General features: G+C 59.7%; 48 protein-coding genes and 3 tRNA genes (2 of these 51 cut by a window edge). 14 read left to right on the top strand and 37 right to left on the bottom strand.

Annotated features, from left to right (window positions below; genetic code table 11):
- Positions 1–742, top strand: partial view of a TonB-dependent receptor gene (locus KGA98_RS17310; RefSeq protein WP_223502902.1) — the 3' portion only. The gene continues 1,583 nt to the left of window position 1, outside the view; the window shows 742 of its 2,325 coding nt (coding positions 1,584–2,325); the start codon falls outside the window, past its left edge; the stop codon is at positions 740–742.
- A gap of 255 nt (positions 743–997) precedes the next feature.
- Positions 998–3,526 (top strand): PepSY domain-containing protein, encoded by a 2,529-nt coding sequence (locus KGA98_RS17305; protein ID WP_223502901.1) that lies wholly within the window; start codon positions 998–1,000, stop codon positions 3,524–3,526.
- A gap of 128 nt (positions 3,527–3,654) precedes the next feature.
- Here the strand turns inward: KGA98_RS17305 and KGA98_RS17300 are convergent, their stop codons facing one another.
- From KGA98_RS17300 to ptsP, 4 genes are all read right to left on the bottom strand, one after another.
- Positions 3,655–5,196: an alkaline phosphatase D family protein gene (locus tag KGA98_RS17300; protein WP_223502900.1), complete on the bottom strand. Its 1,542-nt coding sequence runs from the start codon at positions 5,194–5,196 to the stop codon at positions 3,655–3,657.
- 183 nt (positions 5,197–5,379) lie between these two features.
- A complete protein-coding gene (locus KGA98_RS17295) occupies positions 5,380–7,119 on the bottom strand; it encodes a PTS fructose-like transporter subunit IIB (RefSeq protein WP_223502899.1) in 1,740 nt (579 codons plus the stop codon).
- A gap of 11 nt (positions 7,120–7,130) precedes the next feature.
- Positions 7,131–8,072, bottom strand: coding sequence for a 1-phosphofructokinase (gene pfkB, locus KGA98_RS17290; protein WP_154861572.1), 942 nt, complete (start codon positions 8,070–8,072; stop codon positions 7,131–7,133).
- Positions 8,072–10,933 (bottom strand): phosphoenolpyruvate--protein phosphotransferase, encoded by a 2,862-nt coding sequence (ptsP, locus tag KGA98_RS17285; protein ID WP_223502898.1) that lies wholly within the window; start codon positions 10,931–10,933, stop codon positions 8,072–8,074. Before ptsP ends, pfkB begins: the two co-directional genes overlap by 1 nt.
- Positions 10,934–11,223: 290 nt before the next feature.
- On the opposite strand from ptsP, the gene cra reads away from it, so the two are divergent.
- Positions 11,224–12,219 carry a catabolite repressor/activator gene (gene cra, locus KGA98_RS17280; protein WP_150812831.1) on the top strand — a complete coding sequence of 332 codons (996 nt, stop codon included), beginning with the start codon at positions 11,224–11,226 and terminating at the stop codon, positions 12,217–12,219.
- A 3-nt stretch (positions 12,220–12,222) separates the two neighbouring features.
- The gene (locus tag KGA98_RS17275; protein ID WP_223502897.1) at positions 12,223–12,999 is read left to right on the top strand and encodes a TatD family hydrolase; all 777 of its coding nucleotides are present in this window, start codon (positions 12,223–12,225) and stop codon (positions 12,997–12,999) included.
- A 27-nt stretch (positions 13,000–13,026) separates the two neighbouring features.
- On the opposite strand, the gene KGA98_RS28715 is transcribed toward KGA98_RS17275, so the two are convergent.
- The 3 genes from KGA98_RS28715 to ampD form a co-directional block, all read right to left on the bottom strand.
- Positions 13,027–13,731, bottom strand: coding sequence for a methyl-accepting chemotaxis protein (locus KGA98_RS28715; protein ID WP_371319476.1), 705 nt, complete (start codon positions 13,729–13,731; stop codon positions 13,027–13,029).
- A gap of 1,534 nt (positions 13,732–15,265) precedes the next feature.
- A complete protein-coding gene (gene ampE, locus KGA98_RS17265; protein ID WP_057716469.1) occupies positions 15,266–16,102 on the bottom strand; it encodes a regulatory signaling modulator protein AmpE in 837 nt (278 codons plus the stop codon).
- Complete coding sequence (gene ampD / locus KGA98_RS17260; protein ID WP_218495116.1) at positions 16,099–16,659, bottom strand: 1,6-anhydro-N-acetylmuramyl-L-alanine amidase AmpD; 561 nt, start codon at positions 16,657–16,659, stop codon at positions 16,099–16,101. The genes ampE and ampD overlap by 4 nt, the downstream gene beginning before the upstream one ends.
- Before the next feature lie 243 nt (positions 16,660–16,902).
- Here ampD and nadC point away from each other — a divergent pair, with 243 nt between their 5' ends.
- Positions 16,903–17,751, top strand: coding sequence for a carboxylating nicotinate-nucleotide diphosphorylase (gene nadC / locus KGA98_RS17255; RefSeq protein ID WP_223502895.1), 849 nt, complete (start codon positions 16,903–16,905; stop codon positions 17,749–17,751).
- A gap of 131 nt (positions 17,752–17,882) precedes the next feature.
- Here nadC and KGA98_RS17250 read toward each other — a convergent pair whose 3' ends face one another.
- From KGA98_RS17250 to rlmE, 17 genes are all read right to left on the bottom strand, one after another.
- Positions 17,883–18,188 (bottom strand): DUF6388 family protein, encoded by a 306-nt coding sequence (locus KGA98_RS17250; RefSeq protein WP_154910442.1) that lies wholly within the window; start codon positions 18,186–18,188, stop codon positions 17,883–17,885.
- Between the two features lie 310 nt (positions 18,189–18,498).
- Positions 18,499–18,574: transfer RNA gene (locus KGA98_RS17245), tRNA-Thr, on the bottom strand.
- Between the two features lie 139 nt (positions 18,575–18,713).
- Positions 18,714–20,819, bottom strand: coding sequence for a polyribonucleotide nucleotidyltransferase (gene pnp / locus KGA98_RS17240; protein ID WP_007915263.1), 2,106 nt, complete (start codon positions 20,817–20,819; stop codon positions 18,714–18,716).
- 206 nt (positions 20,820–21,025) lie between these two features.
- Entirely contained in the window at positions 21,026–21,295 is a 270-nt protein-coding gene (rpsO, locus tag KGA98_RS17235) for a 30S ribosomal protein S15 (protein WP_015093441.1), read from the bottom strand.
- A 117-nt stretch (positions 21,296–21,412) separates the two neighbouring features.
- On the bottom strand, positions 21,413–22,330 hold the full coding sequence (gene truB / locus KGA98_RS17230) for a tRNA pseudouridine(55) synthase TruB (protein WP_090453040.1): 918 nt from the start codon (positions 22,328–22,330) through the stop codon (positions 21,413–21,415).
- Between the two features lie 3 nt (positions 22,331–22,333).
- Positions 22,334–22,735, bottom strand: coding sequence for a 30S ribosome-binding factor RbfA (rbfA, locus tag KGA98_RS17225; RefSeq protein WP_007973108.1), 402 nt, complete (start codon positions 22,733–22,735; stop codon positions 22,334–22,336).
- A 159-nt stretch (positions 22,736–22,894) separates the two neighbouring features.
- Complete coding sequence (infB, locus tag KGA98_RS17220; protein ID WP_057716474.1) at positions 22,895–25,420, bottom strand: translation initiation factor IF-2; 2,526 nt, start codon at positions 25,418–25,420, stop codon at positions 22,895–22,897.
- Between the two features lie 27 nt (positions 25,421–25,447).
- The gene (gene nusA, locus KGA98_RS17215) at positions 25,448–26,929 is read right to left on the bottom strand and encodes a transcription termination factor NusA (protein ID WP_007988680.1); all 1,482 of its coding nucleotides are present in this window, start codon (positions 26,927–26,929) and stop codon (positions 25,448–25,450) included.
- Positions 26,930–26,988: 59 nt separating this feature from the next.
- Positions 26,989–27,447, bottom strand: coding sequence for a ribosome maturation factor RimP (gene rimP, locus KGA98_RS17210; protein ID WP_007915250.1), 459 nt, complete (start codon positions 27,445–27,447; stop codon positions 26,989–26,991).
- A gap of 138 nt (positions 27,448–27,585) precedes the next feature.
- Positions 27,586–27,662, bottom strand: a tRNA-Met gene (locus KGA98_RS17205).
- A 97-nt stretch (positions 27,663–27,759) separates the two neighbouring features.
- Positions 27,760–27,845, bottom strand: a tRNA-Leu gene (locus KGA98_RS17200).
- A gap of 22 nt (positions 27,846–27,867) precedes the next feature.
- Positions 27,868–28,251 (bottom strand): preprotein translocase subunit SecG, encoded by a 384-nt coding sequence (gene secG / locus KGA98_RS17195; protein WP_017336473.1) that lies wholly within the window; start codon positions 28,249–28,251, stop codon positions 27,868–27,870.
- A 4-nt stretch (positions 28,252–28,255) separates the two neighbouring features.
- Entirely contained in the window at positions 28,256–29,011 is a 756-nt protein-coding gene (gene tpiA / locus KGA98_RS17190; RefSeq protein ID WP_218494887.1) for a triose-phosphate isomerase, read from the bottom strand.
- A gap of 66 nt (positions 29,012–29,077) precedes the next feature.
- Positions 29,078–30,415: a phosphoglucosamine mutase gene (gene glmM / locus KGA98_RS17185; RefSeq protein ID WP_223502894.1), complete on the bottom strand. Its 1,338-nt coding sequence runs from the start codon at positions 30,413–30,415 to the stop codon at positions 29,078–29,080.
- A 16-nt stretch (positions 30,416–30,431) separates the two neighbouring features.
- Complete coding sequence (folP, locus tag KGA98_RS17180) at positions 30,432–31,283, bottom strand: dihydropteroate synthase (RefSeq protein WP_223502893.1); 852 nt, start codon at positions 31,281–31,283, stop codon at positions 30,432–30,434.
- Positions 31,284–31,291: 8 nt separating this feature from the next.
- Positions 31,292–33,202, bottom strand: a complete 1,911-nt coding sequence (ftsH, locus tag KGA98_RS17175; protein ID WP_057716478.1) for an ATP-dependent zinc metalloprotease FtsH — start codon at positions 33,200–33,202, stop codon at positions 31,292–31,294.
- Between the two features lie 199 nt (positions 33,203–33,401).
- Complete coding sequence (rlmE, locus tag KGA98_RS17170) at positions 33,402–34,034, bottom strand: 23S rRNA (uridine(2552)-2'-O)-methyltransferase RlmE (RefSeq protein WP_057716479.1); 633 nt, start codon at positions 34,032–34,034, stop codon at positions 33,402–33,404.
- Between the two features lie 105 nt (positions 34,035–34,139).
- Between rlmE and KGA98_RS17165 the strand changes: the two genes are divergently transcribed.
- A complete protein-coding gene (locus KGA98_RS17165) occupies positions 34,140–34,448 on the top strand; it encodes a YhbY family RNA-binding protein (RefSeq protein WP_007942889.1) in 309 nt (102 codons plus the stop codon).
- Positions 34,449–34,457: 9 nt separating this feature from the next.
- On the opposite strand, the gene KGA98_RS17160 is transcribed toward KGA98_RS17165, so the two are convergent.
- From KGA98_RS17160 to grpE, 8 genes are all read right to left on the bottom strand, one after another.
- Positions 34,458–34,862 (bottom strand): MFS transporter, encoded by a 405-nt coding sequence (locus KGA98_RS17160; protein WP_090457736.1) that lies wholly within the window; start codon positions 34,860–34,862, stop codon positions 34,458–34,460.
- A gap of 28 nt (positions 34,863–34,890) precedes the next feature.
- On the bottom strand, positions 34,891–35,367 hold the full coding sequence (gene greA / locus KGA98_RS17155; RefSeq protein WP_034148383.1) for a transcription elongation factor GreA: 477 nt from the start codon (positions 35,365–35,367) through the stop codon (positions 34,891–34,893).
- 2 nt (positions 35,368–35,369) lie between these two features.
- Complete coding sequence (gene carB, locus KGA98_RS17150) at positions 35,370–38,591, bottom strand: carbamoyl-phosphate synthase large subunit (protein WP_223502892.1); 3,222 nt, start codon at positions 38,589–38,591, stop codon at positions 35,370–35,372.
- A 116-nt stretch (positions 38,592–38,707) separates the two neighbouring features.
- Positions 38,708–39,844, bottom strand: a complete 1,137-nt coding sequence (carA, locus tag KGA98_RS17145) for a glutamine-hydrolyzing carbamoyl-phosphate synthase small subunit (protein WP_046038697.1) — start codon at positions 39,842–39,844, stop codon at positions 38,708–38,710.
- Positions 39,845–40,103: 259 nt separating this feature from the next.
- Positions 40,104–40,907, bottom strand: coding sequence for a 4-hydroxy-tetrahydrodipicolinate reductase (dapB, locus tag KGA98_RS17140; RefSeq protein WP_057716481.1), 804 nt, complete (start codon positions 40,905–40,907; stop codon positions 40,104–40,106).
- A 10-nt stretch (positions 40,908–40,917) separates the two neighbouring features.
- The gene (dnaJ, locus tag KGA98_RS17135) at positions 40,918–42,042 is read right to left on the bottom strand and encodes a molecular chaperone DnaJ (protein WP_223502891.1); all 1,125 of its coding nucleotides are present in this window, start codon (positions 42,040–42,042) and stop codon (positions 40,918–40,920) included.
- 295 nt (positions 42,043–42,337) lie between these two features.
- Positions 42,338–44,254: a molecular chaperone DnaK gene (gene dnaK / locus KGA98_RS17130; RefSeq protein ID WP_057716483.1), complete on the bottom strand. Its 1,917-nt coding sequence runs from the start codon at positions 44,252–44,254 to the stop codon at positions 42,338–42,340.
- Positions 44,255–44,356: 102 nt separating this feature from the next.
- On the bottom strand, positions 44,357–44,923 hold the full coding sequence (gene grpE / locus KGA98_RS17125) for a nucleotide exchange factor GrpE (protein WP_015093431.1): 567 nt from the start codon (positions 44,921–44,923) through the stop codon (positions 44,357–44,359).
- A gap of 240 nt (positions 44,924–45,163) precedes the next feature.
- Here grpE and recN point away from each other — a divergent pair, with 240 nt between their 5' ends.
- The gene (gene recN / locus KGA98_RS17120; protein WP_090453029.1) at positions 45,164–46,837 is read left to right on the top strand and encodes a DNA repair protein RecN; all 1,674 of its coding nucleotides are present in this window, start codon (positions 45,164–45,166) and stop codon (positions 46,835–46,837) included.
- A gap of 76 nt (positions 46,838–46,913) precedes the next feature.
- Here the strand turns inward: recN and fur are convergent, their stop codons facing one another.
- Complete coding sequence (gene fur, locus KGA98_RS17115; RefSeq protein ID WP_003197684.1) at positions 46,914–47,318, bottom strand: ferric iron uptake transcriptional regulator; 405 nt, start codon at positions 47,316–47,318, stop codon at positions 46,914–46,916.
- Positions 47,319–47,415: 97 nt separating this feature from the next.
- On the opposite strand from fur, the gene KGA98_RS17110 reads away from it, so the two are divergent.
- Positions 47,416–47,943 (top strand): outer membrane protein assembly factor BamE, encoded by a 528-nt coding sequence (locus KGA98_RS17110; protein WP_090453027.1) that lies wholly within the window; start codon positions 47,416–47,418, stop codon positions 47,941–47,943.
- 61 nt (positions 47,944–48,004) lie between these two features.
- Here KGA98_RS17110 and KGA98_RS17105 read toward each other — a convergent pair whose 3' ends face one another.
- Genes KGA98_RS17105 through KGA98_RS17095 form a run of 3 tightly spaced genes read right to left on the bottom strand, consistent with a single transcriptional unit; the run spans position 48,005 to position 50,157 of the window.
- Complete coding sequence (locus tag KGA98_RS17105; protein WP_223502890.1) at positions 48,005–48,319, bottom strand: RnfH family protein; 315 nt, start codon at positions 48,317–48,319, stop codon at positions 48,005–48,007.
- Positions 48,312–48,746, bottom strand: coding sequence for a type II toxin-antitoxin system RatA family toxin (locus tag KGA98_RS17100; protein WP_057716487.1), 435 nt, complete (start codon positions 48,744–48,746; stop codon positions 48,312–48,314). The genes KGA98_RS17105 and KGA98_RS17100 overlap by 8 nt, the downstream gene beginning before the upstream one ends.
- 7 nt (positions 48,747–48,753) lie before the next feature.
- Positions 48,754–50,157 carry a sodium-dependent transporter gene (locus KGA98_RS17095; protein WP_090453025.1) on the bottom strand — a complete coding sequence of 468 codons (1,404 nt, stop codon included), beginning with the start codon at positions 50,155–50,157 and terminating at the stop codon, positions 48,754–48,756.
- A 118-nt stretch (positions 50,158–50,275) separates the two neighbouring features.
- On the opposite strand from KGA98_RS17095, the gene smpB reads away from it, so the two are divergent.
- Complete coding sequence (gene smpB / locus KGA98_RS17090; protein ID WP_008057382.1) at positions 50,276–50,758, top strand: SsrA-binding protein SmpB; 483 nt, start codon at positions 50,276–50,278, stop codon at positions 50,756–50,758.
- Positions 50,759–50,873: 115 nt separating this feature from the next.
- On the opposite strand, the gene KGA98_RS17085 is transcribed toward smpB, so the two are convergent.
- Positions 50,874–51,641, bottom strand: coding sequence for a GntR family transcriptional regulator (locus tag KGA98_RS17085; protein WP_102669034.1), 768 nt, complete (start codon positions 51,639–51,641; stop codon positions 50,874–50,876).
- A gap of 261 nt (positions 51,642–51,902) precedes the next feature.
- Here KGA98_RS17085 and KGA98_RS17080 point away from each other — a divergent pair, with 261 nt between their 5' ends.
- The 5 genes from KGA98_RS17080 to KGA98_RS17060 all read left to right on the top strand — a co-directional run.
- The gene (locus KGA98_RS17080; RefSeq protein ID WP_057716490.1) at positions 51,903–53,597 is read left to right on the top strand and encodes a lactate permease LctP family transporter; all 1,695 of its coding nucleotides are present in this window, start codon (positions 51,903–51,905) and stop codon (positions 53,595–53,597) included.
- Positions 53,598–53,747: 150 nt separating this feature from the next.
- Positions 53,748–54,572 carry a (Fe-S)-binding protein gene (locus KGA98_RS17075; RefSeq protein WP_223502889.1) on the top strand — a complete coding sequence of 275 codons (825 nt, stop codon included), beginning with the start codon at positions 53,748–53,750 and terminating at the stop codon, positions 54,570–54,572.
- Positions 54,569–56,026 (top strand): LutB/LldF family L-lactate oxidation iron-sulfur protein, encoded by a 1,458-nt coding sequence (locus KGA98_RS17070; RefSeq protein WP_090453019.1) that lies wholly within the window; start codon positions 54,569–54,571, stop codon positions 56,024–56,026. The genes KGA98_RS17075 and KGA98_RS17070 overlap by 4 nt, the downstream gene beginning before the upstream one ends.
- Positions 56,023–56,694 carry a lactate utilization protein C gene (locus tag KGA98_RS17065; RefSeq protein ID WP_102669031.1) on the top strand — a complete coding sequence of 224 codons (672 nt, stop codon included), beginning with the start codon at positions 56,023–56,025 and terminating at the stop codon, positions 56,692–56,694. Before KGA98_RS17070 ends, KGA98_RS17065 begins: the two co-directional genes overlap by 4 nt.
- Positions 56,691–57,671 carry the beginning of an FAD-binding and (Fe-S)-binding domain-containing protein gene (locus tag KGA98_RS17060; protein WP_223502888.1) on the top strand. It continues 1,830 nt past the right edge of the window, so the window shows 981 of its 2,811 coding nt (coding positions 1–981); it begins with the start codon at positions 56,691–56,693; its stop codon lies beyond the right edge, outside the window. The genes KGA98_RS17065 and KGA98_RS17060 overlap by 4 nt, the downstream gene beginning before the upstream one ends.

The raw sequence follows: 57,671 nt of genomic DNA, 5'->3' as shown, positions 1-57,671 counted from the left end.
GGTGTACAAACCAGCGGAAAACGGCAGCATCTATGCCTCCTATGCGACGTCTGCCACTCCACCAGGCAACACCCTCGGCGATGGCGCGGAAGGCAACCCGCTGGGCGGCACGCCGGATCGCAACGGCAACCTGCTCAAAAGCGACATGGAGCCGGAAACCACCAAGAACTATGAAATCGGTACCAAGTGGGATCTGCTGAATGATCGTCTGTCCGTGACTGCAGACATCTTCCGCACCGAGAAAGAAAACGCTCGTGTGCAAACCAACACCACTACGTTTGAAAACGTCGGCAAAACCCGCGTTCAAGGTATCGAACTGTCGGCCACCGGCAAACTCACCGACAAATGGCAGGTCTTCGCCGGTTACGCCTACATGGACAGCGAGCAAGTCGATGGCGGCGACATGCCAGCAAACAAAGCCAACAACGGCAACGAACTGCCTAACACGCCGAAAAACAGCGCCAGCCTGTGGACGACCTATCAGGTCACGCCAAGGCTGACCATCGGTGGCGGTGCGTTCTATGTCGATGACGTGTTCGGAAGTGCCGCCAACACCACCATGGTCGATTCCTACGTTCGTTACGACGCAATGGCGGCGTACAAGCTGACCAAGAACGTCGACCTGCAACTGAACGTACAGAACCTGACCGACGAAACCTACTACGACAAGGCGTTCTCGACTCACTTCGCCAACCAGGCGGCCGGTCGTACCGCTTTGCTGAGCACCAACTTCCACTTCTGATGGAAACGTGACCAACAACCTTCTGTAGGAGCGAGCTCGCTCGCGATGGACCGGAGAACGACGCGGGGTGTCAGGCTTTACGCGTCATCGTTGACGACCATCGCGAGCGAGCTCGCTCCTACATTGTTGGCATTGGACCCGGCCCCGTTCATCCACATGAACGGGGCCTTTGTGCGTAAAAAAGAATGCTTCTCGACAACCCCACGGCATAATGCGCGCCGTGATGAATCAACTTGAACGAACAAGGCGAGCGACGTGTTGAAGAAAACCCTGTTCCAGTTGCACTGGTTTTTCGGCATCAGCGCCGGGCTGGTCCTGGCCCTGATGGGCATCACCGGGGCGGCGGTGTCGTTTCAGGATGAAATCCTGAGCACACTCAATCCTTCTGTGTTGCAGGTCGAGAAACAGGTCGCCGGTGTGCTGCCGCCCGTCGAACTGGTGGAGCGAATCGAAGCCGCATCGGGCAAAAAAGTCTCGATGCTCACGGTGGAAACCGACAGCGGCAGCGCCGCCAAAGTGTGGTTCACCCCGCCGCCGGGTGAACGCCGTGGCGAGATGCGCTACTTCGACCCGTACACCGCCGAGTTCCTCGGCGACGCCACCGGCCAGGGCTTTTTCGGCCTGATGCTGCAACTGCACCGTTTCCTCGCCATGGGCGACACGGGTCGGCAGATCACCGGCGCGTGCACGCTGATCCTGGTGTTCTTCTGCCTGTCCGGCCTATACCTGCGCTGGCCTCGCCAGTGGAAAAGCTGGCGGACCTGGCTGACCCTGGACTGGAAGAAAAAGGGCCGCAGCTTCAACTGGGACCTGCACTCGGTGGCCGGCACCTGGTGCCTGGTGTTTTACCTTCTGGCGGCGCTGACCGGGTTGTCCTGGTCCTACGAGTGGTACAACAAAGGCCTGACCCGGTTGCTCTCCGACTCACCACAGAGCGAACGCGTACGCGGCGGACGCGGCCCTGCGCCAAGCGGTCCGGCACCGACGGCCGATTACGCGGCGATGTGGAGCAGCATCTACAGTGCGGCCGGTCCGCAACTCAGCTCCTATAACGTGCGCATGCCGCCCGTGGCCGGCCAACCGGCGACCGTTTACTTCCTGCTGAAAACTTCGCCTCACGACCGCGCCCTGAACCAGATCACCCTCGACCCGGCCACCGGCGTGGTCAAACGGGTTGATCGCTACAGCGACAAGAGCCTCAAGGCGCAACTGCTGACCAGCATCTATGCGCTGCACGTCGGTAGTTACTTCGGCATCGTCGGGCGCATTATCCTGACCATCGCCTCGCTGACCATGCCGCTGTTCTTCATCACCGGCTGGATGCTGTACCTGGACCGTCGGCGCAAAAAACGCCAGATCAAGGATGCGCGCAAAGATCTCGTGCAAACCGCCAGCGACGCGCCGGCGTGGCTGATCGGCTTCGCCAGCCAAAGTGGTTTTGCCGAACAGCTGGCATGGCAAACCGCCGGACAATTGCAGGCCGCAGGCTTGCCGGTCAAAGTGCAGCCATTGGCGGACGTCAGCGAGCAGGACTTGCATGAATCGAACAATGCCTTGTTCGTGGTCAGCACCTTCGGCGACGGCGAAGCACCGGACAGCGCCCGCAGTTTCGAGCGCAAGGTACTGGGCCGGACACCGAGCCTGGGACGCCTGAATTACGCCGTCCTGGGGTTGGGCGACCGGCAGTATCAACACTTCTGCGGTTTCGCCAAACGCCTGCACGCCTGGTTGGGCGAACAGGGCGCAAAGACCCTGTTCGCCCCGGTGGAGGTCGACAGCGGTGACCCTTACGCCTTGCGCCACTGGCAACAGCAACTGGGCCTGTTGACCGGCCAGGCCCCCGTGGATACCTGGCAAGCGCCCAGCTACGACAACTGGACCCTGCTGCATCGTGAACTGCTCAATCCGGACAGCAGTGGCTCGCCGGTGTACTTGTTGGGCCTCAAGCCTCCTTCCACCAGCAGTTGGCTGGCGGGCGACCTGGTGGAAGTGATGCCGCGCAATTGCCCGTGGGCCATCGAGCACTTCCTCGACGGCATGGGGATTCACGGTGAAACCAAGGTGCAACTCAACGGCCTTGAAGAAACCCTCGAACAGGCCCTGGCCAGCCGCCAGTTGCCGGAGAACCGCGCCCACCTGGTCGGCCTGCACGCCCAAGCGTTGGCAGAGGCCCTCGTGCCGCTGGCCATGCGCGAGTATTCCATTGCGTCGATCCCGGCCGATGGCGTACTGGAATTGATCGTGCGTCAGGAAGTGCATGCCGACGGCAACCTCGGTGTCGGTTCCGGCTGGCTGACCGAACACGCGCCGGTGGGCAGTTCCATCAGCCTGCGCGTGCGGCGCAACAGTGGTTTCCATCTGCCGGCCCAACCGGTGCCGATGATCCTGCTGGGCAATGGCACGGGCCTGGCCGGGTTGCGCAGCCTGCTCAAGGCCCGGATTGCCGATGGTCAGCAACGCCAGTGGCTGCTGTTTGGCGAGCGCCATCGCGAGCACGATTACCTGTGCCGAAAGGAGCTGGAGGAGTGGCTGATCAATGGTGATCTGGCGCGCCTCGACCTGGCATTTTCCCGCGACCAGGCCGAAAAGATTTACGTACAGGATCGCCTGCGTGAATCGGCGGCCGAGCTCAAGAAGTGGCTGGCGGACGATGCGGTGATCTACATCTGCGGCAGCCTTCAAGGCATGGCTTCAGGCGTGGATCAGGTGCTCAACGAAGTGTTGGGTAGCGCCGAAGTGGAGCGTCTGATCGAACAGGGCCGCTACCGCCGCGACGTGTACTGATTCACTGAGTTCCCTGTGGGAGCGAGCTTGCTCGCGATTACGGTCTATCAGTCAACCAATGTGTTGAATGTAATACCGCCATCGCGAGCAAGCTCGCTCCCACAAGGGTTCATGTATCCATCTCCATCTCAAACCGGCTGCAGCTTTTTCTCAAATACAGACACCCCGTCCAGATCACGCAACACCACGCTCAACTCCCCGCTCTGCCCATCGATGTTCACCTCGCCAAAAAACTGAAACCCGGCAAACGGCGAGACGTTCTGCGCGGGCGGCGCCTTCTCGAACACCACTTCAGGACCAAAGGTTTTATCCAGCGAGTTCGGTCCAAAGCTACCGGCATTCAGCGGTCCGGCGACGAACTCCCAGAACGGTTCGAAATCCTGAAACGCCGCCCGATCCGGATGGTAATGATGGGCCGCGCAGTAATGCACATCCGCGGTCAGGAACAGGAAATTGCGCACCTGTTGCGCCCGCAGAAAGCCAAGCAATTCTGCGATTTCCAGTTCACGCCCCTGTGCCGGGCCGGGGTCACCGTTGGCCACGGCCTCCCAGCGCGCGACACCAGGGCTGACCTCGCCGTCGGGCACGCCGAGGCCAATGGGCATGTCGGCGGCGATCACTTTCCATTGCGCGTTCGAGGCCTGCATTTCGCGCTTGAGCCAGTCCAGTTGCTCACGCCCGAGGAAAGGTTTTTCAGCGCCCTGATTGTCATCGTTGGGCCCGCGATAACTGCGCATGTCCAGTACAAAAACATCGAGCAGCGGCCCGTAACCAAGCTTGCGATAGATCCGCCCGCCGCCATCGGCACTCTGCAAACGCATCGGCGCATATTCAAGCCAGGCCTGGCGTGCGCGGCCCACCAGACTGTGGATATCTTTGTCCTGGTAACGCGCATCCAGCTGCTTGCCCGGCGACCAGTTGTTCACCACTTCGTGGTCGTCCCACTGCCAGATCTGCGGGACCTCGGCATTGAAACGACGGATGTTTTCGTCCATCAGGTTGTAGCGGTAATTGCCGCGGTACTCATCAAGGGTCTCGGCGACTTTGCTCTTGGCCTCGGTGGTGATGTTGCGCCACACACGGCCACCTTCTGTGATGAGCTGTTCCGGGATCGGACCGTCGGCGTAAATGGTGTCGCCGCTGTGGATAAAAAAGTCTGGCAGACGCAGGCGCATTGCTTCGTAGATGCGCATGCCGCCAATGTCGGGGTTGATGCCGAAGCCCTGGCCGACGGTGTCGCCGCTCCAGACAAAACGGATGTCACGGCGGGCCTGCGGCACGCTGCGCAAGTGACCGAACCAGGGCTCGCTGGCAACGCCATTCCGGGCGTCTTCGAACTGCACGCGATAGAAGATCGCCTGGTCGACGGGCAACCCGGTGAGTTCGACCCGGGCGGTGAAATCGGTGCGCGCATCGACCAGGGGCGAGACGAATCGCCGTGGGTTGGGAAACAGACTGCGGGTGTCCCACTCCACCACCATCCGCGCGGGGCGGTCGCAGCGGCTCCAGATAACCGCACGGTCGCCCAGCAGGTCGCCGGACTGTACGCCGTCGGTGAGTTGCGGCCGATCCTTGACCGAAGCGATCACCGCCGGCGCCAGCCCCGGCAACAACAGCCCGGCGCCGACCGCTTGCATGACACGACGGCGCCCGAGGTTGAAATCGCTCATGGTGTTCTCCCTGGAAAAGGAAAAACTAAAGCATGACCCTATGACCCTGGCATGACACAAACCTTCCCGACACCACAGATCCCTTGTGGGAGCGGGCTTGCTCGCGAAGGCGTCGTGTCAGCCGAAATACTCATTGCTGACACTCCGCTTTCGCGAGCAAGCCCGCTCCCACTGGGGCAGGTGTCAGGCGGTGACGGGTTCTACCGCCAACTCCACCACCTCCGGCCGTTTCACCAGCGCATACGCCACCGCCGTCAACAGACTCCCCGCCACAATCGCCAACAGGTAGAGCAGCGCATGGTTGATCGCATTCGGGATCGCCAGGACGAACAACCCACCATGGGGCGCCATCAATTTGCAGCCGAAATACATCGACAACGCACCCGTCAGCGCACCGCCGGCGATGCTCGCCGGAATCACCCGTAGCGGATCTTTTGCCGCAAAAGGAATCGCCCCTTCAGAGATAAAGCACAGCCCCAGCACCAGCGCTGCTTTGCCGGCCTCGCGCTCGGTCTGGGCGAACTTGCGTCGGGCAATGAACGTGGCGATGCCCAGGCCGATTGGCGGCACCATGCCGGCCGCCATGGTCGCCGCCATCGGCGCGTAGCTCTGCGACGCCAGCAACCCCACCGAAAACGCATAGGCCGCCTTGTTGATCGGCCCGCCGAGGTCGACGCACATCATGCCGCCCAGCAACACACCGAGCAGAATCGCGTTGGTGGTGCCCATGCTGTCGAGAAAATTCGTGAGCCCGGCAAGCATCCCGGCGACCGGTTTGCCGACCACGTAGATCATCACCAGACCGGTGAACAGACTCGCCAGCAGCGGGATGATCAGGATCGGCTTGAGCGCCTCAAGACTTTGCGGCAATCGCGCATAACGGTTGATCGCCCTGGCCGCATAACCGGCAAGAAAGCCGGCAATGATCCCGCCGATGAAACCGGCGCCCAAGGTGCTCGCCAGCAGTCCGCCGATCATCCCCGGCGCGAGGCCCGGACGGTCGGCGATGGAATAGGCGATATAGCCTGCCAGCAGCGGCACCATCAGCTTGAACGCGCTGTCGCCACCGATCTGCATCAACGCCGCCGCCAGCGTGCCCTCCTCCTTGAACGCGGTGATGCCGAACACGAACGACAAGGCGATCATCAAGCCGCCGGCCACCACCATCGGCAACATGAAGGACACGCCGGTCAGCAAGTGTTTATAGACGCCCGTCTTCTCCTGTTTGGCCGTTGTTTTGGCAGCGCTCGATGCGCTTTCCTGTTGACCTTCGGCCAAGGCCTTTTTCAACGTCGCTTCGGCTTGCTTGAGGGCAATGCCGGTGCCGCAGCGATAGATTTTCTTGCCGGCGAAACGCTCGGTGGCGACTTCGATATCGGCCGCCAGCAGCACCACATCGGCCTCGGCAATCGCTTGCGCGCTCAATGGATTGCGCGCGCCGACCGAGCCCTGGGTTTCCACCTGCAGCTCATAGCCCAGGCGCTTGGCCGCTTGCTGCAAGGCTTCGGCGGCCATGAACGTGTGAGCGACACCCGTCGGGCACGCGGTAACGGCCACCAGTCGCGGCGCGTTCTGGACAACCGCCACAGGTTCGATGACGGCCTCTTCGGCGGCGTAAACCTGAGCGTCCTGCGCTCCACGGCGCAGCACGGCTTCCACGTCTTGCAGGGCCTGGGCCGGGGTGCTCTGGAACACCCGCTTGCCGACAAAGCGCGACATTTCCACCGGCGCGCTGGTCACCAGCAGCACCCACTCAGCCGCCTCGAGGGTGGCCGCCGACAGTTGCTTTTCGGGATGCGCGGCATCGGTGACTTCGACACTGGTGCTCCAGCCCTGGCGCTGGGCCGCGGCATCGAGCAGCCGGGCACACAGCACACTGGTGACCATGCCGTTCGGGCAGGCCGTAACGATGGCTAACTTCATGACAATCCCTCTTATTGTTCTGTCAGGGGACGCACGCGCACACCCTGTTCGAGCTGCGCCAGTTGCGCTGCATCGCCAATGCCGAATCCGATCTGGGTCACTGCCATCGCGGCAATCGCCGTGGCGGTGCGCAAGGTCTGCTCCGGCGTATCGGCACTGAGCAAACCGTGGAGCATCCCCGCCAGCAACGAATCACCCGCGCCCACCGTGCTGGCGACGTTGACCCTGGGTGGCGTGGCATGCAGCGCCGAGCCGACGCTGAACCAGTTCACGCCATCGACGCCATGGGAAATCACCACATGCTCGATGCCCTGGGCATGCAAACGCTCCGCCGCCAAGGCCTGGGCACTGACCGACACGACCTCGCAGCCCAGCACCTCGGCCAGCTCTTCAGTGTTGGGTTTGATCAGCCACGGCCCCGCTTTCAGCGCTGCGCGCAATGCCTCGCCGCTGGTGTCGAGAGCGACATTCAGCCCCAGGTTCTTCAAGCGCAAGATCAACGCCTGCAACCATTGCGCACTGACGCCCAACGGCAAGCTTCCGGCGACAACCACCGCATCGTGCCCCGGAGCAATCTGCTCCAGTCGATCCATCAAGGCCTGCTGCGCCGCCTCGCTGACCTGCGGCCCCGGCCCGTTGATGTCGGTGATGCGGCCGTCGCTTTCCGCCAGTTTGATATTGCTGCGGGTTTCGCCCGGAACACGGATGAAGGCATCGACAAAACCGCGTTTGGCGAACAATGTTTCGAACGCTTGCAGGTTGTCTTCGCCAAGAAAGCCACTGACGGTCAGTTGATGCCCGAGGTCCGCCAGCACCTGCGCCACGTTCACGCCTTTGCCGGCAGCGTGGGTGTGCATCACATCGCTGCGGTTGACCTGGCCGGCGTCAAGGCGCGGCAACTGGACGGTCAGGTCCAGCGCCGGGTTGAGGGTCAAGGTAAGAATCCGGGACATTACAAGTCCTCCACTAATGCGCGCACTTCATTGGCACTGCCCACGGCCAGCGCCTGTCGGGCAAGGGTTTGAGTCTGAGTGAAGCCCAGTTCGCGAATCCGCGCCTTGACCTCGGCAATGCTGCGCGCCCCGACGCTGAGCTCATCCACTCCGAGGCCGACCAGCACCGGCACCGCCAGCGGGTCGGCCGCCAGCTCGCCGCACACACCGACCCATTTACCGTGAGCATGGGCCGCACGCACGGTGATGTCGATCAGTTGCAGCACCGCCGGATGCAAGCCATCGGCCTGGGCCGACAGCGTCGGATGGCCACGGTCGATGGCCAGGGTGTACTGGGTCAGGTCGTTGGTGCCGACGCTGAAGAAATCGACTTCCTTGGCCAGGACCGGTGCCAGCAATGCCGCCGACGGCACTTCGATCATGATCCCCAGTTGCAGGTCGGCGACCGGGATTTCCTGGCGCAGACGTTCGGTCATGTCACGGGCCTGACGCCATTCGTCGACGCTGCCCACCATCGGGAACATGATCCGCAGCGGCCGGTTGTCGGCAGCCCGCAGCAAGGCGCGCAGTTGCGCTTCCATGATCTGCGGGCGCTGCAAGGTCAGGCGAATGCCGCGCACGCCGAGGAACGGGTTCTCTTCCTTCGCAATCGGCCAGTACGGCAGCGGTTTGTCGCCACCGACATCGAGGGTGCGCACCACCAGCGGCCGCCCGGCCAGACCGTCGAGGACGCGGCGGTACTCGACTTCCTGGGTCGCCTCGTCGGGCGCTTGCGGGTGGGCCATGAAAATCAGTTCGGTGCGCAACAGGCCAATGCCTTCGGCGCCCTGCTCCACCGCACTGGTGACGCCGGCGCTTTCACCAATGTTGGCGAACACTTCGACGGCGTGGCCATCGATGGTCAATGCCGGTTGATGACGCAGTTCAGCAGCCGCCTTCAAGCGTTGCTCGCGGGTATCGCGTTCGGCCGTGGCGCGCTGCAAGGTCGCCGCGTCAGCGTCCACATGCAGACGACCACGCTGGCCATCGAGCAGCAAAGCCGTACCCGGTGCCAGCAGCAACACGCCGGGACCGGCGCCGACCAAGGCCGGAATACCCAGCGCCCGGGCAACAATCGCACTGTGCGCCGTAGCACCACCCCGAGCGGTGAGAATCCCCGCCACGCGAGCCGGGTCGAGACGGGCGACGTCGGACGGGCCGACCTCGTCCATCACCAGAATGTACGGTTGATCCGGTTCGCTCGGGGTTTCGATGCCGCTGAGTTGCATCAACACCCGACGCCCGATGTCGCGCAAGTCGGCCGCACGCTCGGCGAGCAAGGCATCCTGCAACGCTTCCTGCTGCCGAGCCGCCGCTTCAATCACGGCCATCCACGCCGCCTCGGCGCTTTCGCCCTGTTTGAGGCGCGTATCGACCTCATCGGTCAGTTCCGGGTCGTCGAGCATCTCTTGGTGGGTGATGAAGATTTCGCGAATGGCTTTGCTCTTGCTGCGCTCGATCAGGCCCTGGATATCACAGCGTACCTGCGCCAGGGCATGCTGGAGGCGCTCGCGCTCGATGCCGGCGGATTCGCCGCGCAACGGGTAATCGATGGTTTGCAGCACCTGAATATGCGCCGGGCCGATGGCGATCCCCGGAGCGGCGGCAATCGCCTGAACCACGCTTCCAGATGACGGGGCGAGGACCACTTCGGCGATATCGGCAACGACTTCACGCGCCTGACTTACCGGCGGCAGCGGTTCGACTTCCTCACCGAGGCCTTCTTCGATGGCGGCCAACAAGGCCGGCAACGCATCCGCCGCAATGCCCGGTTCGGCGATGATTTCCAGGACCTGTCCCCGACGGGCGCCGAGGCTGAGCAACTTGCTCAAGCTCTTTACCGACACCGCACTGTCATGGCCATCGACGATGCGTACGCGGATGTCACCTTCAAAACTCTTTGCCAGTTGCGCGAGGATTTTCGCCGGGCGCGCATGCAAACCGTGGGCGTTGGCCAATGCAATTCGCGCGCTGGGCCAGTCGGCGGGCACTTCACCACCGAGCACTTCGAGGACCTTGCGGCTGCTGGTGGCGCGCCCCAACTCTTGGCCACGCCCTTCGATCAACAACGCGCACAGGCGTTCGAGCAGGGCTTGATGGGCCTCACCGAGGCTGGCCAGGCAGAACAGTCCAGTGAGTGGCTGGCCGAGATAACGCAGCGGTCTGTCCGGGGTGACGAAGGCCAGGCCCGGACGCTTCACCGTCTGTTCGCTGTGCAGCCACCACAGGCCATCGCCCAAGGGCAGCGCTTCAACCTGCTGCAGCACGGCGGAGAAACCGTTGCTCACGCAGTCGGCCTGCCGTAGCAAACGTGCACCACGCCAGACCAGCTCTTCGAAATCTTCGGCCGCCACACCGAGACCGATCATCTGTGCATCCAGCGCCAGCTCCTGCGGCGCGCCTTGCAGCAACTTCAGCAAGGCTTCGGCGGAACCGGCGCGACGCAGGGCCTGGCCCAGGTCAGTCTCGCCGAGGGCGCGGGTGAACAATTGCAACAGGCGCAGATGTTCATCGGATTTGGCGGCGATGCCGATCGCCAGGTAAACGATATGACCATCGCCCCAGTCCACGCCATCAGGGAACTGCATCAGGCGCACACCGGTGGTGAACACCAGGTCGCGGGTTTCGGGCGTACCGTGGGGGATGGCAATACCTTGACCGAGAAAGGTCGAGCCCTGAGCCTCCCGCGCCTGCAAGCCGGCGAGATAACCCTCGGCAACCAGGCCGTCGGCGACCAGATGCCCGGCCAGCAATTGCAGGGCTGCGGACTTATCCACAGCCGACTGGCCCATCGAAATCTGCTCTACAGTGAGCTCGAGCATGCTTTCTCCTTTTTGGCGCCTTGGGGCACCAGGTATTGTTTTGAATGAGTCAGCTTAGGCGCTTGGTCATCGCTTTTGGCGGTTTCACGGCAGAACCGGCCAAAGGCACCTAAAACGTAGAAAATACGCTTGCTGAAACGTTTAATCTATATCGATTGGCACGTTACTCGAAATTGGCCCATCCTTGAAGTCCAACTTGTCGGATGCGTTGCGACAATGGTCGCCTGCCTTAATCGGTTAGGATTGACGAAAATGTCGAGGCAATCTCGAAAAAACAAGGAAACAGCGGGTTGAAACTCAGTGATATCGCCCAGTTGGCCGGTGTGTCCGTCACCACCGCCAGCTATGTCATCAATGGCAAGGCCGAACAACAGCGCATCAGCAGCGCTACCGTCGAACGCGTGCGCGCGGTCGTCGAACAACATGGCTTCACGCCTAACCCACAGGCCGCCGGATTGCGCAGCCGACACACCCGCACATTGGGGTTCATTCTGCCGGATCTGGAAAACCCCAGTTACGCGCGAATCGCCAAATTGCTGGAACAAGGTGCGCGGGCCCGGGGTTATCAGTTGCTGATCGCCAGTTCCGACGATGCGCCGGACAGCGAACGGCAATTGCTGCAGTTGTTCCGCGCCCGGCGCTGCGACGCACTGATCGTTGCCAGCTGCCTGCCGCCCGGCGACGACAGCTATCGCCAATTGCAGGCCAAGGGCATTCCGATCATCGCCATCGACCGGGTCATGGAACCCGAGCATTTCTGCTCGGTGATCAGTGACGACCGCGAGGCCAGCCTGCAACTGACCCGCAGCCTGCTCGATCCCTTGCCCAAACAGATCGCGCTGATCGGCGCCCGCCCGGAGCTGAGCATCAGCCAGGAACGTTGCGCCGGCTTCAAAGAGGCGCTCGTCGGGTTCAACGGTGAGGTGCTGATTGAAGAAGGCGAATCCTTCAGCCGCGAGTGCGGCAAACAATTGATGGAAGAATTACTGCAGCGCCTGGGCCATTTGCCCGATGCCCTGGTGACCACATCCTACGTGCTGCTTCAAGGCGTGTTCGATGCGCTGCACGACTTCCCGCTGAAAAACCGCCCGCTGCGCCTCGGCACGTTCGGCGACACTCAGTTGCTGGACTTCCTGCCGCTGCCGGTCAACGCCATGGCCCAGCAGCACCAGCTGATCGCCGACAAGGCCCTCGCACTGGCCCTGGCAGCCATCGAGCAGTCGGATTACCGGCCCGGTGTGCAAGCCATTGCGCGCACGTTCAAGCAGCGTATTCGCCAGGACTGAACCGTGGAGCTGATCGACACCCACACCCATCTGGATTTTCCGGACTTCGAAGCCGACCGTCAGGCGCTGCTGGCCGAAAGCCGCGCCCTCGGGGTGCGGCGGATCGTGGTGCTGGGGGTTTATCAGGCCAATTGGCAGCGGGTCTGGGAGCTGGTGCAAAACGATCCCGACCTGCATGCGGCGTTCGGATTGCATCCGGTGTATCTGGACGATCATCGCCCTGAAGACTTGAGCGAACTCGGCGATTGGCTGACCCGCCTGGCTGGCCATCGGCAACTGTGTGCCGTCGGCGAGATCGGCCTGGACTACTTCATCGAAAACCTGGACCGCGACCGCCAGCAGGCATTGTTCGACGCACAACTGCAACTGGCGGCGGACTTCAATCTTCCAGCACTGATCCATGTGCGGCGTAGCCATGCGGCGGTGATTGCCACGCTCAAACGGTTTCGCCTGAAACGGGCCGGCATCATCCACGCCTTTGCCGGCAGCCAGGAAGAAGCCCGGGAATACATCAGGCTGGGTTTCAAACTCGGCCTGGGCGGCGCCGCGACCTGGCCTCAAGCGCTGCGCATGCACCGAGTGCTCGCCAAGCTACCGCTGGATTCTGTGGTGCTGGAAACCGACTCCCCGGACATGGCGCCCGCCATGTTCCCCGGCCAACGCAACAGCCCCGCGCATCTGCCCGCGATCTGCGCGGCACTGGCCGACATCATGGCGATCAGCCCCGAGCAATTGGCTGCGGCCAGTACGGCCAATGCCTGCGAGTTGTTCAACTGGTGAATCAAATCCTGTGGTATCAGGCGACCGCTACACCCGAAACGCGCTGATCAACTGTTTCAACTCCACGACCTGGGCCGACAACGCCCGGCTGGCATCTTCGGTCTGATGCGCACCTTCAGCGGTGCGCTCGCCAGCGCGATTGATCTCGACGATGTTCTGGTCGATGTCGTGAGCCACGGCGGTTTGTTGCTCCACTGCGGCGGCAATCTGCTGGTTCTGGTCGACGATCATGCCGACCGCTCCCAAGATGTTTTCCAGCGCCCGCTGGACCTTTTCCGACTGCCCGACTGTGCCGTTGGCCATTTCATGGCTGGTGCCCATGGCCTTGACCGCCGCGCCGACACCGCCATGGAGCCTGGTGATCATCTGCTCGATTTCTTCGGTCGATTGCTGGGTTCGTTTGGCCAGGGTCCGGACTTCGTCGGCTACCACGGCGAAACCACGGCCCTGCTCACCGGCCCGTGCCGCCTCGATGGCGGCATTGAGCGCCAGCAGGTTGGTCTGCTCGGCGATACTCTTGATCACTTCGAGCACACGGCTGATGGACTGGCTGTCGCTGGCCAGTTGGTTGATCACCAGTACCGATTGATCGATCTCGCTGGCCAGCGCGGCAATGCTGCCTTGCTGCGACTCCACCAGGCCACGACCACTGATGGTCTCATCGTTGACACTGTGGGCACTGCTCACCGCCGCGGCGGCACTGCGCGCCACTTCCTGGGAAGTGGCCGACATCTGGTTCATCGCCGTGGCCACTTGTTCGATCTGCGTGCGCTGCCCGGCGACGGCCTGGTTGCTTTGCGCGGAAACGCTTTCCACCTGGCTGGCCTGACGCTCGACTTCGCTGACGGTCTGCCCCACCCGCTCGATCAGGTCATGGATCTTTTTCACCGTGCCGTTGAACACTTCGCCCAGCTCCCCCAGCTCATCGCGGCTGTGGGCGCTGAAGGTCACGGTCATGTCGCCGGCCGCCACCTTGTCCATCACCGCGCCCAGGCGCTTGAGCGTGGTACGGGTCGAGGCATAGAAAGCACCGTAGAGATAAAAGATCAACACAAAGACGACTGACAGCGCCACGGCCTGCAAGACCATGTGCGTGCGATTCTGCTCAAGTCGCTGCTGCAATTGCGGGCCGAGATACTTAAGGACCGCTTCGTTGAGTTGGTAAGTCTGGTCCATCAGGGCGCTGACCTGATCGTAAAAGCCCTGCCACGGCGCGTCGAGGGTATCAGCCATGACCACTTGTTCTTCGAACAGCTCGCTGGCTTTCTTCAAGGATGCCCGGCTGCTATCGGCCTGAGTGGCCAGGGTCTCACGCGCAGCCTTGCTGGAACCCAGGGCATCCTGCAACTTCAGGCCATACTCGGCCTGGAGCTTTTCAATCTGCGCCAGCAATTCATCGAAACGGGTACTCGAAGCCGAGTTGATGAATCCCTGCCCCAACGAGTAAGACCCCATTGCCCTGCCTTCACCCAGTATCTGGGTGACACGCGGCGTGACGAGGGTGACAAGCTCGCTCAACTGGCGCATGTCGCTCTGGTTGTCGCGACTGAGGCCGGACTGGCTGGTGATGAGCTGGCTGAAAATCTGCGCGCTGCCCACCAGCTTGCCGATCAAGGCACTTTTGCTTTGCAGGGAATTTTCCGTTTGCTGGGCCTTGAACGCGGCGATCATTTCATCGCGTTTGCCATCAAACACCGCAACCTGCTCCGGGTCGCTGGTCATCGCCGTCAGCCCTTGCAGGCGAGTCAGAATATTCTGCTCAAGGGCGCTGATTTTCGACTCGACGTTGCCGGCCTTGCCGGATTGGCCGAGGCTGACATTGATCTGCACCAGGTTGTTCAGGGTTTCCAGATCGCGCCGCAACGTCAGACTGCTGCCCAACAGGTCGAGACTTTGCAGCTCGATGCGCGTGCCCTGGAATTCGCGGTAGGAGTCACGCACCAGATAGAAGTTGGTCACCAGCATCGGCACCAGGAACAGTACGCTGATCAGGCTGAACTTCATACCGAAGCTCAGACGGTTCATCAGTGCGACAGCGGGATAGAGCAAGCTCTTCACTGGATGTCTCCCTTCAGTTTCTTATTTTTTTTATTGGCAGGCGCAGACAGAAAGCAGATAGCCACTATTCGACGCTATCTCTGTATAACTTAAATCGGCAGGAGGTTTTGTAACTTAAGGTTAACGACAGAAGTCCGCGAGCGATACGAAGCGAACTCGATGTGGCGAGGGGGCTTGCCCTCTCGCCACAATGGCTCAGACAGCCGGGTTAATGCAGGACCGTCCACAACGCAAACCCGGCATACCAGAGCACCGCCGCACGCAGCAGCAGTGCCCAGATGCGGTCCAGATTGTTGATACCTTCCGCGCCGGTCACCGGCGCCGGAATTTCACCGGCCACCAGCCCGACTTTCACGATCAATTGCGCGGCGCTGATGTTCCAGTTCAGCAGCTCATGCAGCATCACCCGACTGACCGCGACAAAATTGCCGACCAACGCCAGGCTCGCGGCCAGCAGACGCACCGGCAACCAGTCGAAGGCGTGACGCAGTTGCCCGGCGCGCTCGACCACTGCAGGGTTTTTCCCGTGCTCTTCGGCCAGCGCCAGCAACCGATAACTCAGCGCCGCAACCGGACCCAACAGGAAGTACCAGAAAATCACCGCGAAAAAGCTCTGGTAGGCTTCCCACAGCAAATGCCCTTCGACCTGCTCCAGCAGCTGCTCGCCATTGTCTGCGCAGATATCCAGATCGCGCTGGGCGACATGGGCCGCCGCTTGCAGGTCCTCCCGACGCCAGGCATCGCGGAACGGCCCAAGATCGCCCAGTAGATCACCGCGCCCCAGGCTATAGATGACTACCAGCATATGGATCGGCAACGCCAGCAAGCCGTAGGCCACCGGCTCTATGACGACCAGCAGCAACCCCAGCAACGCCACCGGCAACAAGACCAGTATCGACAGCACCAGCCATGGTCGGTTTGAAAATCGCGGGCTGGCCTCAAGCTTGTTCAGCTCGTGTGTCCAGCCATTGTCACGCTGAACCCGATGGCGCAGGGCCGAGAACTTCTCGATCCACACCGCCAACAGCAACACCAGAAAACTCATCGTCCTTCCTCTTGTGCCAGGGCGGCACGATAGCGTGCCCAGTCGAACGCCGGCCCTGGATCGGTTTTGCGCCCCGGTGCAATGTCGCTGTGCCCGCAGATGCGCTCTGTGGTGATTGCCGTGAACGCCTGTTGCAACTGGCGCGTCAGGGCTGTCAACGCGCGGTATTGCGCGTCGGTGAACGGCAGATCATCCGTGCCTTCGAGCTCGATGCCCACGGAAAAATCGTTACAGGTTTCCCGCCCCTCGAAGCTCGAGACGCCCGCATGCCACGCACGCTCAAGGCACGAAACAAACTGGGTAACGGTACCGTCACGTTCGATCAGAAAGTGCGCCGACACTCGCAAGTCCACGATCCCTTCAAAATAGGGATGTTCGGTGACATCCAGACGATTCTGGAAAAACTCCTGCACCTTGCCGGTGGCGAACTGCGCCGGCGGCAGGCTGATGTTGTGGATCACCAGCAGGGAAATTTCGCCTGTGGGGCGCGCATTGAAGTTGGGAGAGGGGCAGACATGCACACCCTGAATCCAACCGCTCGCGGGGTCCAACTGCATACCGATTCCTTCAACGTCGACTGTATTGGCACAGTATGCCGCGATAATCCCCCAGGACGCGATCACTTGCCGCGTTTGAGGTTGCCGATCTCAAACAGGCGTATGTTCGGAATCGACAGCCAACGCCGGCAACGTCAGGGATTCGACCAAATACAGGTGCCAGCGCAAACGTAACGCTCTGATGCCTTGGGTTGGTCGGTGCCATGGCCCTATAATCGAGCCACTTTGTTTGTGGAGTCCGTTATGCCGAATCTACGTCTCGCCGATCTGACCGCCGAAATCGAAGCCAACGTGCGCCGTGCGCTGCATGAAGACATCGGCAGTGGCGATATCACCGCGCAGTTGATCCCGGCCGAACGCCTGGCCAAAGCCACCATCATTACCCGCGACGCGGCCGTCATCAGCGGCACCGCCTGGGTCGATAACGTGTTTCGGCAACTGGACCCGCGGGTGGCGGTGCACTGGCAGGTTGCCGACGGTGAACGGGTGACGCCCAATCAGGTGCTGTTCCACCTCGAAGGCCCTGCGCGCTCACTGCTGACCGGCGAACGCAGCGCCCTGAACTTCCTGCAACTGCTCTCCGGCGTGGCGACCCGCGCGCAATACCTGGCGGACTTCGTGGCCGAGACTCAGGTCAAGCTGCTCGACACCCGCAAAACACTGCCGGGGCTGCGCCTGGCGCAAAAGTATGCCGTGACCTGCGGCGGTTGCCATAACCACCGCATCGGCCTGTATGACGCCTTCCTGATCAAGGAAAACCACATCGCCGCCAGCGGCGGCATCGAGCAGGCCATTGCCGCCGCGCACAAGATCGCCCCGGGCAAACCGGTCGAGATTGAAGTGGAAAGCCTGGATGAACTCAAGGAAGCCCTGGCGGCCGGTGCCGACATCATCATGCTCGACGAACTGAGCCTGGACGACATGCGTGAAGCCGTGCGCCTGAATGCCGGCAAGGCCAAGCTGGAGGCCAGCGGCGGGATCAACGAAAGTACGTTGCTGCCAATTGCACAGACCGGGGTGGATTACATTTCGATCGGTGCGATGACCAAGGATGTGAAGGCGGTCGATCTGTCGATGCGCCTGAGTCTCTGATCACACGTATGTGAGTTGCCAAAACTGTAGGAGCGAGCTTGCTCGCGATGTACCTGAGAGCGCCATGTTTAACCAGTAAACAGGCGTTATCGTTAACGACCATCGCGAGCAAGCTCGCTCCTACATGAGTGTCAGACCACCAGATTGTTCATCTCGCAGTACTCTTCCCACTCGACGCCCAACACCTCGGCAGCTTCCTTGTGCAGTTTCAGGCGTTCGGTCTCGTATTCTTCCGGGCTTGATGTGTACTTGAGCGTCAGTTCCCACGGTTGCAAACCCTGGGCTTCGGCTTCATCCTCGAACGCCCACTGGATCTGGTCTTTCTGATCGTCGGCGGACAAGTCCTTGATCTCGTCCATCAACTCGGGGGCATCCAGCACATACTTCTTCAGCGCTTCTTCGTGTCGGGCTTCCTGGGTCATCTCTTTAACAGTCATGGCGTTCTCGCTGATCTGGGAATGGAAGATGGATCTGGATCTTCAAGGATCTCTCTGACACAAAAAACCGGATCAAGCCCGGTTTATCTGGCCTTCAGAACCATTCTGGATCATCTGAAAACTGCTGGGCGTTGCTCAGGCAGACTCCGAATATAGGACGTTTGGCTGAGGATTTACACGTCTCTTTACATCTCCCCACAAAAAGTTGTGCACACGATGTTTTGATGGCGGCGGGAACATAAATTCAAACAGTGATCAGGACCGCGAACTCGAGAACCTGAGCAGAAAGGTGAAACAAGCGAGGGAGATATGGTGCCCGAGACAGGAATCGAACCTGCGACCTTCGCGTTACGAGTGCGCTGCTCTACCGGCTGAGCTACACGGGCGGTGGGCTAAACCTAGCACCGAGTTTCAGCAACGGCAACGTCGTCAATCAACTCTGTGATCTACAGACAAAAAAATGCCCCACCGTTTTCACGGCGGGGCATTTTTTATAACGTTGAAGCGGTCAGGCGTGAGGCGTGATTAAACGCCCGAAGCCTTGGCTGCCGCCACGTCTTTGATGGACAGTTTGATACGGCCGCGGTTGTCCACGTCCAGTACCAGCACTTCCACTTCCTGGCCTTCTTTCAGGATGTCGGTCACTTTCTCAACGCGAGCATCGCTCAGCATGGAGATGTGAACCAGACCGTCCTTGCCCGGCAGGATGTTGACGAATGCGCCGAAGTCGACGATGCGCTCAACCTTACCGACGTAGATCTTGCCGATCTCGGCTTCAGCGGTGATGCCCAGAACGCGCTGACGTGCTGCTTCAGCCGCTTCCTTGGTTTCGCCGAAGATCTTGATCGAACCGTCGTCTTCGATGTCGATCGAAGCCTTGGTTTCTTCACAGATCGCACGAATGGTCGCGCCGCCTTTACCGATGACATCACGGATTTTGTCGGTGTCGATCTTCATCGCGATCATGGTCGGAGCGTTGGCCGACAGTTCGGTACGCGACTGGCCAATGATCTGGTTCATCTGGCCGAGGATGTTCAGGCGCGCTTCCAGGGCCTGGCCCAGAGCGATTTCCATGATCTCTTCGGTGATGCCCTTGATCTTGATGTCCATCTGCAGCGCGGTGACGCCTTTGGCGGTACCGGCTACCTTGAAGTCCATGTCGCCCAGGTGGTCTTCGTCACCCAGGATGTCGGTCAGGACGGCGAATTTCTCGCCTTCTTTAACCAGACCCATGGCGATACCGGCAACCGGCGCCTTCATCGGCACACCAGCGTCCATCAGGGCCAGGGAAGCGCCGCAAACGGAAGCCATCGAGCTCGAACCGTTGGACTCGGTGATTTCCGACACAACACGGATGGTGTACGGGAACACGTCAGCGGCAGGCAGCATGGCCGAAACCGAACGACGGGCCAGACGGCCGTGACCGATTTCGCGACGACCAGCGCCACCCATGCGACCACACTCGCCTACCGAGAACGGAGGGAAGTTGTAGTGCAGCATGAACGGGTCTTTCTTCTCGCCTTCCAGGGTGTCCAGCAGCTGTGCATCACGGGCAGTACCCAGAGTTGCAACGACCAGAGCCTGGGTTTCGCCACGGGTGAACAGAGCCGAACCGTGGGTTTTAGGCAGTACGCCGACTTCGATGTTCAACGGACGTACGGTCTTGGTGTCGCGACCGTCGATACGTGGCTTGCCGTTAACGATGTTTTCGCGAACGGTGCGGTATTCGATTTCGCCGAAAGCCGCTTTGACTTCGCTGGAAGAAGGCTGGCCTTCTTCACCGGACAGCTTGGCAACGACCTGGTCCTTCAACTCGCCCAGGCGAGCGTAACGGTCGGCCTTGACGGTGATGGTGTAGGCCTGGGAGATCGCTTCGCCGAACTCGGCACGGATAGCGCCCAGCAGTTCGGTGGCTTCTGGCGCAGGAGCCCAGGTCCAGGTTGGCTTGGCAGCTTCAGCGGCCAGTTCTTTGACGGCGTTGATCACAACCTGGAACTCGTCGTGAGCAAACAGTACCGCGCCCAGCATCTGGTCTTCGGTCAGCTCTTTGGCTTCCGATTCAACCATCAGCACAGCGTCCGAAGTACCGGCAACGACCATGTCCAGGCTCGAAGCAGCCTGTTGCTCGTAAGTCGGGTTCAGCAGGTAACCGGTGCTTTCGTGGAACGCAACGCGGGCAGCGCCGATCGGGCCATCGAAAGGAATGCCGGAGATCGCCAGCGCAGCCGAGGTACCGATCATCGCAGCGATGTCCGGATCGGTCTTCTTGCTGGTGGAAACGACGGTGCAGACAACCTGCACTTCGTTCATGAAGCCTTCCGGGAACAGCGGACGGATCGGACGGTCGATCAGTCGGGAAGTCAGGGTTTCTTTCTCGGAAGGACGGCCTTCACGCTTGAAGAAACCGCCAGGGATCTTACCGGCAGCGTAAGTCTTTTCCTGGTAGTGAACAGACAGAGGGAAGAAGCCCTTGCCCGGATCGGCTTGTTTTGCACCGACTACGGTCACCAATACGCTGACGTCGTCGTCAACGGTGACCAATACTGCGCCGGAGGCCTGACGGGCGATACGGCCAGTCTCGAGGGTAACGGTCGACTGACCGAACTGGAATTTTTTGATTACCGGGTTCACGGTGTCCTACCTTCTTTGTGGCTCTTGGGGGAACTGGTTTCTTGCGAAATTCTTGGGCAACGCCGGGAATCGGCCCGACCGGTTTGTCCAGGTGTTACTCAGGCAAAGCAGGTATCCAGATAAAACTTGAGGCTGGGAGCCTGCCATGCGCCGGCGGGAAACCCGCTGGTGCACGACAGACAACCAACCTCTAGCGCAATCGCTTATTAGCGACGCAGACCCAGGCGACCGATCAGAGTCTGATAGCGACCCAGATCCTTGCCTTTCAGGTAGTCCAGCAGCTTACGACGCTGGTTAACCATGCGGATCAGACCACGACGGGAGTGGTGGTCTTTACCGTTGGCCTTGAAGTGACCTTGCAGTTTGTTGATGTTGGCGGTCAGCAGTGCAACTTGCACTTCTGGCGAACCGGTGTCACCAACAGCTTGCTGGTAGTCAGCTACGATTTGAGCTTTTTCTTGAACGTCGAGAGCCATGAGGCAATCCTTTTATCAGGAAACTGTTTCAGAAAAACAGTTTCAACAGGCCAGGGACAAATCCCTGTATCTAAAAATGAGTAGTGACCGTGCCTGTTGACAGCCACCCTCGTCCGGTCATTCTGACCGAATCAGTCGACGCGGCGCGATGCGCCCGTCTTCGCTCACTTCACCGATACCGATGAAGCGACCATTGTGATCCTGTACCCGCACCATGCCGAACTTCGGAGCATCCGGGGCACGTACCGGCTGGCCGTTGAGCCAGTAGAACGCACTCGCTTCCGAGAACTGCAACAGTGGCCAATCCAGCAGGCCGCTGTCCGATGGCATCAGGAAGCGATCGACCGCTTCGTTGCCGCCTTCGGCATGTACCGCTTCCAGCTCTTCGAGGGTAACCGTCTGCGCCAGGGTGAATGGCCCGGCCTGGGTACGTCGCAGTTCTGCAACGTAAGCGCCACAACCGAGTTGCTCACCGATATCCTCCACCAGGGTACGGATATAGGTGCCTTTGCTGCAATCCACCGCCAGCCGCGCAGTATCACCTTCGAAGGCCAGCAATTCCAAGCGCGTAATAGTAACAGAACGCGGTTCGCGCTCCACTACTTCGCCTGCACGAGCCAGCTTGTACAGCGGCTGGCCATCACGCTTGAGTGCCGAGTACATCGGCGGTATCTGACTGATTTGCCCACGAAATTTGGGCAGTACAGCCTCGATATCGGGGCGACCAACGGTCACCGGGCGCTCCTGCAAAACTTCACCTTCGGCATCCGCCGTGGTGGTGGTCTTGCCCAGTTGCGCCAGGGTTTCATAACCCTTGTCGGAATCGAGCAGGTATTGCGAGAACTTGGTCGCCTCGCCGAAGCACAGCGGCAACACACCGGTGGCCAAGGGATCGAGACTGCCGGTATGACCTGCCTTTTCGGCGTTCAGCAACCAGCGAACCTTCTGCAAGGCCGCGTTGGAGGTGAAGCCCAGCGGTTTGTCGAGAAGGATAATGCCGCTGACGTTACGACGGATACGTTTGACCTGAGCCACCGATTACTCCTTGGTGTCTTCGGCTTCTGCCGCAACCGGATGCTGATTGTCTTCAGCCACTGCGCGCTCGATCAATGCCGACAGATGCGCACCACGCACGACGCTTTCGTCGTAGTGGAAGTGCAACTGTGGAACGCTGCGCAGCTTCATCTCGCGAGCCAACTGCATGCGCAGGAAACCGGCGGCAGAGTTGAGCACCTTGATGCTTTGTGCAATTTCTTCGGCGCTGTCCTGTCCCATCACGGTGATGAAGATCTTGGCGTGACCGACGTCACGGCTGACTTCCACTGCGGTAATGGTGACCAGGCCGACGCGCGGGTCTTTGACTTCACGACGGATCAGTTGTGCCAGCTCACGCTGCATCTGATCGCCGATGCGTTGGGTACGGCTATATTCTTTTGCCATGTCTTGTTACCTGTTACTGCCCCACGGTGAAACCCGTGAGGTCTGAAAGCGGCAAACGCCCGGCCTGACAAAAGCCAGACCGGGCGTTGCGTTTAGAGTCCTGGTGACGAATTGCGCATTTGCATGCGACGACCCGTCACGGCTCCTGAAGTGCGCGAGTTAGAGGCTGCGAGCAACCTGCACCTTCTCGAAGACTTCGATCTTGTCACCGACTTTAACGTCGTTGTAGCTCTTCACGCCGATACCGCATTCCATGCCGGCACGTACTTCGGAAGCGTCATCCTTGAAGCGGCGCAGGGATTCCAGCTCGCCTTCGAAGATAACGATGTCTTCACGCAGTACACGGATTGGACGGTTACGGTGAACAACACCTTCGATAACCATGCAACCGGCGATCGCGCCAAACTTCGGCGAACGGAACACGTCACGCACTTCGGCGATACCCAGGATGTTCTCGCGAACATCGCTGCCGAGCATACCGGTCAGGGCTTTCTTGACGTCTTCGATGATGTCGTAGATCACGTTGTAGTAACGCATATCCAGACCTTCCTGCTCGACGATCTTGCGCGCGCCGGCATCGGCACGCACGTTGAAGCCGAACAGTACAGCGTTGGAGGCCAGTGCCAGGTTGGCATCGGATTCGGTGATACCACCGACACCGCCACCCACTACACGCACTTGCACTTCGTCGTTACCCAGGCCGTTCAAGGCACCGTTCAACGCTTCCAGCGAACCACGGACGTCGGATTTGAGGACGATGTTGAGCGTCTTCTTCTCTTCCTGACCCATGTTTTCGAAGATGTTTTCCAGCTTGCCGGCGTGAGCGCGAGCCAGTTTGACTTCGCGGAACTTGCCTTGACGGAACAAAGCCACTTCACGGGCTTTCTTCTCGTCGGCAACCACGCTCATCTCGTCGCCAGCGTCCGGGGTACCGTCCAGGCCGAGAATCTCGACAGGGATGGCCGGACCGGCTTCCTTGATTGGCTTGCCGTTCTCGTCGAGCATGGCACGTACACGGCCATAGTTCGAACCGACCAGGACCATGTCGCCTTGGCGCAGGGTACCGTCTTGAACCAGAACGGTAGCCACCGGGCCACGGCCCTTGTCCAGACGCGATTCAACCACGACGCCACGACCAGGAGCCGACGGAGTTGCAGTCAGTTCCAGGACTTCGGCTTGCAGCAATACGGCTTCGAGCAGTTCGTCGACGCCAGTACCCATCTTCGCCGAGACCGGTACGAACGGAGTGTCACCACCCCACTCTTCCGACGTCACGCCGTGAACCGACAGTTCGCTACGGATGCGATCGAGGTCAGCACCTGGCTTGTCGATCTTGTTCACTGCAACAACCAGTGGCACACCAGCCGCTACCGCGTGCTGGACAGCTTCAATGGTCTGCGGCATCACGCCGTCGTCCGCTGCAACCACCAGGATCACGATGTCGGTCGCCTTGGCACCACGGGCACGCATTGCGGTAAACGCGGCGTGACCAGGGGTGTCGAGGAACGTCACCATGCCACGGTCGGTTTCAACGTGGTATGCGCCGATGTGCTGGGTGATACCACCGGCTTCGCCAGCAGCAACCTTGGCACGACGGATGTAGTCGAGCAGGGAAGTCTTACCGTGGTCAACGTGGCCCATTACGGTCACGACTGGTGCACGGGAAACTGCCTCGCCTTCAAACTTCAGGGACTCGGCCAGGGAATCTTCCAGGGCGGTGTCGCTGACCAGGGTCACTTTGTGGCCCAGTTCCTCGGCAACCAACTGGGCAGTTTCCTGATCCAGTACCTGGTTGATGGTCGCTGGAGTACCCAGTTTGAACATGAACTTGATGATTTCAGCAGCCTTCACCGACATCTGCTGGGCGAGATCGCCAACAGTGATGGTTTCGCCGATCTTCACTTCACGCACGACAGGGCCGGTCGGGCTCTGGAAACCGTGGGCGTTGCGCTTCTTCAGCTTGGCCTTGCCGCGACCACCACGACGGAAGCCATCGCTTTCTTCGTCGGTAGTACGTGGGGCAACACGTGGAGCCGGAGCCTTTTCCTTGACCGAAGCACGATGCGGAGCGTTTTTGCGCTCGCCATCGCCGCTACCGCGACGATTGTTGTCGTCGGCACGTGGCTTGTCCGGACGGCGCTGTTCGTCGCGCTTGCGGGTATCGGCCGCAGGAGCTGGAGCAGCCGCCACAACCGGTGCGCTTTCGCGAACTGGCTCGGCCACCGCAGCAGGCGCTGCAACAGGTTCGGCTTGAGCGGTCGGCGCAGCAGCAGGCTGGCGACGCGCTTCTTCTTCGGCGCGACGCTTGGCTTCTTCTTCAGCCTTCTGACGAGCAGCATTTTCTACTGCGCGACGTTCATCCAGTTCACGCTTGCGCTCGGCTTCGATTTCTTCCGGGCTGCGCTGTACGAAGACTTTCTTCTTGCGTACTTCAACGCTGATGCTCTTGCTGCCAGCAACACGCAGGGTGCTGGTGGTTTTACGCTGCAGCGTAATCTTGCGTGGTTCTTCCACTTTCGCCTTGTGGCTGCTTTTCAAGTGAGTCAGCAACGATTGCTTCTCACTGTCAGTCACACTTTCTTCGGCGGCGGTGTGCGGCAGACCTGCCTCACGCATCTGCTGCAACAGGCGCTCTACCGGTGTTTTGACCTCATCGGCCAGTTGTTTCACCGTGACTTGCGTCATGCACTTCTCTCCTCAGGCCGCGCCTAATTACTCGAACCAGTGGGCTCGGGCGGCCATGATCAACTTGCCGGCACGATCATCGTCAATGCCGTCGATGTCGAGCAGGTCGTCAATAGACTGCTCGGCCAGGTCTTCGCGGGTAATTACGCCGCGCACCGCCAGTTCCATCGCCAAATCCTTGTCCATACCCTCAAGCGAGAGCAGGTCTTCGGCCGGATGGGCGTCTGCCAGCTTTTCCTCAGTAGCGATGGCTTTGGTCAACAAGCGATCCTTGGCACGAGCGCGAAGCTCGTTGACGATTTCCTCGTCAAAGCCGTCGATGTTGAGCATTTCTTCCAACGGTACGTAGGCAATCTCTTCCAGGCTGGTGAAGCCTTCATCAACCAGCACCTGAGCCAGTTCTTCGTCGACTTCCAGCTCGTCGATAAAGTTGCGCAGGATGTCGCCGGTTTCTGCTTGCTGTTTAGCCTGGATGTCCGATTCGGTCATCACGTTCAGGGTCCAGCCAGTCAACTGGCTGGCCAGACGCACGTTCTGACCACCGCGACCGATGGCCTGAGCCAGATTGTCTGCGCCAACGGCGATGTCCATTGCATGGGCATCTTCGTCAACGATAATTGCCGCAACCTCGGCCGGGGACATGGCGTTGATCACGAACTGAGCCGGGTTGTCGTCCCACAGGACGATGTCAACACGCTCACCGCCCAACTCACCCGACACTGCCTGGACGCGCGAACCGCGCATACCGATGCAAGCGCCCTGCGGGTCGATGCGTTTGTCCTTGGAGCGAACGGCGATCTTGGCGCGCGAACCCGGATCACGGGACGCAGCCATCACTTCGATCAGGCCTTCGGCAATTTCCGGCACTTCGATGCGGAACAACTCGATCAGCATTTCCGGCGCGGTACGCGACAGGATCAACTGCGGGCCGCGGTTCTCGGTGCGGATTTCCTTGAGCAGCGCACGCAGACGCACGCCAACCCGGAAAGTTTCGCGAGAAATGATGTCTTCACGGGCCAGCAACGCTTCAGCGTTGTTGCCCAGATCAACGATCACGTTGTCGCGGGTAACTTTTTTCACGGTGCCGGAGATGATTTCACCCAGGCGCTCGCGGTAAGCGTCAACAACCTGAGCGCGCTCGGCTTCGCGAACTTTCTGCACAATGACTTGCTTGGCAGTCTGTGCGGCAATGCGGCCGAACTCGATGGACTCGATCTTCTCTTCTACGACGTCACCGACCTTGGCGCCAGGATGCGTTTCAGCAACCTTGCTCGGCCAGGTTTCGATGGCCGGATCGTCCAGGTCTGCTTCTTCGACGACCGTCCAGCGACGGAATGTCTCGTATGCACCCGTGTGGCGGTTGATTTCCACACGCAGATCAACTTCGTCTTCAAAACGCTTTTTGGTAGCAGTGGCCAAGGCCAGCTCCAGCGCTTCAAAAATCACGTTTGCCGGTACGCCCTTTTCATTGGATACCGACTCAACAACCAGCAGTACTTCTTTGCTCATCGTACGCCTCGCCTTTCGCAAGCCATTGGATCCGCGGGATCCGCAGTATCTGGCACGCCTCAGTCAAAACTGGGAATAATGTTGGCCTTGTCGATCATATCGATCGGCAACAGGAACTCATGGTCATCTACCTGCACCACGACATCCTGCTCTTCTACGCCGCGCAGAAGGCCCTGAAAGTTGCGTCGTCCTTCAAAAGGCGAGCGCAGCTTGATCTTCACTTGTTCACCGGCAAATTTTGCAAACTGCTCAAGAGTGAACAGAGGGCGTTCCATGCCAGGCGAGGAAACTTCAAGGGTGTACTCAACGGAGATTGGATCTTCAACATCCAGCACACCGCTGATCTGACGGCTGACGATGGCGCAATCGTCCACCAGCACGCCGCCTTCTTTATCGATATAAACGCGCAACATCGAGTGACGACCCTGAGCCGAAAACTCGATACCCCAGCATTCATAGCCTAGGGCCACGACCACCGGGGCCAGCAAGGCCTGCAACTCTTCTAGCTTGCTCGACACCTGAACCCCCTAGTGCATGTATGTGCATGCTATGCAAAATAAAAAAATGGGCGAAACGCCCATCCTTGAAACGCCGTCGAACAGCGGCGTTGAAAGTGTCCAGCTAACAAAAAGCCCCTTAAAAGGGGCTCCTTAAACTGGTTGCGGGGGCCGGATTTGAACCGACGACCTTCGGGTTATGAGCCCGACGAGCTACCAGACTGCTCCACCCCGCGACAAAGCTGGGGCGGAAGTATACGACCGATCCCCTACAGGGTCAATGTAACCTTCCACCTGCAAGAAAGCCCGCAACAGCGGGCTCTCCTGACTAATTGGTACCGAGAAGGGGACTCGAACCCCTACACCCTATGGGCACAACCACCTCAAGGTTGCGTGTCTACCAATTCCACCACCTCGGCAATACTACGTTTGAAACCCTTCTTACTTCTGCTCTTGAGCTGGAGGCACGTCAGTCGCTGGAGTAGCCGACTTTTGCTCTTGAAGCACCGGGACATCATCAGAAGCCGGTTGTTGCTTTGGAACTTCCAGTACCGCTGGATTTGGGAGACCTACTTGAGTCAGCTGGTGAGCCTTCTCTTTAGCAAAGTAACCTAACCCCAAGCTGGTTATGAAAAAACCTGCGGCAAGTATAGCAGTAAACTTACTAAGAAAGGTAGAGGAACCTTGGCTTCCGAACACAGTATTTGAAGCACCTGCTCCGAAAGACGCGCCAGCATCCGCACCTTTACCCTGCTGCAGCAAAACCAGAGCTACTACGCCCAATGCACCCAGCAGATGAAAAACGACTACGACTGTTTCCAGCATTTTTTCAGTTTCCCGCGGCGCGACAGATCGCACCGAACTCATCTGCATTCAGGGAAGCCCCACCAATGAGACCCCCATCGATATCCGGCATGCCGAACAGTTCGACCGCATTGGCCGCCTTCACGCTGCCGCCGTATAGAAGCCGCACACCTTGTGCGACTTCAGAATTCTCTGCCGCCAACTGGGCGCGAATGGCTGCGTGCACATCCTGCGCCTGTTGCGGCGTTGCAGTCAGCCCCGTACCAATGGCCCAGACCGGCTCGTAAGCGATCACTGCCTTGGCAAAGGCACCAACACCCAGCTCCTCAATGATACTGCCAAGCTGACGCGAGACAACCTCAAGAGTTTTTCCGGCTTCACGTTGCTCCAGGGTCTCCCCTATGCACAACACCGGAGTCAAGCCACATGCCTGTGCCGCTGCGAACTTGCGGATCAGCATTGCGTCCTGCTCCCCCAGAATCTGGCGGCGCTCGGAATGCCCGACAAGCACCAGGGAACAACCTGCATCCACCAACTGACTCGGTGCAACTTCACCGGTCAACGCACCTTGTCCGGATTCCACCGCAGAATTCTGCGCGCCGACCGAAATCGACTTTCCTTCCAGGCCTTCAATCACTTGATTGATATGCAGGAAAGGCGGGAATACCGCAACATCAACACTGCTCGGCAAGGCCAAGTCACGAAGGCCGTTGATCAGCTCTGCGACGCTGGCGCGGGTACCGTGCATCTTCCAGTTACCAGCTACCATAGGGCGACGCATGCTGTACCTCGTCGGTCAAAGTGGGCGCAGATGTTACCCAACACAATCATGGCTGGCAAGCCGAATTCAGGCAGAAACTTCAGTAACCAGTTTTGCCAGCTCTTCGGCATACCCACGAACCTGCGTTTCGTCTTCGCCTTCGACCATCACACGCACCAGCGGTTCGGTTCCGGACTTGCGCAACAGCACACGCCCGCGACCTGCCATGGCCTTGGTCACACGCTCGCTGGCCTCCTTGACCGACGGATGCTCGAGAGGGCTTGCGCCGCCGCCGAATCGCACATTGATCAGCACCTGAGGACACTTGCGCAGCGCCTGCCGCGATTGCGCCAGACCTTCGTCACGCCGGCCCAGCGCCATCAACACCTGCAGCGCCGCAATAATTGCATCGCCCGTGGTGGTGTGGCTGAAGCACACGATGTGTCCGGAGTTTTCACCACCTACGATCCAGTTGCGCTCCAGCAGCTCGGCAATGACATAGCGGTCACCGACGTTGGCGCGTACCAATGGAATGCCCAGATCCGCCAAGGCCAGTTCCAGCCCCAGGTTACTCATCAGGGTTCCGACCACGCCGCCCTGCAGCTTGTCGCGCTCATGCAGGTCACGGGCAATGATGAACAGCAATTCGTCGCCGTCCACCACCGCTCCCGTGTGATCGACCATCTGAACGCGATCACCGTCACCATCGAAGGCAATGCCCAGATCAGCCTTCTCGGCCACGACGGCAGCCTGCAGCGACCCCATATGGGTCGAACCGCAATTGTCGTTGATGTTCAATCCATTCGGCTGCGCCGACAATACGACGACTTCAGCGCCCAACTCGCGGAACACGCTCGGCGCCACTTTGTAGGTCGCACCGTGAGCGCAGTCGATCACGATCTTCATGCCCGAGAAGCTGGTGCCGGTCGGCACGCTGCTCTTGCAGAATTCGATATAGCGTCCCGACGCATCGTTGATTCGCGACACCTTGCCGATCTTGCTCGACTCCACCACGGTCATTGGCGTATCGAGCAACTCTTCGATCATCAGTTCGACTTCATCCGGCAGCTTGGTGCCCTTGCCGGAGAAGAACTTGATGCCATTGTCATCATGCGGATTATGCGACGCACTGATGACGATGCCTGCCTCGGCATGGAAAGTGCGCGTCAGGTAGGCAATCGCCGGAGTCGGCATCGGCCCCAGCAGCATCACATCGGCACCTGCCGACGTCAGCCCCGCTTCAAGCGCCGACTCAAACATGTAGCCGGAGATCCGGGTGTCCTTGCCTACCAATACCTTGCAGGCGCCCATCTTGCGGAAAGCCATGCCTGCAGCCCAGCCGAGCTTGAGCATGAAATCAGGAGTAATCGGGTACTCACCGACACGCCCACGAATACCATCGGTGCCAAAATATTTTTTGCTCATAAGTGCTCCATCATTCTTATTCGGCTGATTCCACTGCGGCGATCATCCGCACCACATCCACCGTTTCGGCTACATCATGGACGCGCAATATACGCGCACCTTTCGCCAAAGCCAGCGTCGCGAGCGCCAAACCACCATACAGCCGGTCTCCCACCGGACGATTCAATGCCTGACCAATCATGCTCTTACGCGAAACCCCGACCAACAGGGGCCGCCCCAAGGCATGCAGGGCTTCCATATGTTTGAACAAACTCAAATTGTGCTGCAAGGTTTTGGCGAAGCCAAAGCCGGGATCAAGAATGATCCGCTCAGCTGGAATACCCGCCAATGAACACTGATGCATGCGCTCGACGAGAAACTCGCCGACCTCCCGGGTGACATCCTGATACTGCGGATTGTCCTGCATATCGCCCGGCTCGCCCAGCATGTGCATCAGACAAACCGGCAGCCCGGTGGCAGCAGCAGCATCCAGGGCACCATCGCGTCGCAACGAACGCACATCGTTGATCAGGCCCGCACCCAGGCGCGCTGCTTCTCGCATGACGGCAGGCGTTGAGGTGTCGACCGAGATGATCACATCCAGCTCGCGATTGATGCGCTCGACGATAGGGGCTACGCGCTCCAGCTCTTCGAGTGGCGACACAACCCTGGCACCAGGGCGGGTGGACTCTCCACCGACGTCGATCAGCGTCGCGCCGGCCGCCACCATGGCTTCGGCGTGGCGCATGGCCGCGTCAAGCTGGCTGTATTGGCCACCATCGGAGAAAGAATCAGGGGTGACATTGAGAATACCCATGACATGCGTCTGGGCCAAATCAAGAACCCGGTTGCCGCAAGGCAACCGGGTCGAGGACTGAACAGAAGTCATTTAAAACCTTATACGTCAGCAGCAGGACCGCCGATCGGTGTTTCCGGACGCTCATCCTGCACCACCGGAGGGGTGCCGGAAGTACCCGTGCCACCCGACCAGTCGCGCGGCTCGCGAGGCGTACGACCCGCCATGATGTCGTCGATCTGCTCGGCATCGATCGTTTCGTACTTCATCAAGGCATCGGCCATCGCATCGAGCTTGTCACGGTTGTCCGTGAGAATCTGCTTCGCCGTGCCATAGCACTGATCGATGATGCTGCGCACTTCGGAATCGATCAGCTTGGCTGTCTCACCAGAGAAGCTTGCACTCTGACCGCCACCGCCGCGACCGAGGAACACTTCACCCTCTTCTTCGGCGTACATCAACGGACCGAGCTTTTCCGAAAGACCCCACTTGGTCACCATGTTCCGCGCAATCTGGCTGGCGCGCATGATGTCGTTGGAGGCACCGGTGGTCACGCCATCGAAGCCCAGGGTCATTTCTTCAGCGATACGACCGCCGTACAGCGAGCAGATCTGGCTGATCAACGCACGCTTGGACAGGCTGTAACGATCTTCTTCCGGCAGGAACATGGTCACACCCAGCGCACGACCGCGCGGGATGATCGACACCTTGTACACCGGATCATGCTCAGGCACGACACGACCTACAATGGCGTGACCCGCTTCGTGATAAGCCGTGTTCTGCTTTTCTTTCTCGGACATGACCATGGATTTGCGCTCGGCGCCCATCATGATCTTGTCTTTCGCCAGTTCGAATTCTTTCATCTCGACGATGCGCTTGCCGGCACGGGCAGCGAACAACGATGCCTCGTTCACCAGGTTCGCCAGGTCAGCACCGGAGAAGCCTGGAGTACCACGAGCGATCACGGCCGGGGCAACGTCGTCGCCCATCGGCACTTTACGCATGTGAACCTTGAGAATCTGTTCGCGACCACGAATGTCCGGTAGACCAACTACAACCTGACGGTCGAAACGGCCCGGACGCAGCAGCGCAGGGTCCAGAACATCGGGACGGTTGGTCGCGGCAATCACGATGATGCCGTCATTCATCTCAAAGCCATCCATCTCAACCAGCAATTGGTTGAGCGTCTGCTCGCGCTCGTCGTGACCACCACCCATGCCAGCACCACGATGGCGACCGACCGCATCGATTTCGTCGATGAAGATGATGCATGGAGCGTGTTTCTTGGCCTGCTCGAACATGTCGCGAACACGGCTGGCACCCACGCCGACGAACATTTCGACGAAGTCGGAGCCGGAAATGGTGAAGAACGGTACCTTGGCTTCGCCGGCGATGGCCTTGGCGATCAAGGTTTTACCGGTACCCGGAGGACCCACCATCAGCACACCGCGAGGAATGCGGCCACCCAGGCGCTGGAATTTGCCCGGATCGCGCAGGAACTCGACCAGTTCACCGACTTCTTCCTTGGCTTCGTCGCAACCGGCAACGTCAGCCAGGGTCGTCTTCACCTGATCTTCGGAGAGCAGGCGCGCCTTGCTTTTGCCGAAGCTCATCGGCCCGCCCTTGCCACCGGCACCGCCCTGCATCTGCCGCATGAAGAACATGAACACGGCGATGATCACCAGGATCGGGAAGCTGGCAACCAGAAGCTGAGTCCAGATGCTTTGCTGTTCAGGCTGCTTGCCTTCGACCACGACGTGGTTATCCACCAGGTCGCCGATCAGGCCGTTGTCCTGGATCGCCGGGCGAATGGTCTTGAAGCTGTCGCCATCGTTGCGCTTGCCGGTAATCACGTAGCCATCAACCGCTACGCGCTCGACCTTGCCATCCTTGACCTGCTGGATGAAGTCGGAATAGTTGAGGGTCTGCGGCTCGTTAGGGCTGGAGAAGTTGTTCATCACCGTCACCAGGACAGCCGCGATGATCAACCACAGGATCAGATTCTTTGCCATATCGTTCAATTAACTACCCTCTGAAGCAAGCTCCGCTACTGGCGCGCGCTTCGCATGATATTCACCGGCCTAACTTACTACATTACCTACAACTTGGCAGGCGCCGTCTGTAACCCTTTGTGAAACACTTCCTACACAATATTCGCTAATTCTGACAAGGCGTAATACAAAAATCCTATCGCCTTGATCGAAAATTCACTCAACTCTCACTGCGTCCGCGGAAACCACGGCCCAGCAGGTACTGCTCGCGAGAACGGTCGCGCGACGAGGTCGGCTTGCGCATCTGCACCTTCTCGAATTGCTGGCGAACGCTCTTGTGGAACTCGTCGAAACCTTCGCCCTGGAAGATCTTGATCAAAAAATCACCACCGGGCTTGAGCACCCGAGTCGAGAGATCCAGTGCCAGCTCGCACAGGAACATCGCTCGCGGCATGTCCACGGCCGGTAGTCCACTCATATTGGGGGCCATATCGGAAATCACAAGGTCTACTTCCTTATTTCCGACGGCATCGAGGATCTGGGCCAGCACGGCATCCTCGGTAAAGTCGCCCTGAATGAAGGTCACGTCCGGGATGCTGTCCATTTCCAGAATGTCAGAAGCGATCAATGTCCCCTGCCCACCAATCAGACGACTGGTCACCTGGGACCAGCCACCAGGGGCCGCTCCAAGGTCGATTACGCTCATGCCCGGGCGGATCAGACGGTCCTTTTCCTGGATCTCCAGCAGTTTGTAGCTGGCGCGGGAACGATACCCGTCTTTTTGTGCCATTTTGACGAATGGGTCGTTGAAATGTTCTTTCAGCCAGTTAAGGCTTGTCTTGGAACGGGCCACGGGCCACCTCGAAAATAAAACGGGTCGTGATTAACTGGGCGGTCCCGGACTCGCTCGGGTAAACTGGCCGCCGCTTTTTACAAGATCAGACGCAGGGGTCAGATTATGCCGCTCACTCAAGAGCAGAAGAAACAGTACAAATCCATTGGCCACCATCTGAAACCGGTTCTGATTGTGGCAGACAATGGTTTGACTGAAGGTGTGTTAGCCGAACTCGAACGCGCATTGGCGGATCACGAGCTGATCAAGATCAAGCTCAACATCCTCGATCGCGAATCGCGCCTGGCGTCCATTGCAGAGCTCTGCAAGGTCGGCAAAGCGGATCTGGTCCAGGTCATCGGCAAGATGGCACTGATCTACCGCAAGAACTTCAGCGTCAACAAGCAGCTGTCGAACGTCCATCGCTTCAAGTGATGGCAAGGGTCAAGGGTGTGCTTCGCGCACCCTGCCACTCCATCCCGGCATCGGCTGCAACACCAGCACCAGCCCGGTAAAGCCCAGAACAAGATAGCTGAACGCCTGCCAACGCACGGCATCCGGCCAGCCGAAACGCACCACGAAGTACATCGCACACGCATACAGCGCCATCAACAGCAGTTGCCCGCGAATATCGCGCCATAGACTGACAAGGCCCTCGGCCTTAACCAGCACCAAAGCCTGCAATATCACACACGCCGTAGCGAATCCCACTACCAACGTATTGAGCATGCCTGCGATTTCATCGATCAGCAGCGGTGCCAGGCCAATTCGTCCCAGCACCGGCAACAGACCGACGTGCAACAGCCACAAACCGCCGACCCACAACATCTGGGTCAGCTGCCAAAGCATGACGCCCGCACGAAACGGGCGCCGGCCTTCAAATGTGGCGAACTTCGACAATCTCGTACTCGATAACGCCGCCAGGCGTCTTGACGGCGACCACATCACCCTCTTCCTTGGCAATCAAGGCGCGGGCCAGTGGCGAACCAACAGAGATTTTGCCCAATTTGAAGTCAGCCTCATCCTCACCCACGATGTGATAGGTGACGCGCTCGTCAGTTTCGACGTTGGCGATTTCAACAGTGGTGCCGAAAATCACTTTGCCAGTATGAGGAATGGTCGTGACATCAATGATGACCTGATTCTGAATCCGGCCCTCGATGTCACGAATGCGCGCCTCGACCATACCCTGCTGCTCACGGGCAGCGTGGTATTCAGCGTTTTCCTTCAAGTCACCCAACTCGCGGGCCGTACCGATGTCCTGGCTGAGCTTCGGACGGACGACCTTGGTCAGGTGAGTGTGTTCCTCTTCCAGGGCGCGAGCGCCCTGAACGGTCATTGGGTACTTCGTTATGCTCATGCCTTCAATCCTGCGTGTAGATCCTGCAAGCGGCGTACGGTCTTCTCGGGACCGAACTTCAGCGCTTCGCAGATGGCTTCGCCAGCAGCAATGGTGGTGGTGCAGTAAATCTTGTGCTGCAAGGCATTACGACGAATGGAGTACGAATCAGCGATCGACTGACGACCTTCGGTGGTGTTGATGATCAGCGTGACTTCGTCATTCTTGATCATGTCGACCACGTGCGGACGACCCTCGGTCACCTTGTTCACACGGCGCACTTTCAGGCCTGCAGCCTCGATCAGCTTGGCAGTACCGGCAGTGGCGACCACTTCGAAGCCCAAGTTGATCAGATCACGGGCCACGCCCGCAACCAGTGGCTTGTCGTCGTCACGCACGCTGATGAACGCAGTACCGCCGGTCGGCAACACTTCGCTGGCACCCATCTGGGCCTTGGCGAACGCTTCACCAAAGGTGTCGCCCACGCCCATCACTTCACCAGTCGACTTCATCTCCGGGCCGAGGATCGGGTCAACACCAGGGAATTTGGCGAACGGGAACACCGCCTCTTTCACGCTGTAGAAGTTCGGGATGATTTCCTTGGTGAAGCCGATTTCCTTCAAGGTCTTACCGGCCATGACGCGAGCCGCGATCATTGCCAGGGAAACACCGATGCACTTGGACACGAACGGTACGGTACGGGAAGCGCGCGGGTTGACTTCGATGACGTAGATGTCGTCGCCTTGCAGCGCCAGCTGAACGTTCATCAGGCCGATCACGCCGAGTTCCAGGGCCATTTTCTTGACCTGTTCGCGCATCTCGTCCTGGATGTGCGCCGGCAGCGAGTATGGCGGCAGCGAGCATGCGGAGTCACCGGAGTGAACACCAGCCTGCTCGATGTGCTGCATGATCGCGCCGATTACCACGTCCTTGCCGTCGCAGACCGCATCCACGTCCATTTCGATGGCGCAGTTGAGGAAGTGATCCAGCAGCACCGGGCTGTCGTTGGACACTTGAACCGCTTCACGCAGGTAGCGCTTGAGTTCTTCTTCTTCGTAAACGATTTCCATCGCACGACCGCCCAGTACATAGGACGGGCGCACCACCAGCGGGTAACCGATCTTGGCGGCGGCACGAATCGCTTCGTCTTCGCTGCGCACGGTGGCGTTTGGCGGCTGACGCAGGTTCAGGCGCTGAACCATCTGCTGGAAGCGCTCACGGTCTTCAGCGCGGTCGATTGCATCAGGACTGGTGCCGATGATCGGCACGCCAGCAGCTTCCAGGGCACGAGCCAGTTTCAGCGGGGTCTGGCCGCCGTACTGGACGATCACGCCTTTTGGCTTCTCGACGCGGACGATTTCCAGCACGTCTTCCAGGGTCACCGGCTCGAAGTACAGGCGATCGGAAGTGTCATAGTCGGTAGAAACGGTTTCCGGGTTGCAGTTGACCATGATGGTCTCGTACCCGTCATCGCGCAGGGCCAGTGCCGCGTGTACGCAGCAGTAGTCGAACTCGATGCCCTGGCCGATACGGTTCGGACCGCCACCCAGGATCATGATCTTGTCGCGACCCGATGGCGCCGCTTCGCACTCTTCTTCGTACGTCGAGTACAGGTAGGCGGTGTCGGTGGCGAACTCAGCGGCGCAGGTATCGACGCGCTTGTAGACCGGGAAGATTTCCAGCTTGTGACGATGAGCACGCAGGCTCTTCTCGGTCACGCCCAGCAGTTTGGCCAGGCGCATATCGGAGAAGCCTTTGCGCTTGAGGCGGAACATCAGATCGCGATCGATGCTGGTCAGACCCAGGGTCTTGACCTTCTCTTCGTCCTTGATCAGGTCTTCCATCTGCACCAGGAACCAAGGATCGATCATGGTCATGCCGAAGATGTCTTCAACACTCATGCCGGCGCGCATGGCGTCCGCCACGTACCAGATACGCTCGGCGCCCGGCACGGTCAGCTCGCGCTTGAGCACGCTCATGCTTTCCGGGTTGGCCAGATCAACCTTCTCGTCCAGACCGCAAACACCGACTTCCAGGCCGCGCAGGGCTTTCTGCAGGGACTCCTGGAAGGTCCGGCCGATGGCCATGACTTCACCGACCGACTTCATCTGAGTGGTCAGGCGCGCGTCAGCCTTGGAGAACTTCTCGAAGGCAAAGCGTGGCAGCTTGGTGACGACATAGTCGATGGACGGCTCGAAGGACGCCGGGGTCTTGCCGCCGGTAATGTCGTTCGACAGCTCGTCGAGGGTGTAACCCACGGCCAGCTTGGCCGCAACCTTGGCGATCGGGAAGCCGGTGGCTTTCGAAGCCAGGGCCGACGAACGGGATACACGCGGGTTCATCTCGATCACGACCATGCGGCCAGTGTTCGGGCAGATACCGAACTGAACGTTGGAGCCGCCGGTTTCCACGCCGATCTCGCGCAGTACCGCCAGGGAGGCGTTACGCAGGATCTGGTATTCCTTGTCAGTCAGGGTCTGTGCAGGTGCCACGGTGATCGAGTCACCGGTGTGCACGCCCATCGGGTCGAAGTTTTCGATGGAGCAGACGATGATGCAGTTGTCCTTCTTATCGCGGACAACCTCCATCTCGTATTCTTTCCAACCGATCAGCGATTCGTCGATCAGCAGTTCCTTGGTCGGCGACAGGTCCAGACCACGGGCGCAGATTTCTTCGAACTCTTCACGGTTGTAAGCAATACCGCCACCGGTGCCGCCCATGGTGAAGGACGGACGGATGATGCACGGGAAGCCAAGCTTCTCGAGGACCGCATTGGCCTCTTCCATGCTGTGGGCGATACCGGAACGCGGGCACGCCAGGCCGATGGATTTCATCGCCTTGTCGAAACGCGAACGATCTTCAGCCTTGTCGATGGTGTCGGCGTTGGCACCGATCATCTCTACGCCGAACTTCTCCAGAACGCCTTCGCGCTCCAGGTCCAGGGCGCAGTTCAGAGCAGTCTGGCCGCCCATGGTCGGCAGCAGCGCGTCCGGACGCTCTTTTTCGATGATCTTGGCAACGGTCTGCCACTTGATCGGCTCGATGTAGGTCGCGTCGGCCATGGCCGGGTCGGTCATGATGGTGGCCGGGTTGGAGTTCACCAGGATGACGCGGTAACCCTCTTCGCGCAGGGCCTTGCAGGCCTGGGCGCCGGAGTAGTCGAATTCGCAGGCCTGGCCGATCACGATCGGGCCAGCGCCGAGAATCAGGATGCTTTTAATGTCTGTACGTTTTGGCATGGGTTTGTCACTCAAATCCGCAGGTCAGTCGGCAAGCCGTCTTGTTCAATCTGAAGCCTTGAGGGGGCCGCCGGTATCGGGACCACCCTCAAGCCTTGCTACATCAGGGCGAGCGATCAGCGTCGCTTGGCCATCTCGGTGATGAAGCGATCGAACAATGGCGCTACGTCGTTCGGGCCAGGGCTGGCTTCCGGGTGACCCTGGAAGCTGAAGGCGCTCTTGTCGGTACGCTCGATACCTTGCAGGGTGCCGTCGAACAGCGATTTGTGGATCGCGCGAACGTTGGCCGGCAGGGTCGCTTCGTCTACGGCAAAACCGTGGTTCTGGCTGGTGATCATTACCACACCGCTGTCCAGGTCCTGGACGGGGTGGTTGGCACCGTGGTGGCCATGACCCATTTTCAGGGTCTTGGCGCCGGAGGCCAGGGCCAGCAGTTGGTGACCGAGGCAGATACCGAAGACCGGAATTTCGGTTTCCAGCACGTCCTTGATCGCCTGGATCGCGTAGTCGCAAGGCTCCGGGTCACCAGGGCCGTTGGACAGGAATACGCCGTCCGGCTTCAGCGCCAGCACATCGGCCGCAGGCGTTTGCGCAGGCACGACGGTCACGCGGCAGCCGCGCTCGACCAGCATGCGCAGGATGTTCACCTTGACGCCGTAGTCGTAGGCAACCACGTGGTACGGCAGCTCGGAAGCTTCGATGGTCGCGTGGCTGTCGGTTTTCAGATCCCAGACAGTCGAGCGCCACTCATAGCTTTCCTTGGTGCTGACGACTTTCGCCAGGTCCATGCCCTTGAGGCCAGGGAAGCCCTGGGCGGCGGCAATGGCGGCAGCTTCGGAAATGTTGTCACCAGCCATGATGCAGCCGTTCTGCGCGCCTTTTTCACGCAGGATGCGCGTCAGGCGGCGGGTGTCGATACCGGCGATGGCCACAACATTGTTGGCCTTCAGGTAGTCGGACAGGGACATCGTGTTACGCCAGTTGCTCGCCACCAGTGGCAGGTCACGGATGACCAGGCCGGCAGACCAGACGCGGTTGGACTCGGCGTCCTCCGGCGTGGTGCCGGTGTTGCCGATGTGCGGGTAAGTCAGGGTAACAATCTGTTGGGCGTAGGAAGGATCGGTAAGGATTTCCTGATAGCCGGTCATTGCGGTGTTGAACACCACCTCACCAACGGTTTGACCGTCGGCTCCAATGGCTTCGCCGCGAAAAATGCTGCCATCAGCAAGGGCGAGTATGGCTGGCTTAGTCAAGAAGACCTCCCGTAAATAAAGCCTGAAAGGGCGATCGCAGGTTGTAAAAAAGCGGAGTGACGTATGGACACGTCACCCCGCTTCTTCACTGAATTATTCTGCGCGCTTTTAGTGGACACACTAAAGCTGTAGCTTACAGAAAAAGGCCTTTTTGGTCTACCGCCAATGAGCCTTAAAGGCTGGAGAATGCGACAGGACGTCGCTTGGCGGAACAAAACCGGGCTCAAACGCTGTGCGCGAGCCCGATTTCGGGTGCATCTTAACGCAGATCGAGCACGTCTTGCATGTCGTAAAGACCAGGCTCGCGCCCGTCCAGCCACAATGCAGCACGTACCGCACCCTTGGCGAACGTCATGCGACTGGACGCCTTGTGGGTGATCTCGACACGCTCGCCGTCGGCGGCGAACAGCACGGTGTGATCACCGACGATGTCGCCAGCGCGTACAGTAGCGAAACCAATGGTCTCGCGATCACGAGCGCCGGTCTGGCCCTCACGACCATACACCGCCACCTTTTTCAGATCGCGACCCAACGCATCGGCAATCACCTCTCCCATGCGCACGGCAGTGCCGGACGGCGCATCGACTTTATGCCGATGGTGAGCCTCGGTGATTTCGATATCGACATCGTCACCCAATACGCGAGCGGCCGTGTCGAGCAACTTCAGGCACAGGTTGACCCCGACACTGAAGTTGGCCGCGAAGACAATCGGAATGTCCTTGCCCGCTTCCGCCAGCAGCTGCTTTTCTTCAACGCTGAAACCGGTGGTACCGATGATCATGGCCTTGCCGTGTTTACGGCAGAAAGCCAGGTTCTTCAGGGTCACCGTCGGGTGCGTGAAGTCGATCAGCACGTCGAACTCGTCGACCACCCGATCCAGATCACCGGACAGAGGCACGCCGATACGACCCAGCGCAGCCAACTCACCGGCATCCGCGCCGACCAACGTGCTGTCGGGACGATCCACCGCCGCCGTCAGACCGGCACCCGGGGTTTGCTGCACGGCTTCAATCAGGGTCTTGCCCATGCGCCCGGCGGCGCCCATCACTGCAATACGTCGCATGCCTGTCTCCTTACAAATCGCCGAAGAAGCGCTTCACGCCTTCGAACCAACCGGTGGTTTTTGGCGAATGGCTGTTGTCATCCGCCAGCGAACTACGGAATTCCTCGAGCATTTCACGCTGGCGACGGCTCAGGTTGACCGGAGTCTCGACCGCCACGCGGCACATCAAGTCGCCAGCACCACCGCCACGCACTGGCGCGACACCCTTGCCACGCACACGGAACTGCTTGCCGGTCTGAGTCCCCTCAGGGATCTTCAGCTTGACCCGGCCATCAAGGGTCGGAATCTCCAGCTCGCCACCCAGCGCCGCATCGACGAAGCTGATCGGCACTTCGCAGAACAGGTGCTTGCCATCGCGCTGGAAAATCGAGTGCTCGCGCACATTGATCACCACGTACAGGTCGCCAGTCGGGCCACCCTGGGCACCCGCCTCGCCTTCGCCGGACAGACGAATGCGATCACCGGTATCGACACCGGCCGGCACTTTCACCGACAGAGTCTTGTACTCTTCGAGACGACCTTCGCCGTGGCAGGAATCGCACGGATCGGAAATGATCTTGCCTTGGCCATGGCAGCGCGGGCAGGTCTGCTGCACCGAGAAGAAACCTTGCTGCATGCGCACCTGACCGATACCGCCGCAAGTCGGGCAGGTCACCGGCGCAGAACCTTTCTTGGCACCGGAGCCGTCGCAAGGCTTGCAGTTGACCAGCGTCGGAACGCGGATATTCACGGTCGTACCGCGCACCGCCTCTTCGAGATCCAGCTCCAGGGTGTAGCGCAAGTCACTGCCGCGCTGAGCACCGCCACGGGAACCGCCGCGACCGCCACCGAAGAAGTCACTGAAGACATCACCAAAGATGTCGGAGAAGTTCTGACCGCCGAAACCGGCACCGCCGCCACCCATGCTCGGGTCGACACCAGCATGGCCGTACTGGTCGTACGCCGCGCGCTTGCTGGAATCGGACAGCACTTCGTAGGCCTCGTTGGCCTCCTTGAACATCTCTTCCGACGCCTTGTCATCGGGATTACGGTCCGGGTGGTGCTTCATCGCCAGGCGACGGTAAGCCTTCTTCAGGTCCGCTTCGCTTGAGCCACGCTCAACACCCAACACTTCGTAATAGTCACGCTTTGCCATAAGTCTTTGCACTCTTGAGGACGTCCGACAAAACCCTCCTGAGTTTGCCGAACTCGTTGAGCCCCAATACAGGCCCGGACCCAACTCACGTCAATTCAACGATCCTGGTCTTTGATTCTTGCGGTACTTGCGGCACGAAAAGCAGGAGCATTTCCGGCCATACCACCAGCACGTGAACGCTGTCGCATGCTGTAAAAATTCGCGTATTCCAGATACGCCAACGCGGGAGCAAGCTCCCGCGCGGCGACATCCTACCAGTCACCGCCTAAAGGCAGTCAACCGGCCGACCAACAACTTACTTGTGGTCTTTGACTTCTTCGAACTCGGCGTCGACAACGTCGTCAGCCTTTTCCGCCTTGTCGTCGTGCGGTGCCGCGCCTTCAGCAGGCTGAGCCTGTTCGGCGTACATCTTCTGCGCCACTGGAGCGGAGACTTTCGACAGCTCTTCAACCTTGGCGTCGATAGCAGCCTTGTCGTCGCCTTTAACGGCGGCTTCCAGGGCAACTACGGCAGCTTCGATTGCAGTCTTCTCTTCAGCGGTCACTTTATCGCCGGCGTCGGAGACCATTTTGCGAGTCGAGTGAACCAGTGCATCACCCTGGTTACGGGCAGCGGCCAGCTCTTCGAACTTGCGATCTTCCTCGGCGTTAGCCTCGGCATCACGCACCATGCGCTCGATTTCTTCGTCGGACAGACCGGAGTTGGCCTTGATCACGATCGACTGAGTCTTGCCGGTAGCCTTGTCCTTCGCACCTACGTGCAGGATGCCGTTGGCGTCGATGTCGAAGGTCACTTCGATCTGCGGCACGCCACGTGGAGCTGGTGGAATGTCGGCCAGGTCGAACTTGCCCAGGGACTTGTTCTGTGCGGCTTGCTTACGCTCGCCTTGCAGCACGTGAATGGTCACGGCGCCCTGGTTGTCGTCGGCAGTCGAGAACACTTGCGATTTCTTGGTAGGAATCGTGGTGTTTTTCTCGATCAGCGCAGTCATCACGCCACCCATGGTTTCGATACCCAGGGTCAGCGGGCTGACGTCGAGCAGCAGAACGTCTTTCACGTCACCGGCCAGTACCGCACCCTGGATGGCAGCACCCATGGCAACCGCTTCGTCCGGGTTGACGTCTTTACGAGCTTCTTTACCGAAGAACTCGGTTACCAGCTTCTGAACCAGTGGCATACGGGTCTGACCGCCCACCAGGATCACGTCGTTGATCGCGCCAACGTCGATACCGGCATCTTTCATTGCGATGCGGCAAGGTTCGATGGTGCGCTGAACCAGGTCTTCCACCAGCGCTTCGAGCTTGGCGCGGGAGATCTTCACGTTCAGGTGCTTAGGACCGGTGGCGTCTGCAGTGATGTACGGCAGGTTCACGTCGGTCGACTGGCTCGAGGACAGTTCGATCTTGGCTTTTTCAGCAGCTTCTTTCAGGCGCTGCATGGCCAGCGGGTCGCCCTTGAGGTTCATGCCGCTTTCTTTCTTGAATTCGTCGACGAGGTAGTCGATCAGACGAATGTCAAAGTCTTCACCGCCCAGGAACGTGTCACCGTTGGTGGCCAGTACTTCGAACTGGTGCTCGCCATCGACTTCAGCGATCTCGATCACGGAAACGTCGAAAGTACCGCCGCCCAGGTCGTAAACGATCACGGTGTGATCGCCCTTGGCCTTGTCCATGCCGTAAGCCAGAGCAGCTGCGGTTGGTTCGTTGATGATACGTTTTACGTCCAGGCCAGCGATGCGGCCGGCGTCTTTGGTCGCCTGGCGCTGGCTGTCGTTGAAGTAGGCCGGAACGGTGATCACCGCTTCAGTCACGGTCTCGCCGAGATAGTCTTCGGCGGTCTTCTTCATCTTCTTCAGGATTTCAGCCGAGATTTGTGGCGGTGCCATTTTCTGGCCGTTCACTTCAACCCAGGCGTCGCTGTTGTCAGCCTTGACGATCTTGTAAGGGACCATCTGAATGTCTTTCTGCACGACTTCTTCGTCGAAACGACGACCGATCAGACGCTTCACCGCATACAGGGTGTTGTGCGGATTGGTCACGGCCTGACGCTTGGCCGACTGGCCAACCAGGATTTCGCCATCGTTGGCGTAAGCGATGATCGACGGCGTGGTACGCGCGCCTTCAGCGTTTTCAATAACTTTTGCCTTGCCGTTTTCCAGCACGGAGACGCAGGAGTTGGTAGTCCCTAGGTCGATACCGATAATTTTGCCCATGTTCACTCTCCCGAAACTTTGGATTTGGTTGCCGCAGCAGTGGTGGCTAACTGCGGTAGCACTTAAACGCTTGACTTATAAATGGGGGCCTTGCGGCGGATTTCAAGCCTGCTCGTCAATCGAAGGCGAAACCGGCGCAGGCGCCTTGCTGACCACGACCATCGCCGGGCGCAACAGGCGACCATTGAGCTGATAGCCCTTCTGGAACACCTTCAGAACGCTGTTCGGCTCGACATCGGCGCTTTCCTGCATGGCCATTGCCTGATGCTGAACGGCGTTGAACGGTTCGCCATGCGGATCGATCGCTTCAAGCTGATAACGCTTGAGAGTGTCGTGGAACATTTTCAGGGTCAGCTCGATGCCTTCGCGCATCGGACGGATGCTTTCGTCGTCCGGGCTGGACAGTTCCAGGCCACGCTCCAGGCTGTCGACGATCGGCAGCAGGTCGCCGGCGAATTTTTCCAGCGCGAACTTGTGAGCCTTCTCCACATCCTGCTCGGCGCGACGGCGGACGTTCTGCAGATCGGCGGCTACACGCAAAGCCTGATCCTGAGCGCCTGCCAGTTGCTCTTCGAGCACTTGTACACGAGCCGCCAGGTCATCACCCGAAGCCTCGGGCGCCTGGTTGGCGTCTGGGTTTTGCGTATCCACTGTCTGTTCGTCAGCCATAGATTTCTCCTTTCAATTTCGTCCGCGAGCTCAACTCGCGCGTCTGCCCAGCTATATGGGGCCGCAAAATCCGGCTTCAAGGGGGGTCGACGATTAACCCTACAAAAAACAACTGCTTTGTCATTCCCGGTCGCGATAAGGCTTTCGTCGGTCCGAGCGAATCGAGCTAACGAGGGGCATTGTCAGCCCGAAACAAAACACTGTATAAATAACCAGATCTAACACCTGGGAGCGGCCCATATGCTGGTGCACCTGTCCGTACACAACTACGCCATCGTTGAACATCTCGATCTCGAACTCGATCGCGGGATGAGCGTGATCACCGGAGAAACCGGCGCGGGCAAGTCGATCATGCTCGACGCGCTGGGCCTTACCCTGGGTGATCGTGCCGACAGCGGCGTGGTCCGCCCCGGCGCCGACAAGGCCGATATCCTGGCCACCTTCGATCTGGTCGACATTCCAGAAGCCAGCGCCTGGCTGGCCGAACGCGACCTCGAAAACGACGGCCCGTGCATCCTGCGCCGGGTCATCACATCCGAAGGACGTTCGCGCGGCTACATCAACGGCACGCCCTGCCCCCTTGGCGACCTCAAGGCGCTGGGCGAGCTGCTGATCGACATTCACAGCCAGCACGAACACCAATCCCTGCTCAAGACCGATACTCACCGCCGCCTGCTCGATGAATATGCCGGCGCGACCGACCTTGCCCGCCAGGTTCAGCTCGCCGCCCAGCGTTGGCGCCAGACCCGCCAGGAACTGGAGCGACTCTCCAACTCCGGCGATGAGCAACGCGCCCGCCATCAGTTGCTCAGCTATCAACTCGAAGAACTGGAAAACCTTGGCCTTGGCGACAACGAGCTGGAGCAGCTTGAGCAGGAACACAAGAACCTGACCAACGCAGAGACCTTGCTCGGGATCTGCCGGCAAGTCGTCGAGCAATGCAGTGAAAGTGATTCCGGGAATGTACTGAACGCCCTGACCGCCAGCCTCAACCGCCTGTCGAGCGTGAACAGCTCGATCGGTGCGCTGGGCGAAGCCAGCAGCTTGTTGACCAGTGCACAGATCCAGGTTGAAGAGGCCGTGGGCGAACTGAACCGCTTCCTCGACAACTTCGACGCCGATCCGTCGCGCCTTCAATACCTTGAAGAGCGCCTCGACGCGATCTACACCCTTGCGCGCAAACACCGCATCCAGCCGACCGAAGTTGCCGAGATGCAGCAGAAACTGCTGGATGAAATCGAAACCCTCAACGCCAACGACGAATCCATCGAACGACTGAGCGATGAGCTGTCTTCATACGCTCGCCATTATCAGGAAAAGGCTCGCGAACTGAGCGATCTGCGCCATCAAGCCTCGAACAGCCTGGCCAGCGCCGTGGAACAGGAGATCCAGCGCCTGGGCATGCCTGGCGGGCGCTTCACCATCGAGCTGCGCCCAAACAGTAGCGACGAACTGCTGCCTAACGGACTTGAACAGGTTGAACTACTGGTTAGCGCCAACCCTGGCCAACCATTGAAAGCCTTGGCAAAAGTTGCATCCGGAGGCGAGCTGTCACGGATCAGCCTGGCGATCCAGGTGATCACCGCGCAGACATCTCGCGTTCCCACTCTGGTGTTCGACGAAGTGGACGTTGGTATCGGTGGTCCGACTGCGGAAATCGTCGGCCAGCTGTTGCGTCGCCTCGGCGAGCGCGGGCAGGTACTGACCGTGACCCACTTGCCGCAAGTGGCAGCGCAAGGCCATCAACATCTATTTGTGCATAAAGTGCGCGGCGAAGATGCCACCCGCACGGCCGTTTCCAGATTGAGCAAAAACGACCGCATCGAAGAAGTCGCACGGATGCTGGGCGGCATCGACCTCACCAAGGAATCCCTGGCGCATGCCAAAAAAATGGTGGTGGCCGCAAAAGCCTGAATAAAGGCAGAAAGCACGAAGGCGACCCTGGGGTCGCCTTCGTTCGTTTCGCGAACTGAATGTTCGCGCGACATGCTTACTTTTTCTTGCGCACGTACAGCACCAGATTGTGATCAACCATCTCGAAGCCATACTTGTCGACGATTGCTTTCTGAAGCCGCTCGATTTCTTCGTCGAAGAATTCGATCACTTCGCTGGTTTCGACGTTGACCATATGGTCGTGATGCTTTCCGTCGTCCAGTTCGAAGACCGCATGGCCTCCGTCGAAGTTGTGCCGCACCACAAGGCCAGCTGCCTCGAACTGGGTCAGAACACGGTAAACCGTGGCCAGACCGACGTCCTCACCAGCCTCCATAAGGGCCTTGTAGACATCCTCGGCACTCATGTGGCGCTGCTCGGCGGAATCGAGCATTTGCAGAATTTTGACCCGTGGCAGGGTCACTTTGAGGCCGGCTTTGCGTAGTTCGCTATTTTCAACCATGGTCAGCTTTCTCGCGATGCTGCTTCGCAGCTTCTCTTAATGCGGGTATGATCGGCGTTTACGTTGTCCCAGCCAAGATAGTGGAAGTCGCCCACCGATGCAAAACACCAAGCTCTTGCTAACCAGTTTCACCTTTGTGGGACTGCTCGCACTCGCCGGTTGTTCATTCCCCGGGGTTTACAAAATCGACATCCAGCAGGGCAATGTCGTCACGCAGGACATGATAGACCAGTTACGCCCGGGAATGACCCGTAAGCAAGTACGGTTTATCATGGGCAACCCTCTGCTGACTGACACGTTCCATGCCGATCGCTGGGATTATCTGTACAGCCTGCAACCGGGTGGCGGTGAACGCCAACAGGAACGCATTAGCGTTATCTTCAACCCAAATGATCAGCTTGTCAGCCTCTCCGGTGATTTCATGCCAGGCGTGAGCCGTGACGAAGCCATTCTCGGCAAGGACAGCGGCACGACAGTGGCTGCCCCGACAGAAAACGTCGAGAAGCCAAAACCGGAAAAACCGGTCAAGCCAGGTTCGCTGCTGGATCAGATCCAGAAGGACGTCGACGGCGTAGAAACCGTTCCGGTCCCGACGCCGGAGCCACTGGACACCTCGCCGCAATAATTTGCGACGCAATAAAAAGCCCGGCATGCCCGGGCTTTTTATTGTCTGGCGTTCAAGCCACTCACTGATTCCGCGCTTTGGCCTCGGCAGCTTTCGCCGCGCGCAGTCGGCGCACCTCTTTCGGATCGGCCAGCAACGGGCGGTAAATCTCGATGCGATCCCCGGCCTGGACTACCCGACTCTCCGGGTCAGCGACCACCTTGCCGAAGATCCCCACAGGGCAATGGGTCAGATCCAGCTCCGGAAACTCTTCAGCCACGCTCGACCTGAGCAAGGCCGCCCGCACGGTCGTTCCGACAGGTACGGCCACTGTCAGCAGCACCTGACGGTCTACGGCCGCGTAGACCACCTCGACTTCAATCATGACCTCAACCATGTATCTGCTTGGCGCGCTGGCAGAACGCATCCACCAAAGTGTTGGCCGCCTGATTGAACAGCGGCCCCAAGGTGGCGCGAACCAGCGGCCCGGCATAATCGAATGACAGATCGAGGCTGATCTTGCAGGCTTTGTCGGTCAGCGCCTTGAATACCCAGATGCCATGCAATTGGGTGAAAGGGCCCTCTTCGAGGTTCATTTCGATCGACTGCCCCGGAATCAACGTGTTGCGCGTCACGAAATGCTGACTGAGGCCACCCTTCGCCACGCCGACACTCGCCCGCATATGCTCAGGTGAGCTCTCCAGGACTTCGGCGGACGAGCACCACGGCAGAAACTCCGGATAGCGCGCCACGTCGTTGACCAGGTCATACAGCGCTTGCGCCGGGTACGGCAGCAAGGCCGAACGTGAAATGTGTGTCGTCATGTCAGCGTCACTTCCACAGCTGGGCGGCAAACACTACGAGAATGCCGATGGGCGCCACATAGCGCATCAAGAACAAGGACAGGCCAAACAGCGCAGGGTTACGGATCGACAACTCGTCGCGCACCGCCTCACGCCCCATGATCCAGCCCGCAAACACCACGAAACACAAACCGCCAAGCGGCAGCATGAGTCGCGAGGTGAAGAAATCGATCACGCCAAAGAAGTCGAGGCCACCGGTCGCTCCCCATTGGTAGAGGTGGAACATCCCGCCTTCGTTCACGAAGAACTTGGCCTCCTTCCAGATATTGAAGGAGAACACCGTACCCAGGCCGACAAACCAGCAGCTGAACGCCAGCCAGAAGGTGACCCAGGCACGACTCACTTTAGTGCGCTCGACCAGGTAGGCCACCATCGGTTCCAGCAGGGAAATCGCCGAACTCCAGGCAGCGACCGCCACCAGCACGAAGAACACAACACCCATCAATTGCCCGAACGCTACGTTACCGAAGGCAAACGGCAGGCTGACGAACATCAGCCCCGGCCCTTCGCTCGGATTCAGGCCCGCCGCGAAAACAATCGGAAACAACGCCAGGCCGGCCACCAGGGAAACGAAGGTGTCGAGCAGCGCCACGCCGACAACCGTCCCTGAAATCGATGAGTTCTTCGGCATGTACGCACCGTAGATCATGATCGAGCCAACGCCCACGCTCAGGGAAAAGAACGCATGCCCCATCGCGGGCAACAAGCCGTCCATGACCTTTTCCGGGTGGAAGTCGAACATGAAATGCACGCCTTCCATGAAATGACCGGTGGTCATGCTGTAGCCCAGCAGCACGAGGATCATCACGAACAACAACGGCATCATGATGCGCAAACTGCGTTCAAGCCCGGCAACCACGCCCTTGGCGATCACCACCGCTGACAACAGCATGAAAATCGTGTGCCAAAGTGTCAGGCGCCAGGGATCGGCGATCACATTGCCGAAGTAAGCCCCCACTTGATCAGGCGTCGCGCCCTGGAAGTCGCCACGCCCCATGTCGATGATGTAGTCCAGCGACCAGCCGCCAACCACACTGTAGAACGACAGGATCAGCAATGCCGTGATCATCCCGGCAAACGCGCCCCAGGACCATTTGGCCGAGTGCCCCGCCTCGACCGCCAGCATCTTCAAGGCATTGGCCGGACTCTGCCGGGCACGCCGACCGATCAGGGTTTCCGCCAGCATGACCGGCACGCCGATCAATGCGATACAGGCCAGGAACATCAGCACGAAGGCGCCGCCGCCATAGACGCCGACCATGTACGGGAATTTCCAGATACTACCCAGCCCCACGGCCGAACCGGTCGCGGCGAGTATGAAGACCCAGCGGCTAGCCCAACTGCCGTGGACAGAAACCTTGTCTGTCGACATCGTTATCACGCCCAAGCGTTCAAAAAAGAGGCCGCATTGTCCGGGATTCAATCAACCTGCTCAAGCACGTAGCAACACCGTAGCCGACTCGCGTGCAACTCCCTATAATGCCGCCCCTATGGCTAAACAGAAGAAACACCCAACAGGGACCATCGCGCAAAACAAAAAGGCGCGACACGATTACTTCATCGAACATCGTTTCGAGGCTGGTCTGGTCCTGGCCGGCTGGGAAGTAAAAAGTCTGCGGGCAAGCAAACTGCAGCTGGTTGACAGCTACGTACTGCTCAAGGATGGCGAAGCCTGGCTGCTTGGCAGCCACATTACGCCCCTGACGACCGCCAGTACCCACGTCATTGCCGATCCGGTGCGCACCCGTAAATTGCTGCTCAACCGGCGCGAGCTGGAAAAGCTGGCCGCGGCCGTGCAGCAAAAGGGTTACGCCTGCGTGTGCCTGTCCTGGTACTGGAGCAAGCACATGGTCAAGTGCGAGATCGCTCTGGGCAAGGGCAAGAAGGAATACGACAAGCGCGATACCGAGCGCGAACGCGACGCCGGTCGCGAGTTGCAGCGTGCGGTGCGCAACAAGGGCAAGGAAGACTGACTCTTTCGCCTTGAGGCCCCTTCGCGGGCAAGCCCGCTCCCACAGGGTTTCGGTGTACCTGTGGGAGCGGGCTTGCCCGCGAAAGCAATCTCACAAACGATATGGAACCGACTGGCTACATCCCCTTGCGCCGTTCCGCCCGGGCCACGCGCTGCACTTCCTGACGCACCTCCTCCAGTACCTCCTGCACATACAGAATGTGCCGACTGGACACTTCCCGCGCCTGCTCCGCCCGCCCTTCGATAATCGCCTGATACAACTCCCGATGCTGCGTGATCAGCATGTCGCGGGTTTCAGTGCGCTGCTTGTACATGCCACCGATGTTGGTCACCACGTTGCGCTTGAGCAGGTCGAACAGCCCGCGAATGGTGTGTAGCAACACAGCATTGTGGCTGGCCTCGGCGATCGCCAGGTGAAAGCTTGCGTCCGCCGCCCCCTCTTCGGCACGACTCACCTCTTCGTGACGCGAATAGCAGTCCTGTAATTCGTTGAATGCCGCGGTCAGTCGCTCGCGATCCACATCGGTGGCACGCAACGCCGCGTAGTAGGCGCAAGACGCTTCCAGCGTATGCCGAAACTCCAGCAGATCGCGCTGTGCCTCGGGGTTGCTTTCCAGCAGCTGCAACAAGGGATCACTGAAGGTGCTACCCAGCGACTCCACCACATAGTTGCCGCCGCCCTGGCGACTGACCAGCAGGCCCTTGGCGGTCAGCTTCTGAATGGCTTCGCGCAACGAAGGGCGTGACACACCAAATTGTTCGGCCAACGCACGTTCGGCCGGCAAGCGCTCACCCGCTTTCAGCGTGCCCTCGAGGATCATGCCCTCAAGCTGCTCGACAATATCGTCAGACAAACGGCGCTGACGAATCTGATCAAACCCCATAACTCGATTACTCCACGATCCGACGGCTCGCCGGGGCTCTATTCTGGCCTATCGGCGCCGCGCCAGCACCTGCCATTGCGCATTTGGTCTTACCAGACAGACGACCTGCGCTCTTCGCATTCGACAAAAGTTTTAGGGCGGCAAATTGACACACCGCCTACAAGGCTTTTACCCTAGCCAACAGCGATTGTAAATTGGTCTTACCAATTATCCAAGAACGCTGATCAGTGCCTGACCAACAACAATTAGGGGCCACCCCATATGCAAACCTGGCAACAGCTCTATACCCCGCTTGGCAGCCTCGGCTTGTCCGCACTCGCCGCCGTCATCCCCATCGTATTTTTCTTCCTGGCTTTGGCCGTGTTCCGCCTCAAAGGACATGTGGCCGGCAGCATCACCCTGGCCTTGTCGATCCTGGTGGCGATCTTCGCCTTCCAGATGCCGGTCGATATGGCGTTCGCCGCCGCCGGGTATGGCTTCGCCTATGGCCTGTGGCCGATCGCCTGGATCATCGTGGCAGCGGTGTTCCTCTACAAACTGACGGTCAAGAGCGGGCAGTTTGAAGTCATCCGCAGTTCGGTTCTGTCGATTACCGATGACCAGCGCCTGCAGGTTCTGCTGATCGGTTTCTGCTTCGGCGCCTTCCTCGAAGGTGCAGCCGGTTTTGGCGCACCCGTGGCGATTACCGCTGCGCTGCTGGTAGGACTTGGCTTCAACCCGCTGTACGCGGCCGGCCTGTGCCTGATCGCCAACACCGCGCCGGTGGCCTTCGGCGCCCTGGGCATTCCGATCATCGTTGCCGGGCAAGTGACCGGTATCGACGCGTTCAAGATCGGCGCCATGACCGGCCGCCAACTGCCGCTGCTGTCGCTGTTCGTGCCGTTCTGGCTGGTGTTCATGATGGACGGCCTGCGCGGCGTGCGGGAAACGTGGCCGGCAGCGCTGGTGGCCGGCTTGAGCTTTGCCGTCACCCAGTACTTCACCTCGAACTTCATCGGCCCGGAACTGCCGGACATCACCTCGGCCCTGGCCAGCCTGATTTCCCTGACCCTGTTCCTGAAAGTCTGGCAACCAAAACGCGCCGCCGGCCAACACATCGTCGGCGCGGTCTCGGCCTCCGTGGTGAGCGCCAGCGTCGGTGGTTTCGGCCAGAAGCGCACCACTGTGGCTTCGCCCTACAGCCTTGGGGAAATCTTCAAGGCATGGTCACCGTTCCTGATCCTGACCGTACTGGTCACCATCTGGACCCTGAAGCCGTTCAAGGCGATGTTCGCCGCCGGCGGTTCGATGTACAGCTTCGTATTCAACTTCGCCATCCCGCACCTGGACCAGATGGTGATCAAGGTCGCACCGATCGTAGTCGCGCCAACCGCCCTTCCGGCAGTGTTCAAACTGGACCCGATCTCCGCCACCGGCACGGCGATTTTCTTCTCGGCGCTGATCTCGATGCTGGTGCTGAAGATCAATATCAAAACTGGTCTGACCACTTTTAAAGAGACCTTCTACGAACTGCGCTGGCCGATCCTGTCCATCGGCATGGTGCTGGCGTTTGCCTTCGTCACCAACTACTCGGGCATGTCTTCGACCATGGCCCTGGTGTTGGCAGGCACCGGTGCAGCGTTCCCGTTCTTCTCGCCGTTCCTCGGCTGGCTGGGCGTGTTCCTCACCGGTTCCGATACCTCGTCCAACGCCCTGTTCAGTTCGCTGCAAGCGACCACTGCGCACCAGATCGGCGTCAACGACACCTTGCTGGTGGCGGCGAACACCAGTGGTGGCGTGACCGGCAAAATGATCTCGCCACAATCGATCGCCGTGGCCTGCGCCGCGACCGGCCTGGTGGGTAAAGAATCGGATCTGTTCCGCTTCACCCTCAAGCACAGCCTATTCTTTGCAACGATTGTCGGCTTGATCACGTTGGCTCAGGCCTACTGGTTCACCGGCATGCTGGTGCACTAAGGACTACAGGCAACACGATAAAAACCGACGCCGGGCCACACCCCCGGCGTCCGCTATTCACACCCCGGTCTGTAAGGCTGCTGAAAGCTACCGGCTCTATATTCAGCAGCCTCAACAGACGAATAACCGGGACCACCCGGAGACCGCCTGATGAGCGAGCTTTTTTACAACGCCGTGCCGAATACGACCCGTGTCGCCCCGCCACTGCCCGAGCCTCGGCAATACCCCAGCGAGAAACCGTCACGGGTCTACCTGTTCGGGACCTGCGTGGTCGATTTGTTCTACCCGGAAGCCGGGATGGATGCGATCCACCTGCTGGAGCGCGAAGGCATTCGTGTCGAATACCCGCAAGGGCAAAGCTGCTGTGGCCAACCGGCCTACACCTCGGGTTACACCGAACAGGCTCGGACCGTGGCGCGCTCGCAACTGGCACTGTTTGCCGGCGACTATCCGGTGGTGGTGCCGTCAGGCTCTTGCGCGGGCATGCTGCGCGAACATTACGCCGACTTGTTCAAGGACGAGCCGGACACGTTGAAACAGGTCCAGGCCCTGGCGGCCAGAACCTACGAGCTGGCCGAGTTCCTGTTGTTTGTCTGCAAGGTGCAGCTCAAGGACGGCGGCGAGCCCGTGAAAGTGGCGCTGCACACTTCGTGCTCGGCACGCCGTGAAATGAACACCCACCTGCACGGCCGCGAGTTGTTGGCGCAGTTGAGCAATGTGGAGCGGGTCAACCACGATCACGAAAGTGAATGCTGTGGCTTTGGTGGGACATTCAGCGTCCGTATGCCAGACATTTCCGGCGCGATGGTGGCTGACAAGACCCGGGCGCTGAAGGAGTCCGGCGCGCACAAGGTATTGAGTGCCGACTGCGGCTGTTTGATGAACATCAACGGCTCGCTGGAAAAACAGCAGGAAGCGTTGCGCGGTCAGCATCTGGCCAGCTTCCTCTGGCAGCGAACCGGAGGTGTGAAATGAGCACCTCGACGATTATTCCTACGGTTGCCGTAGAAGAAGATTTCCGCACCCGCGCTCACAACGCACTGGGTGACCCGCAATTGCGAAGCAACTTTCGCAAGGCGATGGATTCACTGATGACCAAACGGGCAGCCGCTTTCAGCGATGCCCATGAAAGAGAACACTTGCGCGCACTGGGCAATGCAATCCGTGCCCGCGCGCTCTCCAAGTTGCCCGACCTGCTCGAGCAACTGGAACAGAACCTGACCCGCAACGGTGTGACAGTGCACTGGGCGGAAACGGTGGACGAGGCCAATGGCATCGTCCTCTCGATCATCCGCGCTCACGAGGGGCGGCAAGTGATCAAGGGCAAATCGATGGTCAGCGAAGAGATGGAGATGAACCATGTCCTCGCTGAACAGGGCATTGAATGCCTGGAATCGGACATGGGCGAGTACATCGTCCAGCTCGACCACGAGAAGCCTTCACACATAATCATGCCGGCAATCCACAAGAACGCCGGTCAGGTCGCGTCCTTGTTCCACGACAAACTTGGCGTGGAATACACCAAGGACGTAGACCAACTCATTCAGATCGGTCGCAGAGTCCTGCGGCAGAAATTCTTCGAAGCGGACATCGGCGTCTCCGGTGTCAACTTCGCCGTGGCCGAAACCGGCACCCTGCTGCTGGTGGAAAACGAAGGCAACGGTCGCATGACCACCACGGTGCCACCCGTGCACATCGCCGTCACCGGTATCGAAAAAGTCGTGGAAAACCTGCGTGATGTGGTGCCGTTGCTGTCGCTGCTGACCCGTTCAGCCTTGGGCATTCCGATCACCACCTACGTCAACATGATCTCCGGCCCGCGCAAGGAACATGAACTCGACGGCCCGCAGGAAGTGCACCTCGTACTGCTCGATAACGGCCGCAGCCAGGCCTTTGCCGACAGCGAATTGCGCCAGACCCTGAACTGTATTCGCTGTGGCGCCTGTATGAATCATTGCCCGGTGTACACCCGAATCGGCGGCCATGCCTATGGGGAGGTTTACCCCGGGCCTATCGGAAAAATCATCACCCCGCACATGGTTGGCCTGGCGAAAGTCCCGGATCACCCGAGCGCCTCGTCGCTGTGCGGTGCCTGCGGTGAAGTGTGTCCGGTGAAAATCCCGATCCCTGCTTTGCTGCGGCGCCTGCGGGAAGAAAACGTCAAGGCCCCGGACAGCCCCCATCAAGTGATGCGCGGCCAGGGCAGCAAGTATTCACGCAAGGAGCGGTTCATCTGGAACGCCTGGGCCAAGCTCAACAGTTCGCCGACGCTCTATCGCCTGTTCGGTTTCTTTGCCACCCGTTTGCGCGCCCTTACGCCGAGCAATGTCGGCCCGTGGACGCAAAACCACAGCGCACCAAAACCCGCTGCCCGCTCATTGCATGACATGGCCCGCGAACATTTGGCCAAACAGGGAGACCGCCGATGAGCGCCAAACAGAATATCCTCGCCAAACTGCGTAAAAGCCTGACAGGCACAACGCCGGTGGCCGACAACTTCGATGTCGATCTGGTGACCCAGCCTTACACCTACGCGCCAGAGCAGCGCATTGCGCAGCTGCGCAAATTGATGGAAGCGGTGCACACGGAAATTCATCTGACGTCCGGCCAAGAGTGGCCGACGCTACTCGCGCAGTTGCTGCAGGACCGCCAGTTGCCAAGCCTGCTGATCGCACCGACAACGCCCCACGGTCAACGGATCACGCAGCACTGGGCGAATAATCCCGGCCTGCCAATGCTGAAAGCCTACGACCGCCCGGTTGAAGAATGGAAAGCCGAGCTGTTCAACGACACCCCGGCGAGCATCACTGGAACCCTCGGCGCCATCGCTGCCACGGGCAGCCTTATTCTCTGGCCGACCCGGGAAGAACCGCGCCTGATGAGCCTGGCGCCACCGGTGCATTTCGCCCTACTCAAGGCCAGTGAAATCCGCGACAACTTCTATCAGGTGCAACAGGAATTCGAATGGGCCCAGGGCATGCCGACCAACGCGCTACTGGTATCCGGCCCGTCGAAGACCGCCGACATCGAGCAAGTGCTGGCGTACGGCGCCCACGGTCCGAAAGACCTGGTGGTGCTGATCCTGGAGGACCAATGAGTCTACCGGCCGCTTTCCTGCGTGACGCACAGCAACTGATTCCCCAAGAGCGACGTTTCGACGACCCTCTGTCGACCCTGGCCTTCGGCACCGATGCCAGTTTCTATCGTTTGATTCCGCAACTGGTGATCCGCGTCGAGTCCGAAGACGAAGTGGTGGCACTGCTGCAACTGGCGCAACGGGATCAGGTGCCGGTGACTTTCCGCGCCGCCGGCACCAGTCTGTCCGGACAAGCCATCAGCGACTCGGTGCTGATCGTGCTGGGGGATAACTGGAACGGTCGCGAGATCCGCGGCCAAGGCACGCAAATCCGCCTGCAACCGGGGGTGATCGGCGCCCAGGCCAACGCCTGGCTGGCACCGTTCGGACGCAAGATCGGTCCGGACCCGGCCTCGATCAATGCCTGCAAGATCGGCGGGATCGTCGCCAACAATGCCAGCGGCATGTGCTGCGGCACCGCGCAAAACACCTATCACACCCTGGCCGGCATTCGTCTGGTGCTGGCCGATGGCAGCCGTCTCGACACCGAGGATGCCGCCAGCGTCACGGCGTTTCGCCAAAGCCACGCCGCACTGCTGGAGCGCTTGGCGATCCTGGGCCGTGAGACCCGGGCAAACGCCGAGCTGGCTGCGAAAATTCGCCACAAATACCGTCTGAAAAATACCACCGGCCTGTCGCTCAATGCCCTGGTGGATTTCGACGAGCCTGTGGATATCTTGAGCCACTTGCTGGTGGGCTCCGAAGGCACGCTCGGGTTCATCAGTGCCGTGACCTACGACACCGTGATCGACCATCCGAATAAAGCCTCGGCCCTGATTGTGTTCCCGGATGTCGAGACCTGCTGCAATGCGGTCACCGTGTTGAAAAGCCAACCGGTGTCGGCCGTGGAACTGCTGGACCGGCGCAGCCTGCGCTCGGTACAGAACAAACCCGGCATGCCCGATTTCGTACAACATCTGTCGAACAATGCCTGCGCC

This window comes from Pseudomonas sp. BF-R-24 (assembly GCF_019947335.1).
Classification (GTDB): Bacteria; Pseudomonadota; Gammaproteobacteria; order Pseudomonadales; family Pseudomonadaceae; genus Aquipseudomonas; species Aquipseudomonas jessenii.
Note: the sequence above shows the minus strand (reverse complement) of the source record. Positions and strands in the feature narration are given on the sequence as shown.

Excerpts from the sequence above, each read along its gene's own strand:
- ptsP (WP_223502898.1), bottom strand. The coding sequence starts at position 10,933 with ATGCTCGAGCTCACTGTAGAGCAGATTTCGATGGGCCAGTCGGCTGTG.
- KGA98_RS17095 (WP_090453025.1), bottom strand. The coding sequence starts at position 50,157 with ATGTCGACAGACAAGGTTTCTGTCCACGGCAGTTGGGCTAGCCGCTGG.
- KGA98_RS17100 (WP_057716487.1), bottom strand. The coding sequence starts at position 48,746 with ATGACGACACACATTTCACGTTCGGCCTTGCTGCCGTACCCGGCGCAA.
- secG (WP_017336473.1), bottom strand. The coding sequence starts at position 28,251 with ATGCTGGAAACAGTCGTAGTCGTTTTTCATCTGCTGGGTGCATTGGGC.
- KGA98_RS17070 (WP_090453019.1), top strand. The coding sequence starts at position 54,569 with ATGAGCACCTCGACGATTATTCCTACGGTTGCCGTAGAAGAAGATTTC.
- KGA98_RS17295 (WP_223502899.1), bottom strand. The coding sequence starts at position 7,119 with ATGAAGTTAGCCATCGTTACGGCCTGCCCGAACGGCATGGTCACCAGT.
- KGA98_RS17250 (WP_154910442.1), bottom strand. The coding sequence starts at position 18,188 with ATGACTGTTAAAGAGATGACCCAGGAAGCCCGACACGAAGAAGCGCTG.
- smpB (WP_008057382.1), top strand. The coding sequence starts at position 50,276 with ATGGCTAAACAGAAGAAACACCCAACAGGGACCATCGCGCAAAACAAA.
- KGA98_RS17065 (WP_102669031.1), top strand. The coding sequence starts at position 56,023 with ATGAGCGCCAAACAGAATATCCTCGCCAAACTGCGTAAAAGCCTGACA.
- infB (WP_057716474.1), bottom strand. The coding sequence starts at position 25,420 with ATGACGCAAGTCACGGTGAAACAACTGGCCGATGAGGTCAAAACACCG.
- tpiA (WP_218494887.1), bottom strand. The coding sequence starts at position 29,011 with ATGCGTCGCCCTATGGTAGCTGGTAACTGGAAGATGCACGGTACCCGC.
- KGA98_RS17080 (WP_057716490.1), top strand. The coding sequence starts at position 51,903 with ATGCAAACCTGGCAACAGCTCTATACCCCGCTTGGCAGCCTCGGCTTG.
- glmM (WP_223502894.1), bottom strand. The coding sequence starts at position 30,415 with ATGAGCAAAAAATATTTTGGCACCGATGGTATTCGTGGGCGTGTCGGT.
- KGA98_RS17110 (WP_090453027.1), top strand. The coding sequence starts at position 47,416 with ATGCAAAACACCAAGCTCTTGCTAACCAGTTTCACCTTTGTGGGACTG.
- pfkB (WP_154861572.1), bottom strand. The coding sequence starts at position 8,072 with ATGTCCCGGATTCTTACCTTGACCCTCAACCCGGCGCTGGACCTGACC.
- ampE (WP_057716469.1), bottom strand. The coding sequence starts at position 16,102 with ATGAGTTTTCTGGTGTTGCTGTTGGCGGTGTGGATCGAGAAGTTCTCG.
- KGA98_RS28715 (WP_371319476.1), bottom strand. The coding sequence starts at position 13,731 with ATGTCGGCCACTTCCCAGGAAGTGGCGCGCAGTGCCGCCGCGGCGGTG.
- rpsO (WP_015093441.1), bottom strand. The coding sequence starts at position 21,295 with ATGGCTCTCGACGTTCAAGAAAAAGCTCAAATCGTAGCTGACTACCAG.
- dnaJ (WP_223502891.1), bottom strand. The coding sequence starts at position 42,042 with ATGGCAAAGCGTGACTATTACGAAGTGTTGGGTGTTGAGCGTGGCTCA.
- folP (WP_223502893.1), bottom strand. The coding sequence starts at position 31,283 with ATGACTTCTGTTCAGTCCTCGACCCGGTTGCCTTGCGGCAACCGGGTT.
- KGA98_RS17165 (WP_007942889.1), top strand. The coding sequence starts at position 34,140 with ATGCCGCTCACTCAAGAGCAGAAGAAACAGTACAAATCCATTGGCCAC.
- dapB (WP_057716481.1), bottom strand. The coding sequence starts at position 40,907 with ATGCGACGTATTGCAGTGATGGGCGCCGCCGGGCGCATGGGCAAGACC.
- ftsH (WP_057716478.1), bottom strand. The coding sequence starts at position 33,202 with ATGGCAAAGAATCTGATCCTGTGGTTGATCATCGCGGCTGTCCTGGTG.
- grpE (WP_015093431.1), bottom strand. The coding sequence starts at position 44,923 with ATGGCTGACGAACAGACAGTGGATACGCAAAACCCAGACGCCAACCAG.
- dnaK (WP_057716483.1), bottom strand. The coding sequence starts at position 44,254 with ATGGGCAAAATTATCGGTATCGACCTAGGGACTACCAACTCCTGCGTC.
- KGA98_RS17300 (WP_223502900.1), bottom strand. The coding sequence starts at position 5,196 with ATGAGCGATTTCAACCTCGGGCGCCGTCGTGTCATGCAAGCGGTCGGC.
- fur (WP_003197684.1), bottom strand. The coding sequence starts at position 47,318 with ATGGTTGAAAATAGCGAACTACGCAAAGCCGGCCTCAAAGTGACCCTG.
- KGA98_RS17075 (WP_223502889.1), top strand. The coding sequence starts at position 53,748 with ATGAGCGAGCTTTTTTACAACGCCGTGCCGAATACGACCCGTGTCGCC.
- recN (WP_090453029.1), top strand. The coding sequence starts at position 45,164 with ATGCTGGTGCACCTGTCCGTACACAACTACGCCATCGTTGAACATCTC.
- KGA98_RS17085 (WP_102669034.1), bottom strand. The coding sequence starts at position 51,641 with ATGGGGTTTGATCAGATTCGTCAGCGCCGTTTGTCTGACGATATTGTC.
- KGA98_RS17105 (WP_223502890.1), bottom strand. The coding sequence starts at position 48,319 with ATGGTTGAGGTCATGATTGAAGTCGAGGTGGTCTACGCGGCCGTAGAC.
- nusA (WP_007988680.1), bottom strand. The coding sequence starts at position 26,929 with ATGAGCAAAGAAGTACTGCTGGTTGTTGAGTCGGTATCCAATGAAAAG.
- KGA98_RS17160 (WP_090457736.1), bottom strand. The coding sequence starts at position 34,862 with ATGCTTTGGCAGCTGACCCAGATGTTGTGGGTCGGCGGTTTGTGGCTG.
- carB (WP_223502892.1), bottom strand. The coding sequence starts at position 38,591 with ATGCCAAAACGTACAGACATTAAAAGCATCCTGATTCTCGGCGCTGGC.
- rbfA (WP_007973108.1), bottom strand. The coding sequence starts at position 22,735 with ATGGCAAAAGAATATAGCCGTACCCAACGCATCGGCGATCAGATGCAG.
- nadC (WP_223502895.1), top strand. The coding sequence starts at position 16,903 with ATGCCGAATCTACGTCTCGCCGATCTGACCGCCGAAATCGAAGCCAAC.
- ampD (WP_218495116.1), bottom strand. The coding sequence starts at position 16,659 with ATGCAGTTGGACCCCGCGAGCGGTTGGATTCAGGGTGTGCATGTCTGC.